The sequence below is a fragment of the Rhizobium sp. BK060 genome, from assembly GCF_014193145.1.
Classification (GTDB): Bacteria; Pseudomonadota; Alphaproteobacteria; order Rhizobiales; family Rhizobiaceae; genus Rhizobium.
Genome location: NZ_JACHYW010000016.1, coordinates 56535 through 111029 on the forward strand (window position 1 = coordinate 56535; position 54495 = coordinate 111029).

Consider the following 54495-nt stretch of genomic DNA (forward strand, 5'->3'; position numbering starts at 1 on the left):
CTTGTCCTTGCCGCCGCGGATATGGGCGATGGCATAGACGAAGCCGCGATCGGCAAGAGATAGGCAGTTGGTGTTGAAGCCGGCCGGAATGGTGATGCCGTATGCTCCGTAGCCATAGAGCAGGCAGGGCGCGGAGCCGTCGAGCGGCGTATCCTTGCGATAGAGCAGGGTGACCGGCACCTCAACGCCGTCCCAGGCCGGGGCGAAGACGCGGCGGGTGACATAGTCGTCGGGATTGTGGCCGGAGGGCACTTCCTGCGTCTTCAGCAGCGTGCGCTCGCGCGTCACCATGTTGTAGTCGTAAAGCTGCGACGGCGTCGTCATCGAGGAATAGGAGAAGCGGATGACGTCGGCGTCGTATTCCGCGGCCCCCTGCAGCCCGAGCGAATAGGCCTCTTCGGCAAAGGCGATGGCATGCTCCTCGCCGGTGCGACGGTCGCGGATGATGATCTGCGGCAGCCCGTCCTTACGCTCCAGCCAGAGCAGGTGGCGGGCATAGGCCATGTGGCTGATGATCAAGGTTCCCGGCTTGTGCGGCACGACCTCGCGCCAGTTCGCCTTGCCCGGGTTTTCAACCGGCGCTTCCATGATCTTGAAATCCTTGGCGTCGCCGTCGTTGGTGAGGATGTAGAAGACGTCGCCGCCTTCCGTCATCGAATATTCGATGCCTTCCTCGCGCTCGGCCACCAGCTTCGGCTCCGCCGTCAGATCCTTGGTGGAGAGCAGGCGGTATTCCGACGTTTCGTGGTCGTGGATGTCGATGTAGATGAAATCGTCGAGAAGCGAGCCGCCGACGCCCATGAAGAAGCCGGCATCCTTCTCCTCGTAGACCAGCCGGTCTTCCGCTTGCGGTGTCCCGATGATGTGGTGGAAGACCTTCGACGGACGGTGGTTCTCGTCGAGCGCGGAGTAGAAGAAGCTCTTGCCGTCAGGTGCCCACGCACCGCCGCCGCCGGTGTTCTCGATGACATCGGCCATGTCCTCGCCGGTCGCCAGATCGCGCACCTTCAGTGTGTAGAATTCCGAACCCTTGTCGTCATAGCCCCAGATGCCGCGGCTGTGGTCGGTCGAATGGTCGAGGCCCGCCAGCCGGAAATAGGCTTTGCCGGCGGCTTCCTTGTCGCCGTCGAGCAGGACGGCGCGGATCGTCTCGTCCTTGACGTCGCCGTTGCGGGGGATGCGGAAATAGCGCGGCTGTTCGCCACCGGTGACGAAGAACGTGCCGTAGGCATAGTCGCCGTCCTTCATCGGCACGGAACTGTCGTCTTCCTTGATGCGGCCGCGCATCTCTGAGAACAGCGTCTTCTGCAGCGCCTTGGTGTCTTCCATCGCCGCGTTCATGTAGACGTTTTCGGCTTCCAGGTGCCGGCGGATCGCGGGATCGAGGATCGATGGATCCTTGAACATCGCCTGCCAGTTGTCGGCGCGCAGCCAGGCGTAGTCGTCGGTGCGGGTGATGCCGTGGCGCGTATCGGAGATCGGCTTCTTGGCGGCAGCGGGCGGGTTCGGCAGGTTCTTGAAGACGGTCAAGGAAGGCTCCGGATACGGGGTGTCAGGTGGGCAAGAGATAGAGGCGCGGATGCCGCGGATCAAGCGCCGAAGACAGCGCTGCGTCAAAACCGAAGGAATGCTCACGTTGCCTTGATGTCACCACATTGTTTAAGAAAGTCCGCTACGTCGCCCGGAATTCGCCCCCTGTTCGACCGTGAAAGCCCCGGTCGTCCACAGGCGATTCTGGAATGAGAATGCAAAGGAATCCCACCGTAATGCCAAAACGTCTCGTGTTGCTTCTGTCCGCATTTAGCCTTGCTTTTCCAGCCTTCGCCGTTGATCCCGCAATCAAGAAGCAACTCGAAAAGCTCGATCCCGCGACCCGTCTCGAACAGAGCTGCGACACCGAGGCGATGAGCCGAATCAACAAGGACGATACCGGCTACAAACCCGATAAAGTCATTGCCTATACCTTCAAGGATCCCGTTCCCGGCGACGATAGGCTGGAGGCGCCCGGCGCCGTCTTCCGCAGCAAGGGAGACTGGTATCACCTGTCCTACACCTGCATCACCGGTCCGCAGCACATGAATGTTCGCGAGCTCGACTATAAGATCGGCGAGAAGGTGCCGAAGGAGAAGTGGGAAAAATACTACCTCTATGATTGACACGAGTGCCACGCAGGCTGCATTTGCAGGCGCTGCCTTTCTGAAGCCTTAGTCCTCAGGCATCAGCTCCTTCGCTGAAGCCGGCGGCGAATCGCAGGAGCGATGGCAAGCGGCATCAGACCACATGGCGCCGGCGCGTTGCGTGCGTTATGCAGCGCTTGAACAATGAACGGCTTCTCTTTGGTATGAATCGTATTTTTCTCGCTCCGGCGCTGCTGATCGCCTCAGTCTCGATTGCCGCCGCTGCCGCTCTGCCGCCGCAAGATGCGCCCATTGTCACCGCACCCCTCAGGCAAGCGCCCACGATGGCTCCCGGGCCAAAGCTCGTGGAACCGCATCTGCGCATTGCACGTTCTGGCGTCAAGGGTCACGCGCGCGTGGCACTGACATTCGACGCCTGCATGGGCAAAGCCGACGACCGCATCCTCTCGGTGCTGGTCCGCGAGCGGATCCCCGCGACGATCTTCGTTACCGCACGCTGGCTGAAGCACAATCCGCAGGCGTTGCAGGTCTTCCTGCAGAACCCCGATCTGTTCGAACTCGAGAACCACGGGCAGAACCATATTCCGGCCGTGGACACGCCGGTCTCGATTTACGGCATTGCGTCCGCCGGCTCGCCCGAAGCAGTCCGCCAGGAAGTGCAGGGCGGCGCCGATGCGATGGTCGCGGCCGGCATTGCCTCGCCGCACTGGTTCCGCGGCTCGACCGCCAAATATGACCTGTCCGCGATCGCCGAGATCCGCGAGATGGGATACCGCATCGCCGGCTATTCCGTGAACGGAGACGGCGGCTCGCTGCTCGGCGCTGCGGTCACGGAAAAGCGGATTGCGGCCGCCAAAGACGGCGACGTGGTGATTTCCCACATCAACCAGCCGACCCACGCCGCGGGTGAGGGCGTCGCCAAGGCGGTCCTCGATCTGAAGGCCAAGGGCGTCGAATTCGTCCGCCTGCAGGACGTCGATGACACCGGCGACGACCAGACGACGCAGTGAGTTAGTTGAGAGCGGTCTCCCGGCGATCCTCACTGATGCTCGGACGCTCAACGAATGCCGGTGCGTCGCGATCGAGCGCGAAATCATCAAACCAGTCGCGGTATCCTCCGCCGATCATTGCGCCGATGACCTGCGTCGCGAGATAGGAGAAAGTGATGCCGTTGCCGCCGTAGCCATAGGCGGCATAGACCTGCGGCATCAAGGGAACGGGACCAATCAGCGGCAGCCCGTCCGCAGTCTCCCCGAACGTTCCGCACCATGCCGTCGCGACACGGGTATCGGCCCTTGACCAGAGCCGTTTCATCTTTTCCCGGATCGTCATGATCTTTTCGGCAAGCTTGGCGTCGCGGATCGCGGGATCGACGGTGTCGTCATCCTCGCCGCCGGCGATGATCCGCCCGTCCGGTGTCGTGCGCATGTAGAGATAGGGGTGGCTGTCTTCCCAGATCAGCACCTGATCGCGCCACAGCATTGCCGGATCCTGCGGCATCGTTGCCAGCGCCCAGCTCGACGTCGTCCGATGCAGCTTCGGCATATCGATGCCCGGCATGGCGTAGCCGGTGGCGAGTACCGCTGTTTCTGCTTCGATAACGAACGAGCCGTCTGTCTCGGCGCTCACGCGCCCGCCCTCGCTATGGAGTTTGGTGACCGAGGCGCCGATGAGACGCACGCCTTGCTTCACCGCAATGTCCAGCAGAGCCCAGGTCAGGAGCAGCGGATCGGCCTCCGCCGAGCCGCGGGACAGGATGCCCGCATCGCGATCAAGTTCGAACTCGGTGAAGAGATCGCAATGCTCCAGGTAGCGGCTGGGCAGACCGGCTCGGCGACGAAGCTCGACCTCTCTCAGAAGATCACCCGCGCCCTCCTGATTGCTGGTCAGGAACAGCGATTGCCGCGGCAGCAGGTTGCACGCGATGCGATTAGCGACGATTAGCTTCGAGAGACCAGCGACCGAGGCGGCACTTCGCCGATAGATGCCGACGGCGCGCTCGAACCCGTAGAAATGCTCGAGTTCGCCGAGCGTTCGGTCGATCTCCCACTGCAGCATGGCTGTGCTCGCCACCGTGCTGCCAAGACCGGGCGTCTCGCGATCGACGATGACCACGGAAAGTCCGCGTTCTGAGAGATGTTGGCCCATCAGCGCACCGGTAATCCCACCGCCGATGACCATCGCGTCGACCTTGAGATTATCCTGAAGTGGCTGGTAGGTGGGTTTTGTTCCGGCGCGGCTCCAAGGGGGAATGCCGCTCTTCAGCCGGTTCTGGCTGGACTCTGCAAGATCGATTTCTGCCATCTGACGCGTCTTACCTCAATTATTTCGGCAATTGCGGTTGCAGTCTCTCTTCGATGAAAAGTTCATCGACGATGGTCATGACAATCAGCGATAGTGGTAGCGCGAGCATAGCACCAACTGCGCCCCACATCCAAGTCCAGAACAGAATTGCCAGAAACACCACAAAAGGATTGATTTCCAGGCGCTTCCCCATCACCGCCGGAAAGACCAGATTTTCCATGACGAGGTGGACGATGAAGAATGCCGCGGCTGGCATGAGGCCGACTAAGAGGCCGTCATGTGTGAGGATGCCTGCGATGGCGACGGCCAGCGTCATGGAGGCAATGCCGAGATAGGGAATGAAGCTCGAAAGAAAGGCAAAGAAGCCCCAGAGCACCGGCGCCGAAAGACCACCAAGATAGGCGATCACCATCATCATGACGCCGAGGCACGCATAGACCAACGAAGCCGTGGCAAAGTAGAAGCCGAGGACCTGTTCGACGCCGTTGATCACCCGGATGGCGGCAAGCCGCTGTGAGCGCGTCCGGAAGACCATGATGATCGATCTGCGCAGGCTGACACGTCCGGCAAGGAAGAGCAGCAGCGCGGCGAAGAAGATCAACGCCTGGATGAGGGCAGGGGTCAGGTTGGCGCTGATGAGATGCAGCACGTTGCCGGTATTTTCCAGGAGCTTTTCGCTCGACATCGGCCCGCCCTGGAAGGTCTCCGGCGTGATGTGCAGCCACCGGATCCGTTCGAGATAGGGCATCAACCGGTTGAACGTCTTCTCGACGAAGGCCGGGCCCTCATTGGCAAGGGTTGTCAGCGGTCCGGCAAGCGAATTGGCGACGAGGATGATCACCAGCGCGACGCCGGTCGACAGGATGACGGCGTTGGTAATGCGCGGCACGCCGAGTCTGCTGAGCTTTTCCGCCAGTAGCCCGAGAATCATTCCGACGACGACGGCAAGCGTCACCGGGACGAGAATGAGCGACATCATGTAGATGGCCGAAAGAGCAAGCACCGCAAAGATGCCGATGACCGCCCAGGCCATGGTGATATCAAGCCCGTCCTTTTCGGCGCGGTGTGTCTGCGCCTGCGGCATCTCCTCCGCGTCTTGGCGCAGTTTTTCAGCCCAGGCGCTGATAGGGCGCTCGCCCATTGTGATCTTGCCGGCCTGCTTGCGGATGCCGTTGGCAATTCCCATCGTTACAAAGTCCCCTGGAAGCCCAGATGCTTCGCGACGGAAACGCCCAGGAACCCCTTCAAGTTCCTGAGGGTCACGCAGAGAGCGTCAGGCCGATACCCCACGGGTCGCGCAGGAATACGCCGCCATTGTGCTTTTTGCTCTTGATCTCGAGTTCGTCGAGCTTGGCGATGGCCCTGTCGAGCGAGGCCTTCTCATTGAAGCGAAGCGTGTAGTCCGAGAGGCCGCTCATGCCGTCCGCGCGGGTTCCTGCGCCGCGGCTGTTCCAGACGTTGGCGGCGATGTGGTGATGGTAGTCGCCGGTCGCGAAGAAGCTGGCGCCGGGACGCTGCGCCATGAGCTTCAGGCCGAGCACATCGCGGTAGAAGGTGTCTGCCTCCGGAATATTGCCGACCTGCAGGTGGATATGGCCGATGGCGGTGCCGTCTGCCATGCCGTTCCAGGCATCGTGAGGTGCGCTGTTGTAGAGCGACTGAAGGTCGAGGCGAAGCGTCGCCATTTCCACCTGGCCGTCCTGATGGAACTTCCATTGCTCATGCGGACGGTCGGCATAGATCTCGATGCCGTTGCCTTCGGGATCGGAGAGATAGATGGCTTCGCTGACGAGGTGATCGGAAGCGCCGTCCAGAACAACGTTGTTGTGTGCGGCGTGGCGCAGCCAGCGGGCCAATTCGGTGCGGTTGGGCATCAGGAAGGCTGTATGGAACAGCCCGGCGGCATTGCGCGGCGCGATACGGACATTCCTGCCCGTCGTCAGCGTCAGAAGCGGCGTGCTGTCGACGCCGAGCACTTCGCCGCTGGCGCTTTTGTCGATGACCTTCAGGCCAAGCATGGATTGGTAGAAACTGGAAACCAGCGGCAGGTCGGTGACGACGAGATGCGACTGGTCGACATAGGCAGGGCGGGTGAGAGCGTAGGATGTTTCGGTGGTCATGCGTCTTTCTCCTGCCGTGGATGAGAGAGGCGAACCGGCGGTGGCGGCGAAAGCGCCGCCTGTAGCGATACCAAGGAATTTGCGCCGGTCCATGTGCCTCAGAGGTCCCTTGGCTGCTGTACTTGATCCCTATATGGCGGATTCCGATTGTTCACAGAAGGCCAGTTTTTGGCGATTCAGCGTTCGACGATCGTTGACGACGATCTGCGCCGATCTTGATCTTGATCAAAGCGCCTTATTTATCTCCTGAGAGGATGTGGGCAGTTGGAAACGGCACCGCTGGAGGGCCTGAATGTATAAGAAAATCATCGTTCCGATCGAAATAGGCGCGTTGGACCGCGGCGAGAAGGCGTTCCGCAAAGCATCGACGCTCCTGGATACGGGAGGTGAGATCATCTTGCTCAACGTCGTCGAGGACGTACCCACCTATGTCGCGATCGATCTGCCCGCCGAACTGATCCAGAATGCAATCGATGATGCCCAGGAGAGGCTCGGCATGCTGATCCGCACCAGCGGCATTCCGGCAATGATCGAGATTGGTCACGGCCGCCCGGCCCATAGCATCCTCGCTGCCGCGGAAGCGCATGGTGCGGATCTCATCATTATCGCTTCTCATACCCCCGACTTCAGCAACTACTTCATCGGCGCCACCGCCGACCGTGTCGTCAGGCATGCCAAATGCTCGGTGCTGGTCGATAGGCAGCGCTAAGAAGAAAAACGGCAAAGGACCGATGGAGGAACATCCATGACCGACATGCAGACCTATGAGAAGATCCTGCGCGATCGCCAGCGCGAGCTTGAATCGCGGTTGAGCCGCATCGACGTCGATCTCGGGCGCACCAAGGAGCAGGACAGCGACGATCGCGCGACCGAGAGCGAGAACGACGAAGTGCTCGAGGGGCTCGGCCAGGCCGGCCAGGAAGAGCTGCGGGCCATCAACGCCGCCCTCGACCGGGTCGCGAAGGGCACCTATGGCACCTGCGTTCGCTGCGGGGAGCCGATCTCCAAGGAGCGCCTCGGGGCCGTTCCTTATGCGCCCCTTTGCGAGGATTGCATGGGCTGATTTGTCTGTCGTGCTATCAGGGTGGCCGCTTTTCGCGGCTACCCTTTTGCTTTTCGCCCTTATATCTCCAAGCGCAAAAATCGGTGTCCAAAGCTCACGAAGATTTAATGGTTCGCCATCTCTGTTGTGTTGCCTGCACACCGTTTCGGTGCGACGATCGGGTGGAAAGGTGAGGGGTTCCCAGCATGACAGAGTTCAACGGCATCCGCTGGGCTTACGACAAGTACGAGCTAATCGCCGACGGCGTCGTCCACGGCGTGGGCTTGGCGTTTGCGCTCATCGGCGCGACCGTCCTGATCTTTTACGCCACGCTCTGGAGCTCCCACGGCGAACTCGCCGCGGCCTGGATTTACAGTGTCGGCCTGGTGCTGACGATCGGCATCTCCTTCTCCTATAACGCCTGGCCGGTTTCGCGGGCGAAGTGGTACCTTCGCCGTCTCGATCATTCCTCGATCTTCATCCTGATCGCCGCCACCTACACCCCCTTCCTGGAGCGCGGTGCCGATAGTCCGCTTCTGTTCGGGATGCTGATCGGAATCTGGGTGATCGCAGCGCTCGGCATCTTCCTGAAATGCGCCTTTCCTGGGCGCTTCGACAAGCTCGCCATCCTTCTCTATCTCGGAATGGGGTGGAGCGGCATCCTCGTAGCCGGGCCGGTGGCGGAGCGTATCCCCTATGTATCTATGCTCCTGATCCTCGTCGGCGGTCTCATCTATTCTCTCGGCGTCGTCTTTCACGTGTGGGAAAAGCTGCGCTTTCAGAACGCCATCTGGCACGGCTTCGTCGTGGCCGCGGCGGCCGTTCACTATTCGGCGGTCCTCACCTGCTTCAGCATGGCAAACACGGGCCTCTGATTGTTGCGCCCAGGCGCGACAAGCCAATGTCTGTGGTCCGGTGCGGCGTGATGCGCCGACCTGGGCGCGGACCGTCGTTCCTTCGCTCGATTTGGTTTACAACGCCGAATGCGGGGCGTATGCCGCTTGCCAGAACCGAACTGAAACTGGACTTGATATGACCGACGCCGTTCTCGTGCGCGATGCCATCGAAGCCGACCTCCCGGCGATCCGCGATATTTACAATCACGCAGTCGAGCATACGACCGCGATCTGGAACGAGACGCTGGTTGATCTCGACAACCGCATCGAATGGTTCAAGGCGCGCAAGGCGAAGGGCTTCCCCGTCATCGTTGCGGAAAAGGACGGCAAGGTCGCAGGCTATGCCTCCTATGGCGATTGGCGGGCTTTCGATGGCTACCGCTACACGGTCGAACACTCGGTCTACGTCGACAAGGATTGCCGCTGCGCGGGCATCGGCGAGTTGCTGATGCGGGCGCTGATCGCGCGCGCCGCCAACGCCAATATCCACGTGATGATCGCCGGCATCGAGGCGGCGAACGCAGCCTCCATCAAGCTGCACGAAAAGCTCGGCTTCCGCGTTGCCGGAACCTTTTCGGAAGTCGGCACCAAGTTCGGCCGCTGGCTCGACCTGATCTGCATGGAGCTTAGGGTTACGAAGTGAGCCTTATCGTTCTCACCGGCGCTTCGGGATCGGGCAAGACGGCGATCGCCAAGGCGATTGCCGCCCGGTTTGCGGGTGAGATCGATGTCCACCATTTCGACGATATCGGCGTTCCCCCGCTCTTCCAGATGACGGCGGAGTACGGCTCGCCGGCCGGTTGGCAGCGAGCCATGACCTTCAAATGGCTGGAGAGTCTTGCAGAGGCTCAGCGCGCCGGCCGCAATCAACTGCTCGAAGGCCAGATGCGCCTTGCATTTCTGGAGGAGGCGGCAGCCGCAGCAGGCATTGCGTATTTGCCGCTGCTGGCCGATTGCGACGACGAAACACGAACGCATCGCCTGGCGATCGAGCGTCGGCAGCCAGAGCTTGCCAACGCCGAAATGATGATCTGGGCATCCTTCCTCCGCCGCGAGGCCGTGGCGAAGAAATGCGCGATACTGGACACGTCCCGCTTGTCACTGGATGAAAGCGTCCGTGCGGTCGTCGAACGCTTCTAACCGGCCTTCGCGCCGGAACGTTAGTTCCCGGGCTCGAACACCATCGCGTGGCCGTTGATGCAGTAGCGCAGGCCGGTCGGCGGCGGGCCGTCGGGAAAGACGTGGCCCAGATGTGCATCGCAGGCGCCGCAGCGGATTTCCGTGCGGACCATGCCGTAGGTCGTATCGCGGTGTTCGGTCACCGCGCCGGGCGAGACCGCTTCGAAATAGCTCGGCCAGCCGCAGCCTGCATCGAACTTCGTATCCGAGCGGAATAGCGGCGAATTGCAGCCGACGCAGCGATAGAGCCCGGTCTCGAAAGAATCCCAATAGGGGCCGGTGAAGGCACGCTCGGTACCGTGCTGCCGGGTGATCCGGTATTGCTCGGGCGTCAGCTGTTCCTTCCATTCCGCATCGGTCTTGTGAAATTTGGCGATTGTCGTATCGGCCATGGCCTGTTCCTTTCGCGCCGGGGGGTACGGCTTTGATTTTTGACAGCAATGTGGTGCGGGAAGCTGGTTGGATCAAGAGATGTTTGTCACGGCGACCGAGCTCCGGGATGGCGGAAACTGCAGTGCCGATCGCATTTTTATGGGGACGGCGAAGGTCGGCACGCACGGAGCACCTGGTTGCCGATGTTCAATGGACGCCGGCCTAGACGTGTCCCGTTCCCTGTGAGTATCCTGCACCCAACCGCCGATTGCGAACGGAGAAGGCTTGAGGCGAGGCTTCTCTTCTCTTACACCTGACGATGCTTCCGGCGTTCGCCGGCCTTATGCAGCGTTGCGAGCAGAGGAGAGGACATGGCCGGTGTCACGGCTTTGACATTTGCGGCCTTGTGTCTGCCACTGCTCGGTGCCGTTGTTGCTCCCTTTCTCGTTCGCGCCCTTGGCGCAAAGGCCGCCTGGCTACTGGCGCTTGCGCCGCTGCTGGCCTTTGCGCACTTCGCCAGCCTGCTGCCGGCAATATCCGGCGGCGAGGTGATTGCCGGCGGATATGCCTGGGTGCCGAGCTTTGACCTCCGCTTCGCCTGGCTGCTCGACGGTCTTTCGCTGACTTTCGCGCTGCTGATTACCGGGATCGGCACGCTGATCGTGCTTTATTCCGGCGGATACCTGAAGGGTCACCTGGATCAGGGGCGTTTCTTCTCGTTCATCTTCCTGTTCATGGGGGCGATGCTCGGCCTCGTCGTGTCAGACAGTCTGCTGATGCTCTTCGTTTTCTGGGAACTGACGTCGATCACGTCCTTCCTGCTGATCGGATTTGATCATGAGCGCTCGGCTGCCCGTCGCGCCGCCTTGCAGGCGCTCGTCGTCACCGGCGGCGGCGGCCTTCTGCTGTTGGCGGGCCTATTGCTGATCTGGAGCACGACAAACGCCACGCAGCTGTCGACGCTGCTGCAGTCAGGCGATCTGCTGCGCGCCAATCCATATTATCTGGCGATCCTGATTCTCGTTCTCGGTGGCGCGTTCACCAAGTCGGCGCAGTTTCCGTTTCATTTCTGGCTGCCGAACGCGATGGAGGCGCCGACGCCGGTTTCTGCTTACCTCCACTCGGCGACGATGGTGAAGGCGGGCGTCTATCTCCTGATGAGGCTCAATCCTGTCATGGGCGGGACATCGGCATGGGAGACCTTGCTGCCGCTCTTTGGTGGCGTGACGTTGATCGTCGGTACGCTGCTTGCGATCCGCCAGACCGACCTCAAGCTGCAACTCGCCTATACCACCGTTTCTTCGCTTGGCCTTCTCGTGTTGCTGACCGGCTTCGGTTCGCCCTATGCGATCGAGGCCGCGGCGCTCTACCTCGTGGCCCATTCGCTCTTTAAGGGAGCGCTGTTCATGGTTGCTGGCATCATCGACCATGAGACCGGCATGCGCGACATCACCCGGCTGGGCGGCCTGAGGAAGGCGATGCCGCTGACCTTTGCTGCCGCCCTTGCCGCGGCGATTTCCATGGGCGGTCTGCCACCATTCTTTGGCTTTCTCGCCAAGGAGGAAATCTATGCCGCGCTGGCGCATGGGGACCGACGATCGATCGCCTTTACACTGGTTGCAGTAGCAGGCAATGCGCTGATGTTCGCGGTCGGCTTCGCGGTGGCGTTGAAGCCGTTTCTCGGGCAAGTCCTCGCAACGCCCAAGCACCCGCATGAGGCACCACCATTGCTATGGGCCGGTCCCGTCGTGCTGGCGCTATTGGGCCTGATCGGTGCGGTGTTCTCTGCAGTTGCTCACCACTACATCTCGTCTCCGGCGGCGTCCGCTATCCGTGGATCATCCAGCGTGATCGAGATTACATTGATCCCGCACGTCGGCGTGCCGCTGCTTCTGTCTGCGCTTACGATCGTACTCGGCATTCTTGTCTATTGGCGGATAGATCAAGCGCGTCTGAGCATGGCAGTGGTACTGCGTAAGCTTGGTCCGGGACCGGATTGTGGTTTCGACTACCTTATCGCCGGTCTCATCCGGTTGTCAGTCCGTGTGACGCGTCTCATCCAACCGGGACGGCTTGAACTCTACATCACCTGCACCTTCCTCTGCGTCGCCGCGATCCTGCTCGTTCCGCTCTGGCTCTACGGCGAAATGCCGGCGCTCCCTGTCTGGCCGAAGCAGGTCCAGATCCACGAATGGGCCATTTTCCTACTCGCCGCTCTCGGCCTGTTGAGCGTTGTCGTTGCGCGCGACCGGCTGACGGCGATCGTCTCGCTCGGCATCCAGGGCTTCTCCGTCGCCATTATATTCCTGCTCTTCGGTGCGCCCGACCTTTCTTTCACGCAGTTCATGGTGGAGACCCTGTCGGTCGTCATCCTGGCGCTGGTCATGACCCGCCTTCAACTGTCGCCGACCGACCGGCGGCCACTCGGCCAGAAGATATTCGACGGCAGCATCGCGATCGCTTGCGGCTGCGGCGTCGCGCTGCTTCTGATGAAAGCTATGCAGGCGCCGTTCAACAACGCACTGACGGAGTTCTTCAACGCCTACTCGAAGACGATCGCGCACGGCGCCAACGTTGTGAACGTCATCATCGTCGATTTCCGCGGTACCGATACGCTGGGCGAGATCGCGGTCGTCGCCATCACCGGCCTTGCGATCCTCGCCCTCATTCGCATCCGCGCGCAGACCGAGCGAAAGCTTGCGGAAAACGATCCGGATGCACCTGAGGATCTCGGAGTCGAGCGCCCATGAACACGCTGATCTTCCGCACGATCGCCCCCGTGCTGACGGCACTGATGCTGCTCTTTTCCATCTTCGTCCTGCTGCGCGGCCACAACGAGCCGGGTGGCGGTTTCATCGGCGGGCTGATTGCGGCCTCGGCGCTGGCGATCTTTGGTATTGCCCGCGGCGTCGGCGCTGTGCGTCGTGCCATCGTCTTCCATCCGATGTCGATATCAGGCGCCGGACTGTTGATGTCGTGCTGCGCCGGACTGCTGTCGATCATTTTTGGCGTGCCATTCATGACCGGGCTGTGGGTCTATCCTGAGATAGCAGGTGTCGAGGTGCCGCTCTCGACCGTCATGCTCTTCGATGTCGGGGTCTACCTGGTGGTCGTCGGCGCCATCACGTCGATCGCGCTGGCGCTGGAAGAAAGGGAGGTCGAGTGATGGAACCGCTGTTTGCGATCCTCGTCGGCCTGTTCTTCGCCGCCGCGGTCTATCTGATGCTGTCGAAGTTCTCGATCCGCATTATGCTCGGCATCGCCGTCCTCGGCAACGCGGTGAACCTGTTGCTGTTTGCGGCCGGACGGTTGACGCGCGAAGTGCCGCCGATCATCCCGTCAGATCTCGCAGCGCTCCCCGCCGGCGCCGCCAATCCGCTGCCGCAGGCGCTGATCCTGACGGCAATTGTTATCTCATTTTCCTTCTTCGCCTTCCTGCTGGTGCTGACCTATCGCGCCTATCAGGATATCGGTACCGACAACACCGACGAGATGCGTGTCGCCGAGCCCGTCGATCCGCCACTGCCGCCGATGGGGTACTAGATGGCGGCTCCGGCAAATACGATCACCGATCTTTCCGCTGCGATGGTGACGGCGCCCGTGCCGCTGGCAAACTGGCTCGTCATCGCACCTGTCGCGCTCTGCATTACGCTCGGCGCCGCGCTGCTTATGATGCGCAGTTCGATGCGGCTGCAGGCGCAGGTCACCGTTCCCGGCCTTGCCGTTCTGGTCTTGCTGGATGCCGCGCTGTTGCTAAAGGTGGTCGCGCATGGCCCGTTGACCATGGTCATGGGGCGCTGGCTTCCGCCCTTCGGCATCGCCTTCACCGTCGATCTCTTCGGCGCGCTGATGGCTTTGACGGCAGCCATCGCGGCGCTTGCCGGCGGCCTCTATGCACTGAAGGACGTAACCGAAAGCGGCCGGCGATACGGTTTCTTTCCCTTCCTGCTGCTTCTAATGGCAGGCGTTTCGGGGGCGTTCCTGACGGGCGACGTCTTCAACCTCTATGTCTGGTTCGAGGTGCTTCTCATTTCGTCCTTTGGCATGCTGATCCTCGGCTCGGAGCGCGGGCAGATCGATGGAGCGATGAAATATGCGGTGCTGAATCTGATCGGCACGACCCTGTTCCTGATCTCGGTCGGCATCGTCTACGCCGTCTTCGGTACGCTCAACATGGCTGATATCGCAGGCAAGGTGGAAACTGTCCGCGACACGGCGCCGCTGATGACCCTGTCGGCCCTTGTGCTGCTCGCCTTCGCCATGAAGGCGGCTGCCTTTCCCGTCAATTTCTGGCTGCCGGCCTCCTATCATACGCCGCGCATCGTCGTGTCGGCGCTGTTTGCCGGTCTGCTGACCAAGGTCGGCGTCTACGCTCTGATCCGCATCATGGTGATGCTACTGCCGGTCGAGCGCGAGCAATTGAGCCTGGTGATCGCCGCGGCGGGGGCTGCGACCATCATCGTCGGCGCGCTCGGCGCGCTGGCGCAGGACGATATCCGCAAACTGCTCGGCTACGTCGTGATATCGGGCATCGGCAACATGCTGGTCGGCATTGCACTCGGCACGCCAGGTGGCCTCTCGGGCGCGATCGTCTATGCCCTGCATTCCATGGTGCTGATGACGGCGCTCTATCTCCTGGCCGGACAGGCGGCTGCCGTTGCCGGCAGTTTCTCGCTAGCCGGGCTCGGCGGCCTCTATCGTAGGAACAGCGGCTTTGCGGCGATCTCCTTCGTTCTCCTCATCGCCGCCTGCGGATTGCCGCCCTTTTCCGGCTTCTGGCCGAAGGTGATCCTGGTCCGGGCATCGATCGACGTCGGCGCCTGGTGGCTGGCCGCCGCGATCCTAATCGGCGGCTTCCTGCTGACCGTCGTCTTCGGGCGCGTCTTCCTGCTTGCCTATTGGCGGCCGGCGGCGGCACCACAGACGGCAGCCTCCATTGGCTGGCAGGCGGGATTGCCGCTGTTCATCCTGACAGCTCTTGTCGTCGGTTTCGGCATTCTCCCAGAACAATTACTGGAGATGGCGCAAGCGGCAGCGACCGGCCTCATCGATCCGACATCTTATCTGCAGTCGGTCTTCCCGGATGGAGGGATGCCATGATCGCCTTGCTGCTGAACGTCCTGCTCGCCGTCGCCTGGGCCACCGTTACCGGCAACGCGTCGGCGCACAACCTCGCCTTCGGCTTTGCGATCGGCGCCCTGTGCTTGTCCATTGTGCGCGAACCCTATGGCAGCAGGGGATATCTTCGCCGGTCATGGGCAATCCTGCATCTCGCCCTGCTATTTCTGAAGGAATTGGCGATTTCCGCCTGGCGGGTCGCCGTCACGGTGCTGACGCCCAACATGCGGCTGCAACCCGGCATATTCGCCTTTCCCTTGACTGTCGACCGCGATTTCGAGATCGCCCTTCTCGCCAACATGATCACCCTGACCCCGGGTACGCTGTCGGTCGATGTTTCCGATGACCGCAAGACGCTTTACGTGCACGCGCTGGATTGCGCCGATCCCGAGGCGACCAAACGCGATATCACCGACGGTTTCGAGCGCCGGATCATAGAGGCATTTCGATGATCGCGCCGCTTGCCATCATTTCCACGGCCGCCGCGGTTGCTCTCGTGATCCTCGGCGTTGCCTTTCTTCTAGCAGGCTGGCGGGTCGCCGCAGGGCCGACGCTGCCCGACAGGATACTGGCGCTCGATACGCTGTCAGGCACGGCGATCGGCTTCATTGCCGTGCTGGCGGTTAAAACAGGCTTCAGTCTCTACATCGACATTGCCATTGCGCTGGGCCTGGTCGGCTTCCTGGCGACTGTCGCCTTCGCGCGTTTCGTGATGTCACGAGCCACTGTTGCGGAACGGCACAGCGAAAAACCGGGGGGTGCCTCGAAAAAGCCCAAAGTGGCGGCCAAACGCAGCGGTAAGAACGGCAGGAAGGGCAAGAAATGATGGACTACGCGGCAGCGCTCGTCGTCGCTTTCCTTTTATTGGCCGGCTCGCTGTTTGCGCTCGTCGCCGCTGTCGGCGTGGTGCGGTTGCCGGATCTCTACACGCGGATGCACGCCGCTTCCAAGGCGGGGACGGTGGGTTCGGGCATGCTGCTCTTTGCTGCCGGAATCGCATCGGGCGAGGTCGCAGTCTTTGCGCGCGCAGTTGCTGGCTTCGTCTTTTTCCTGTTGACGGCACCGGTAGCGGCGCACCTCCTTGCCAAGGCCGCGCATCAGACAGGATACCGCCTCGGCTCTCAATCCGTGCGCGACGACCTCGCCAAAAGATGAGAGCGCTTCCGATTCAGTATTTTAAGTTGATTTTTGCACCCATTTGCAGATTTCTTAATGGTTAGTGTATGGGTTCACGATGAACAATTCTTGCGAAGAGGCATTTTTCGGTAGATATATACGAAATAATAATTGGCGTTTTCGCAAAACGGTGATATTTGATGATCTAAGTAGAGTTCTGATATTGAATTAGAATCACGTTGCTTATTTCCTCGTTGGCTTTGCATTTCAGTGTTTAATTGAGGAAGTCGACTGCGTGATAGCGTACTAGTTTGAAATCAGGCAGTATAAGAACGGGTTTCGGCCTCAGGAATCTAGGGGTGGATTTCAGTTTTTCGAAACAGGTAGCCGTAGCCTGAGTTTTTTGCTGTTGCTCTACGATAACGGTCTTGTCTTAAGGGGTCGAGACCTTTGGAGCATTGAAACAGGAGAAACGTAATATGACGGATACTGCAGCCGGTAGCGGGCCGGAATTGCTGGTGGAGCTTACCGCAGATATTGTCGCCGCCTATGTCAGCAACCACGTTGTGCCAGTTGGTGATCTCGCCAACCTGATCTCGGACGTGCATTCGGCACTCAGCAACACGTCGACGCCGCAGACTGCAACAGCGGTCGTCGAGAAGCAGAAGCCGGCTGTGTCGGTGCGCAAATCCGTCCAGGATGAGCAGATTACCTGCCTGGAATGCGGTGGCAACTTCAAGTCGCTGAAGCGTCATTTGATGACCCATCACAGCCTTTCGCCCGAAGAATACCGCGAGAAATGGGAACTCCCTGTCGACTACCCGATGGTAGCGCCGGCCTATGCTGAAGCGCGTTCGCGCCTCGCAAAAGAAATGGGGCTTGGCCAGCGTCGCAAGCGCGGACGCGTCTGATTGTTGCCAAGGATTTAATCCTGTAGAGCCGGGCGGAAGCCCGGCTTTTGTGTTTTTGGGGGGTGAACGCATGTGGCGTCGAGCGGACGGTCAATTCTGTGTTTCGATCGAACGGAGTGCTCGGGAATGAGTGATGTGAACAAGGCCATGGTGAAACTTCTGAGGTTCCTGGCGCGGCGAGGCGCGGGAACAGGCAGCCGAGGGTTCGGCCCGGTCGCTGCACCTCGGCGATGGCTCGCCTCACATCTTTTCTGAAACTCTGCTGGTCGAGGCTGCCTCTGCCGGGCTGGTCCTCCGGGCGGGCGGGTTTGCCCGCGCGCTCCTATCTCAGGCGCGCCGCGTCACTCCGGGAGGAAGCCTTCATCGAACAGCACGGCGCAATCGGCCATGTCGTGGCTGGGCTGGACGGCGGACGGCAGTCGCTGCGGATCAACCGGGAGGAATCGCCACTTTCAAGCCTTGCGCGACTGAAGGAGAGTGGCGGGCCGTTTCTCCCGGAGGATGCGCTTGCCGCTGGGGAAAGGCTGTTTGCCGATTTCACGCGCGGCCAGCTACAGCTGCGGATCACCGCCTCTTGGGAGCCGCGTCATGCAAGCCGTGCTAGAGGAGCGCGCGGTGGCATGCCTGATCTCACCGACAGCGCCATCGCTGCGCGGGTCGCGGTCAATCGCGCGCTGGACGTAATGGGCCCGGAGCTTGCCGGCGTGGCGCTTGATGTCTGCTGCTTCATGAAGGGGCTGGAGACCGTGGAGCGTGAGCGCCAGTGGCCGGTGCGTTCCGCCAAGCTGATGTTGCGGACGGCGCTGATGGCGCTATCGCGGCGTTACAATCCACCCATGCCCGCGCGCCGGCGGCGCGTCGAACATTGGGGTGCGGAGGGCTATCGGCCCGAACTGTATTCGTGATGGGCAGGGTGGCCGCTCAGGCCACCGCGCGCACGCGCGCTTCCTCGCGGATGCGGTTGACCATCGAGCGCAGACCGTTGGCGCGCTGCGACGACAGGTGTTCGACGAGGCCGATCTTCGAAAATATGTCGAAGGCGTCGAGCACGGCGATCTCGGATGCCGTCTTGCCGGAATAGGTTGCGAGCACGATCGCCACCAGTCCGCGGACGATATGCGCGTCGGAATCGCCTTGGAAGGTCATGACGGGATTGTCCGGATCCCCCTCGGTATGCGTCACGAGCCAGACCTGGCTGGCGCAGCCCATCACTTTGTTGGCCGACGTCTTCTTGTCGTCGGGAAGGTCCGGAAGCGCCTTTCCGAGCTCGATCACATAGCGATAGCGATCTTCCCAATCGTCGAGGAAGGAAAAGTCATCGAGGATCTGCGTCAGGGACGTCATGTATTGTGGCCTTTCGTTCTCATGATTTCATATAGGTGAAACGCGGCCAGATTTGAACCATTAAAAAGAAATGCCGCGAAGGATGGGCATCCCCGCGGCGCAGCAGAAGCTGAAAATAAACAGGGCAGGCACGTCAGGCACGGGACTTTCCGCGTCATGCGGACGCCGGTGCAAGCTTGGTTGCGGGAAATCCCGCGGAATTCTCAGGTGGCGGGGCGCGGCGTTGGCAGGGGAATGGTGCCCGTCGTCACGGTGTCGGCGATGGCTTCGTCGCCGTCGTCAACCGGTGGGCGATAGGGCATCGGCTGGTTCAGCGCTGCCGTCCGTTCCTGCACCTGCGCTTCCGTATGGGACGGCGCAAGGGCTGCGACAGGAGCGATCGGCGCATTCGTTGCGCCAACGGGCTTGGCGGCGTTGACGTCGCCAAAGCGGCTGTCCAGGAGTTCGTAGGCGACACGGGCGCCTTCGCGGGCCCGGTGGCCGAGCGCCGCCATGGTCTCGGCACCCTTGACGCAGACCTCCGGCTTTTCGCCGCACATGCCGGTCACATAGTCATAGGCGCCTGTCGCCGCGACAAAGGCGTCGGAAAACTGCAATTTCGGTTGCGAACTGGTCGGGCCTTCGCCGCTGAAGAACGACAAGAGCACGAGCACAAGCCCGAACCAGAATGATCCTTTGATCAGAAACCACATCGTCGTTGCCCATCCTGTTTTTCCCGTGCGGTCTTGCTGCCGAATCGGTCCGGTCTTCCGGTGTGCTTCGACCTTAGAGCAGAGTTGCGAATACCAGTTTTCGAAACTCGTCGGCATTTGCGGCAAATTTAGCTCGAATTTTAATGAACGGAATTCGCACCACATTTCAGTCAAATTGTAGTGACCGTCGTTAAGCATGTGACGGGCCACCTCCTGTAATTGCAGGCAAACCTTGCGGCGAAGCTGCCACAAAGGTTAACAGCCGCCCGAAATGTAAGCGAAATCCGTCGCTTACCGCCCGTTAACCGTAAAAATCAAAGCCGCTTCCAGATGCCCAAAAACGGGACATTTCGCTCTTTTGGGGTGTGGAGGCGGCTTGTCCCTTATCCTTTCCTTAAGCGCCGAAGGCCTATTGTCCGCCTTGGTAAAGAGCCTTTTTCGGGCAGGTATTGCGTGCGTGTAATGAGTAAGATCGCAGAGCGGGCGGCAGCCTTCGTGGACCGGGCAGTGGAAAGCTGGCTCTCCGGGACTGGAGGGGGTACAGCCGTGCGCCAGCGCGAACTGATGATCCTGCGCCGGCTGGCGCTGCTGTCGTCGGCGGCTCTCGTTGCAGCCCCCATTGGGCTCTCCTTGGTCACCAGTCCCGCCATCGCGCTGCCTGTGGGTGTCGCGACTGTTTGCGCGGCCTTCCTGTTCTCTGCTGTGGGTAGCATTGCCCTTTCGCGCCAGAGCACGGCAACGGCTGCGGTTGCCACGCCTGTTGCCGAAGACTTCTTCATGGAGGCTACTGCCGGTCTCGCCTTCTTTCTCGACCCGCTGGGCAACGTCACCGCCGTTGGCGGCCGCGACAAGCGGGAGTATCTCGCCTGGATGCGTGATCCGACCGGCAAGGGCTTTGTCGATCAGATACACGTCTCCGACCGGATTCTCTTCCTGCAGGCACTCGACCAGCTTCGCCAGGGTGAGGCGACTGCCGCCGTCGACCTGCGGCTGGAACGCCCTTCGGTCTCCCGCGACAACAGGCAGTTTGCCTACCTGCGCATGGACATGACAGCGCGGCAGGACAGCGACGGCGTCCTCTTCAATGTGATCGCCCAGCTACGCGATGTCTCGCTGGAGCAGCAGTTGCGGCAGGAAGCGCAGAGCCGTGCCGCCGACGCCCGCTCGGCCAACGACGCAAAGTCGCGATTCCTCGCTGCCGTCAGCCACGAACTGCGCACGCCACTCAATGCCATCCTCGGCTTCTCCGACATCCTGCTCGGTGAGTATTTCGGTAAGTTCGAGAATGAACGTCAGCGGGAATATGTCGGCCTTGTCAGGGAGTCCGGCGCGCACCTGCTCTCGGTCGTCAACACCATGCTCGACATGAGCAAGATAGAAGCCGGGCGCTACGAGCTCTGCCTCGAACCCTTCGACATCGCCGCCGTCGTCCGCTCCTGCGAGGCGATGTTGGCGCTGCAGGCGAAAACCAAGGGTGTAACGCTGACGAGCCGCATTCAGCGCGGTCTCGACGAGGTCGTTGCGGATCAGCGCGCAATCCAGCAGATCCTTATCAATCTGGTCGGCAATGCCGTGAAGTTCACGGATGCGGGCGGCGCGATCTCGATCGATGCTTCGATGCGCGACGGCGTTCTGAACCTGTGCGTCAGCGATACCGGCATCGGCATTCCGGCCGACAAGCTGGAAATGCTCGGCCAACCTTTTGTCCAGATCCAGAACGACTATAGCCGCCGATTCGAAGGCACGGGTCTTGGTCTGTCTTTGGTGAAGGGCCTGGTGGCGCTGCATGGCGGCGACTTCGCAATCGCCAGCACGCCGGGCACCGGCACGATCATTACGATTTCCATTGCAGCGGATGGCTCTGGCATTCCGGCTGCGGGTACTGCCCGCAACGATCTTGTCGAGTTCCCGCCGCGACTGAAGGCAGCGCCGGCGTTCGTCGGCGTTTTGGAAGAGGGGCTTTTCGATGGCCGCGAGCAAGCGAAAATCGCCTAAGGGAAGAAGGGGTCGGCAGAAGAGGCCGAGCCTGCTTCTCACCGGCGCAACCGTCGTCGGCGGATTGGGGCTGCAGGGCGCAAGCGCGCTCGGCGGCGTGATCGGCCGCAACCCGTCGGTCGCCGGCGGCACCGCGGCCTTCCTTGTCATCTTCAGCTTCGTTGCCGCCAACGCGCTCTGGTATCAGCCGGGCGCGCATCCGCACCCGTTCTTGCGCACGCGCGACGCGCTTTTCCCGAACGTACTTGGCGGCCGCCCGGCCACCGAGGAGCACAGCGGCAACGTCACGACCTTCAAAATCGAACGGCAGGACGAGGCCGACGCCACGCAAACGAATGCGACGCCACCGGCCGCACCCGGTGGTCAGCGACCGAGCCAGATTGTCATGGACATCCAGACCGAGCTGGTGCGGCGCGGCCTCTATAACGGCACGCCGGATGGAGTGATCGGTCCGCGCACCAGTGCGGCGATCCTCTTCTTCGAAGAGACGGTGGGCATGCCGCAGACGGGCGAGGCGACGCCCGATGTGCTGGCAGCGCTCAGGACGGACTCAATCGGCCCCTCGGCCGTACCGCTGGAAAAACCGCCCGAGGATGTGACCTCGAAGGCATCCGCCGAGGATCCGGTCGCGGCCGCCATCCGCAGCGCCGAAAAGACCGTCAAGACCGCGCCGACACCGGTAAAGAAAGCCGCACCGTCCGCGGAGTTGTCGACCGTTGATCTCGTCCTGAAGATCCAGAAGGGTCTCAGCAACATGGCCTACGCCAACGTCGGGGTCGACGGCGTGCCGGGCGAACAGACCCGCACCGCCATCCGTCATTTCCAGAAGCACTACAACCTTCCCGAGAACGGCGAGCCCAGCGAGGCCGTTCTGAAGAAGCTCAAGGAAATCGGCGCGCTCTGAAGGTTGCCGCAATGGCGACACGATTATAACGCGAATATCGGGCGGTGAACAACGTCAGTCGCCCGGAGCGGTTCAGGTGCATATTGCTGTTTATCTTCAAGCGCTTGTCGTCGCCTTTGTTCACAGGACTCCGTTTCAACGGAAGATATGAGAGTTGTTGAGATCAAAGTGCGTTACGCTGTGGTCCTCGACGGTGCCGAACCGTTCTCCGCCGAAGTCACCTGCCAAACGGATCGCGAGTGCGACCTGGTCGACAAAAGGCATCCCGGTATCAAGGTGACGATTTTTCGCGCGCATCGCGGTGGGGATAGCCGGCTCAAGGCGTACTGTTCTCCACGCGATTGCGTGCTCCCCGGAGAAGCCGAAGATCAATTTGAGACGGGGCGACAGATTGTTGAGGTTCGAGTTGTCGGAAGGTCGCGACCCAGGGAATTTGGCAGTCCTTCTCCCAAGAATGGCGATGGGGCGGGTCTTCCCGTCGATTCACCGGGCAGCCGCAATATTGCCGCCGCCGGTTTGTCTGCTATAGCTCGCCGATGAGATTACGCACCGACATCTTCGTTTCCGCCCTGCTGCGTCGGGTTTTCGCCAAGGGTGACTTTGCCGCCGTTGAGGCGAAAGGCGCCGACGAGGCGGGCGCCGTTTTCATCCGCCAGCATTTCCGCGATGGTCTGGAGACGCTCTACGGCCCTGCGCCGCAAAGCCTGTTCGACGGGGAGACGAGCGGCGAGCGCCTGTTCGAGCGGCGTCTGACGCGGGAAGAGCCTGTCAAGGTCAGGGAACTGCTTGAGCGTGAACGGAAGTTTGACCCTGACCTCTGGATTGTCGAGCTGGAAGCCGATGATCTCGGCGGTATCGTTCCGCTTGCCAATGAGCGCGAAAACCCGCTGTAGGCAGGATCAGCGCGTGCGGCCGATGATGCGCCGGTCTCGCGCGGGCGGCACCTCGTGGGCAGAGTGAACTGTCTCGGTTTCCTCGGGCAGATAGGTGTAATTGTCCGCGCGGCGCCAGGCTTCGACGCGGGCATTGCACTCTTCCGGATCGAGCCCGTCCAGGACCATCCATGCGCGCGTAACGCCGTGCTGCGGTTCCGCGAGGTGAGGATAGAGCTTTTCGAGCACGAAGACGGCGTCGAGGAAATCCATGCCTACACTGATCAGAGTGGTTGCCAGCTGCTGCCCGGAGATATCGAGCATGATCCGCTCGGCAAGCCAGCGGCTTGCGGAAAGCCCGTCGGCAAGTGCCTTCGCAAAGAGTGCGGCCTCGCGGTTGCGGGCGAAGCGAACGAGAAGGGCGGCCTGGATCGGCGACAGGTTGCGCAGCCCAAGGCGATCGGCTTCCGGACAGCTGACATGCCGCGCCAGTTCCCGGATCCTGTTGCGCATTTCCTCTTCGTTGGTGCGGCGTGCGGCAGCTTCGACCTCCTCGAGGGAAGTGGAAGCCGGTGGTTCTGGCGACACCGTATTGGGCGCCTCGACGTCGACCGGCGCCGCCAGCCGCTGCTCGGCCTGGCGCAGCCCGACCAGAGCGTCGATGACCCGCGGCGAGAGGGCATTCCGGCTGACGATCGCCTTCATGTGCGCGCTACCCTGTGTGCGCGCGATCGTGACCAGGGTTTCATCGTCGATCGCCGGCGAAGAGGTGAGGAAGGGTGCCGCAATGTCGATCGGCTGGCATCCGACGAAGAGCGCCACCGCCGCCGGAATCTGTGCGCATTGGGAAAGGGCAGCGACAGCCTGCCGCCGCGCTTCATCGGAGGATGCCTGGAACAGCGGCGTGAAGAGTTCGGCGAATTGGCGCAGCTCGGAGCGGGTCGGCGGTTGCAATCCCTCGAAGCTGCTGACAGTCGCCATGAGAACCACGTCCTTCTTCCGGCTGGCGGATGGGGCCTCTAGGTCTCGGAACCGGTCACGCACAAGAACACACCCTGGAAACGCAAAAAAAGGGATGCCGCGGGACTGGACGCGGAGGGACGCCCCTTACCCCACTTAGGTTATGAACAAATCCTACATGGGCAGGGTTAATGCTTGCTAAAGACTTTATTCGGTTTGTGCCGAAAGGACCCACCGCCCGACGACCGCGGAATTGCGTCCGAGACTAAAGCCCCTTGTGTTCGCGCAATGCCGCCAAAAGCCTTTCGGCGTTATTGTTTCCACATTGGTAGAGGTCGAGGGCCGCGGAAGCTGCCAGTTGCGCCTTGGGGCTCTTGATGTCGATCCGCTTTTCCGCACACCAAGCATCGAGCGCATGGCGAAGCACATCAAGGTCCTCGGGGGAGAATGTCGAACCGATAAACAAAGACATTTCAGCCCCTCCCTTATCCGCGGTGAACGGAACGGCGTCAGCCGGCCGACCTCTAACCCTAGCCAATTATACAACCATACCGGTATTACTAAAGACCGCAATTGATATTTTTGTGACAGGAATCGATCGCATCGGGGTATGATTGGCCTCGCCGACACAACCTCCATTAAGTATATGAATTAATGCTAATATCATTGCGACGTTGTGGACTGAATCTTCTTGTGAGACGTTTGAAACCAAAAGACGATGCCGCGCGTTTATAGGGTGTCGTAGAAGAAGCTAATGTTCACGCATGAAATTAACGATCTGTTAACCGTCATATGTCTCAATTCGGATATGAACACGGCGGTCGAGTGCTTCGGTCGTCCGGTTTCACATCACGGTATTTCGAACAGGTGCCGTGAGAAAGGCGCGGATGCCTCGGAGCCCGGTATCAGGCTCTAAAGGACGCGCTGGCTCGCACAGGCGGGCAGGGTGAGATTGCGCAGTTCATCCGTCTCGGGCCGTGCATGGAGACGAGAATGGCAATAGTCGTCGCATTGGCGGACCGTCTGTCTCAGACGCGACGCCGCAAAGGCAAAAAACCAGTCGAAGCGCAGATCCTGCTTTTCACCGGCGTGCGTTACGAGCGCCTGACGGAAAGCGCGAAGCGTTCCACCGGACATCGCGTTTCGCGAGCCAAGAAATAGATAGAGTGGTTCAATTCGAGGAGCCGGCATACTCGTCGCAGCCGGCCTCCGCGAGGAAGTTTCGTGCGGCCGCGTCAAAGCTCGCCTGGGGCGCCAATGTCCTCAGCACCGCATAGCCCTGCGACCGCGTGCTTTCCACGAGAATGGTCTTCTGCAGATCCGGCGGCAACGCCTTGCGAAGTTCCGTCAGCTGGATCGGCGTTCCAATCAGAATATCCAGCGCACCGCCGACCGACGTCCTGTCATTCATGCTGAAGACTTCGTTCGAGGCCTCGTCGTAGAGCGCGGTCGACCAGAACGGCACATTGCCCTTTGCAGTCAGGCGGACCGGATTTTCCTCGATGTCGAACGCGCAGACCGCGGTGCGAACAAAAGGATCGTCGTTGGAAAGCCCTGCCGCGTCATCGGTGGCCCCAAGCAGGTAGAACTTGTCAAGATCGCCCTCGGACGCGACACGCGTCGCGGCATCCCTGCCGGTAAAGTGCGGCAACGACAGGATGATCACGAGATGCAGCAGCGCCGCCCCGAAAAGTCCCGCAAGGATGGCAAAGAGGATCCTAAGCATTCCCGCATCCGGTTTTCTGCAGCTTCGGCATCGCAAGGTCGATAACGCCGGAGCTGCCTGCCGTCGGGGTATCGAACAGGGTCAGGACGAGCTGGAAGGTGCCGGCCGCCGGCAGCGCCAGCCAGTTTCCCGGCCGCGCCTGCGCGGAAATGTCGATCGAGAAGCTGCTGTCGACCCGCCGCAGTACCGTCCAGGAATTCATCGCGCCGGGAAGCCCCGGCCGCAGCGAGGCCGGGTTGCCGCTGTTGTCCGCGGTAAACAGCGTCCAGATGCGGGCAGGCGGCGTCTGTCCCGTGATGCGATAGTTGCAGGTGGCATTCAGCCGGTCGCCCGCATCATCGACCTTGGCGGTGAACATCAGGCCTTCGGCGTTTCCGTAGAGCAGGCGTCCGGCCCGCGCCCTGTGCGATTTCGCATAAGGGTCGGCACTTTCCGTTTGCAGTTCGGGGAAGGCTTCCCAGGCGCCGAGCTTGATCGCGCCGAAGCCGGCCGTCGCATTGAGCGCGTAGAGCGAAATCATGATCCCGCCGCCAAAGGCGATAATCAGAGTCATCGCGATGAAGAGAGGAAACCGAAACACTATGCGCCCTTGAGAAACAAATCAGTTGAAAGGGTTACCACTGATTCTAGTTGGGCGGAATGGTGCAGGCGATTACGGGTAGCATATACCGGCCGGAACGGGCAACAGAATCTCTCCGCAGATTTCTGCGACAAGCGCCTTCCGAGTGTCTGAATTCATCCGCCGTGGGGCCAAGTTACGACCATGACTTAGCTCCGAGATAAGAACATAACCGCTTGCGGACATTCCGGCCGTTTTCGGCGGCTCAAAGCGGTCATTTTTGCTTTGCGAGGTAGTCTAGCTCGTTCCCTTATCCCTGAAAGCTCGGCTGGATATCGAGATCGAGTTTTCGCAAGGGTCCTTAGCATTGGCAAACTTATAAACCCTCAGCGATGTGGATCGGGCCAAAGGTTAGGCCGTCTCGTGCGCATTGCAGGCAGAACGCTTCTAGGTCCCCAATGTCGAAAACCAACTTAACAATAGATTGGCCGCGTCGCCGACCCCTTGCAGCAGGATGGAGCATGATTATTCCGCCTCCATTGGGCGAAACTAGCTCCACAATGCGATCACCGGGCTCCCTGTTTGCCTTAAAGCCAAAAAATCTTTCGTAGAATCGAGCCGTTACCTCCACGTTGCTTGCGTAAATGATCAATCGGTTGAACATCGTCATTCAACGTCCATCAGTTTTTCGTAATTGTACGTGATATCAACGTTGCGCTGCATGGCAAACAGATCACCTCCACTTCAAGATTAGACCACCTGAACCAGTCATTTCAGAGTCCAGCCAGAGCTTCTGGCAACCGGCAGCGCGAAGATCGCCAGGATCGTCGCGCGCATGCCAGCCCCAAACTTGGGCGTGTATCGATCTTCTACCGGTTTGTATGTCGGTGGCTCACCGAAAGAGTTGGAACTGACCGTCTCCAGCTTTTCATGGCGAGTCGTCGATTCGAAATCCGACCTTCATCACGACCTGATAGTGCGCTACTGCGCCATTCTTGATATGACCTCGGATTTGATCGACTTCGAACCATTCGAGATTTCGCATCGTCTTCGAGGCTCGCGCGATGGCGGTCTCGATCGCCTCGGTGACCGACACCTTCGAACTCCCAATGAGTTCCACCTTTTTATAAACGTGATCGCTCATCCTATCCTCCTATTCGGTGCAGGCTATGGTTTGCTTCCTGGTATTTCTCGCCACCCTCGTGACTAAGGACGATAAGGTCCCGGCGGATTTGCAACGAAGTCTAGATCATAACGTACGACTTCATTCGAGCGAGTCTCGATAATACTCAGCTTTGCGGGGAGCCGCCGAACGTCGGCCTGCATAGTGATCATGTGCGGCGTGCGTCGATGGGATGCGTGTGTCTCGGCATCGCGAAAGCCTTCGATCAGAACTACCACGTCCTCGTCATCCTTATACCGATGATACTCGAAGAATACGCAGCCCAGCTCATTGCGCGTGGCTGCTGCCTGGCTCATCGCCTGTCATGGCGCTGACCGCTGTGAAGCACCTTCGCCGGAATACGGGCGCCGGCCGGTCCTGCGCGGGTGGATTAGCACAGCCCCGGTCTTCCGCTCGTGACAGAAGCGAACGCGTCCATCGTTTTAAGCTTCTCCAACACAGACGGTAGCCCGATTCGGGCTACCCGTCGTCTTGAGCGGGCTCGACTAATTGCCCGGCTTGTTTTTGATCGCTGCCTCGATCTGCCTCTTCACGGCGTCCAGGTTGAAGGAGGCCGGATCCTGCATCGGCGGATAGTCAATCGCCGTGAGGGCCAGCTTCCCGACCTCCTGCTGAACGCTGACGAACCGCCAGAACTCGCGCGCAAAGAAGTCGTTCATGTAGCCTCCACCGAGATCATTGAGGCTTTCCTGGCCAATCGATGGCGTCCGCTCGAATGGATCCTGACGGATATTGACCATCGTGGGCATGTCCGTCGTTACCTTTCCGCCGGGCCAGCCCTGCGGCTGTTGGAAGAACTGGAACTTGAAGTTATCGATGCGGACTGCCCCCAAAGAAGGGCCGCCGAAGTAGAAAAATTCATGCCGTGCGGATGGTGATTTGCCCAGCAGCAAGTCCAACTGATTGTAGCCATCAAGATGGTTCTTGTAGGTCTTGTCGCCGACCTTTGCGCCCTTGAGCAACTGGTCGGTGATGTCTGGATTGCCAGCCGCCGCCGCAAGCGTCGGGAACCAATCAAGAGCCGAGAAAATGCCGTTCTCGACCGTTCCCGGCTTGACCTTGCCCGACCAGCGGATGATGGCCGGTGCGCGGAAGCCTCCCTCCATCACTGTGCCCTTGGTGCCCTTGAATGGCGTCATGCCACCGTCGGGCCACGTAAACACTTCCGCCCCATTGTCGGTCGTGAAAATGACGATGGTGTTGTCGGTTTCGCCTGCATCTTCGACGCATTTCATGAGAGCACCAACGCTGTCATCAAGCTGCGCCACGCCCGCTTCCTCAAGGCCATAGTTGGTGTCGCTGTTCATGAGGGCTTGGTATTTGGGCGACAGAAAAGTCCAGACGTGCATGCGCGTCGTATTGTGCCAGACGAAAAACGGTTTCCCGTCGGTCTTGGCTTTGTCCATGAAGTCGCACGAGGCCTTGACCAGCACTTCGTCGAACGTGCCCATGTCGTACTTGGCCTTGGGTGTGACGTCGTGCATGTTCGGTACGTTGGACATGTCGGGATACGGTGCGAGCGGCCCCTCGTCCACGATCCGCTGCTTGCCGACCTTGCCCCAACGGGGCTGCTCGCTTGTGTCGTCCGTGTCCGTTGCAAAGCTGTGGACCAAATTGCGCGGACCAAACTTATCTCGGTACGATTGGTCATTCGGGAACGAATACCAATAGGGGTCTGACATCGCATCGAGGTGATAGAGGTAGCCAAAGAATTCATCGAAGCCATGCAGGGTCGGCAGATACTTGTTCAAATCGCCAAGATGGTTCTTGCCGAACTGGCCAGTGGCGTATCCCTCTGCCTTCAACACGGCGGCCAGGGTTGCCGCCTTATCAGGCATGCCGACATCGGCGCCCGCCTGACCGACGGTCGTCAGACCGGTGCGCAACGGAATCTCTCCGGTGATGAAGCTCGCCCGGCCTGCTGTGCAACTCGCCTCCGCATAGTAGTCGGTGAACATCATGCCCTCGGACGCCAGCCTGTCGAGGTTCGGCGTCTTCCCGGACATGATGCCCCGGTGATAGGCACCGATGTTGAACCAACCAACATCGTCACCCATGATGACAAGGATGTTGGGTTTTGACTGAGGCTGCTGCGCGACGGCCGGTGCACCCAGTGTGGTCGCGCAGGCGGAAGCCAGCAGACCAAAGCAAAGGCTTCTCGTACTACTCATGATTGATACCCTCCGTTCACTCGAACTAATCGCGATTGTCTTCTCACAGCATAAGGGTACCCACCTCATGTCTGCGACGATCTGAGTTTGCGAAACTGCGCGGCACGGCGCCGCCACAGCGGGATATGCTGAGTTATGTGAATGTAGCTTTGATTACTCGCCATAGGGTGACGAGAGGCGTACCCGCCATCGAAGCGTCAATGGCTAGCGATAAAATGCTCGCTCTGGCGTCTGCCTCAATGTTGGCAGCCGTCCTAGACGCGAATATCGCACATCTTTACTTTCACCGCCAGATTGAAAGGCGTTGTCGCGCCGCCCGAGTGATCGGAGCTTACTACGTGGGACTTTCACGATAGTGCCGAGGCCACACTAGGCCGCGGGCGCAAAGTTGTCGTCCGGGGTCGTCCGGGTAGCGACTAAGTTGATGCCACTTGACGGTCCTAGTCGGCGCTTGCCACCTTCTGCGCGGCAAGTGGCGGGGCTGCCTTCAGCGCCTGTCCAAGGTCCTTGAGAATGCGTGTGGACTCGACCGAGAGCATCCGCGGGCGAACGAGGGGAGGCGGGCTGCCTTCCTCCGGCTTGGCGGTAACGGTCTTCACCGTCTTGTCGGGCGGCAGCGGCTGCGTGCCGGGGATCTGGCGGAGCGTGATGCCCTGGTGGGCGTAGTCCATGGCGCGCTTGAAGGTCATGGCCGGCAGCGAGCCGCCGGTCATCTTGTTGGTCGAGGTGTAGTCGTCGTTGCCGAACCAGACGGCGGCAGTGTAGTTGCCGGTGTAGCCGATGAACCAGGCGTCGCGATAGGCTTGCGTCGTGCCCGTCTTGCCGGCCGTCAGGATGTTGTTGTCGAGGGCTGCCTTGCGCGCAGTGCCGACATAGGGAACGCGCGACAGCATCTGGTTCATGTAGGTATCGGCCTTCTCGGAGAGCACCCGCTTGGCGGGCGGCTCGTCACGGTCGAAGTCGTAGAGGACGTCGCCGCCGTAATCGAGGACCTGCGTGATACCGTGACGGCGCGACTGGTAGCCGCCCGCTGGGAAGACGGCATAGGCGGTTGCCTGGTCGAGCACGGTCACTTCAGAGGTGCCGATCGGGATCGTCACGTCGTCGCGCACCGGTGATTCGACGCCGAGATTCTTCGCCATGGCGCGGATCGGCTGGATGCCGAGCTTCTCCTTGGCAAGCCGCACCGGGATGGTGTTGATCGACTGGGCAATGGCGGTCGCGATGGTGACACGGCCGGCATATTTGTTGGCGTAGTTATGCGGGCTCCAGTTGCCCCAGTAGATCGGCGCATCGACGACGATGGTGTCGGGTGTCATGCCGTTCTCCATCGCCACCGAATAAGTGTAGACCTTGAAGGACGAGCCAGGCTGGCGCAGCGCCCTGGTGGCGCGGTTGAACTGGCTTTCACCGTAGTCCCTGCCACCGACCATTGCCCGCACCGCACCGCCGTTTTCGATCACGACCATCGCGCCTTGCTTGGCGTGATAGCTTTCGCCATATTCGCGTAGCGACGTTTCGACGGAATCTTCGGCGGCACTCTGCAGCCCCATGTCGATCGTGGTCCGGACGACGAGCGAATGCTGATGGAAGCGCGGTGACAGCCGCATCACCTCATCAAAGGCCCAATCGAGGAAGAAATCGGGCGATCCCACCTGGTTGCGGTCGACAACCGTGGCCGGATTGCGCCGGGCGGCGATCACCTGTCCCTCGGTCATCAGGCCGCTCTGCACGAGATTGGTCAGCACCTCATTGGCGCGACCGCGCGCCGCCGGCAGGTTGACGTGCGGCGCATACTTCGCCGGCGCCTTGAACAGGCCGGCCAGCATGGCAGACTCGGCCAGATTGACGTCGGTGATGCTCTTGCCGAAATAGAACTGTGCCGCTGCAGCAGCACCAAAGGTGCCGCCGCCCATATAAGCACGGTCGAGGTAGGTGGAGAGAATTTCCTTCTTGGAGAGGTTGGCTTCGAGCCACAAGGCCAGGAAGGCTTCCGTAATCTTTCGGTCGATCGAGCGTTCGTTGGAGAGGAACAGGTTCTTGGCGAGCTGCTGCGTCAGCGTCGAGCCGCCCTGGACGACTTCGCCGGCCTGGGCGTTGGTGACCACCGCGCGGAAGAGGCCGATGACGTCGATGCCGAAGTGGTCGAAGAAACGCCGGTCCTCGGTTGCCAGCACCGATTTGATCAGGGCGTCAGGCAGTTCATCGATCGGCACGGAATTCTGGTGGATGACGCCGCGATGGCCGATGACGTTGCCGTAGCGATCAAGGAATGTGACGGCGTAGTCGCCGCGATTGCGCCAATCTTCCTTGGTAGCCTCGAAGGCAGGCTGGGCAAGGGTCAGCATCAGGACGGCGCCGACGACGCCGAGCGTCAGGCCTTCGCCGCCAAGTTCGAAGACGATCCGCTTCCAACCGCGGACGCGGAAGCGGCGAAAGAAGATGGTGATGTCTTCCCAGATTTCGGCCGAGCGAAAACCGGCGTTCCAGATGGTCGAATCGATCCACGAGTCGATCTTCAGCAGCAGGTGGCGTTGCTTGCGCGGCCGTTTTTCTGGATTGTCCGGATCCGTCACGTCTTATATTCCCGCCCGATCAGTTCGACGCCGGACGAACCTGACGCCGGACTATGGTAAATCTGCCGACAGTGCCCCGGAGTAACCGGAGCTTGGTGAATCATTGGTTGATTTGCCTGACAAGGACAAGAGAAATGGAAGCTCTCACGCGATTTTGCGCGGAGCTGTTGCAAGAACGGAATGATGGAACAAACACCCTTCTGGAAGACGAAGACGCTCGCCGAGATGACGACGACGGAATGGGAGAGCGTATGCGACGGCTGCGGCCTCTGTTGTCTCAACAAGCTCGAGGAGTGGGATAGCGGCGACATCTACTTCACGTCGATCCGCTGCAAGCTGCTCGACGATGAGAGCTGTCGCTGTTCCTCCTACGAGAATCGCCGGGATTTTGTGCCCGACTGCGTCCAGCTCACCAAGGAAAACGTCGACGAGATCGCCTGGCTGCCGCCGACCTGCGGCTACCGGCTGATCAACGAGGGGCGCGACCTCTACTGGTGGCATCCGCTGGTGTCAGGCGATCCCGAGACGGTGCATGCGGCTGGCATTTCGGCGCGCGGCCGGACGATCAACGAGACCGAAGTCGATGTCGACGACTTCGAGGATTACGTGGTGGATTGGCCGCTGACGGTCGGCGACGAGGCGCAGGCGCAAGAGCCGGAGACGGCCAAGTAGTGCCGGCCTAGGCGACTGACCTAAGAAACTGCGTGAGCTCGCCCCGCACATAGTCTTCGATCGAGCCCTGCGGCTCGAAACCCCACCAGAGCAGGCAGCCCTGCCACTGCGAGAGCATCAGCCGCCCGAGGGGCGTTCTGCCTTGGACGTGAAGGCACCGGTCGAGCGCTGCGGCCAGTGTCTTGCCCCAGGCAGCCCCACGAGCGCGCAAGGCCGGATCGCGCAGATCCTCCCTCAACAGCAGCAGGCCCTCCGCATAGGAGGCGGCATCGCAGCCGTAGTCCTTCGAAAGGCCAGCGAGCAGGTCAATGGCGCCCGCGGGCGTCGTCGGAACGGACCGGATCAGCCGGGCCGTTTCCATGTCCAGCCGGTCCCAAGCGCGCAGCAGGCAGGTCCGCAGCATCGCCGCCTTGGTGCCGAACCGCTGCACGAGCGTCGAGCCTGAAAGACCGCTGATCTTCGCCACCGCGCCGAAGCTTGCCGCATCCGGGCCTTCCGCATGGATGAGCCCCAGCACCATGTCGAGAAGCTGTTCGTCCGAAAGCGTGCGGGGGCGCGGCATGAAATTTCCTCTTGCGTTCGCAATGAATATGAACGAACGTTCGTTTATATTCAAGTGGAGCAATCAGAACCGACCCAGGCCGGTTCCAGCATGGAGGAGAAGCTAATGACAGCAGCCCTTTCGGGAAAGATTGCCCTTGTTGCCGGCGGCACACGCGGCGCCGGTCGCGGCATTGCGGTGGAGCTCGGCGCTGCCGGCGCCACGGTCTACGTTACCGGCCGCACGACGCGGGCGGAGCAATCGGAATACGGCCGCCCTGAGACGATCGAGGAGACCGCCGAGATGGTCACGGCAGCTGGCGGCGAGGGGATCGCCGTTCGTGTCGATCATACGGTGCCTGGCGAGGTCGAGGCGTTGGTCGGCCGGATCCGCCGCGAGCAAGGCCGGCTCGACATCCTGGTCAACGATATCTGGGGCGGCGAGCATCTGACGGAATGGAACAAGCCGGTCTGGGAGCATTCGCTGGAGAAGGGGCTGCACATGCTACGGCTGGCGATTGATACCCACCTGATCACCGCGCATTATGCGCTGGCGCTGATGATCGAGCGTCCCGGCGGGCTGCTCGTCGAACTGACCGATGGCACCGCCGAGTACAACGCCACCCACTACCGCCTTTGCCCCTACTATGACCTCGTCAAGACGGGCGTCATCCGCATGACCTGGGCGCATGCAAAGGATCTTGCGCCGCATGGCGCGACCGCCGTTGCGCTGACACCTGGCTGGATGCGCTCGGAAATGATGCTCGATAACTACAGCGTGCGGGAGGAGAACTGGCGCGATGCGACGGCGGTGCAGCCGCACTTCGTCATCTCCGAGACGCCGCGCTTCACCGGCCGGGCGGTCGCCGCACTCGCCGCCGATCCCGGGCGCGCCCGCTGGAACGGCCAGTCGCTGTCGAGCGGCGGGCTCGCCAAGGTCTACGGCTTCGACGACGTGGACGGCTCGCGGCCGGATTGCTGGCGCTACATGGACGAGGTGATGGACGCGGGCAAGACCGCCGACGCCACCGGTTATCGCTAGATCGAACTAGCCGGACGGGATGATAACAAACTGTCTTTGCAGCGTTTTTGGCGCGGCGTTCTGCCATGCCTTGCGCACGAGATCCTGCACCAGTTCGTCGGTCGCCTTGCCGTAGAAGAGCCGGGTCGAGCCGCGCAGTCCCCAACCGCCCGGCACCGCGGCCGTATCATGAGGCGCCACCGCCAGCGTCATGTGCTGCTGGTCGGGTGTCAGGCGGACGACGCAGTAGTCCTGATCCGGCATCGTTAGGAATATCTTGCTGCGCACGCGAAAATCGCGCGTGCCGTGGTGCGCGCTCTCGACCGCCTCCGGCAGGCTGAGCGCAAAGGAAATGAGCTCTTCCTGGTTCATGGCGATAAAATTAGCACATGCTGATGGGCGCGGACCAATCAGAAAAACTCAAGCAGCAGCGGGTGTCGGAAAATCTTCACAAAATAGGAAAATAATCCTCTGTGACGTGACGCGGCAAAGCTCGCGCGGGCCGACCTGAAGGCTGGGACAGATGCCATGTCGCTGATCGTGCGCACGCTGAAGAAAGCCGATCAGTTGCAGCGACAGATCGCGCGCGATCGCGAGCTGGCCGCGGAAGAGAACGATGCTGCGATGGGACTTGAAGATGCGAAGAACCGGTTTCTTGAGCGCATCGACGAGCTGGCGGAACATCGGACGCGGCAGCTCCTTGTCGAATGGAACCTTACGGGCCCTCCCGGTCAGGGTGGCACCGTTGCCGCCGCCGCCCCGGTGCCGCTGCTGAAGGGATTGATTGCCGATGCCGGCACGCGGCTGACGCGGATCAGCACACTCGCCAATGCCAGCAATCTGGCGTCTGGCTTCATCGATGCACTGGCCAATCGCTACGGCGTGGCCGAGATCAACCAGGGTGGCGACATGGTGGCATCGATGCTGAAGAGCATCGACGAGAGCCTGCCGGCCTCGACCGCGCGCGCGACGCGCGGTAAATATCTCAGGGCCGAACCGGTCGCGGCACTCACGAGCAGGGGGCGTGTCGCCCATGCCGGGAGCTTTGTCGCGCTCGAGGACCAGATGTGCGACTTCGGCCCGGACGGGCTTTCATTCGGCCGTTCGCCCGACCGGCTGGATGCGCTGGTCTGGGCGTTGACGGCACTAATGCTGGAGGGACATCGAGAACCCCGGGTGAGGGTGTCTGAAGGACTAGCGTTGAGGTTGCGGTTGTGCCGGACGCGGCGGCTGCTGCTCCGGGCGAACCTGACGCCACTCGTTTTCGAGCTGGTCGACGACATGCTGGGGAATGGTCGGCTGATTGCTATTGGCCGGCTGCTGCATGCTCTCCTCCGAGTGCTGGATTTAACGGTGAGTTAATCACTGGCACGGCTTAAACTACGTGTAAATCAGGCGCTTAAACACTTTAAACGATTGAATTAAATTTAATCGATTGAGGCGCAGAGCGCCGTACCACTTTTTGAGGCTGACATCATGGTTATCCACATCGACAGGCCCTTCTTCTTCGACACGGTGCGCGACGCACTGTTCAAGGGGACGCTTAATCAGCCGCAGGTGGAGGGCATGACGGCAATTCTCGATTTTTGGGAGGCGCGGATGGCGGAGGCCGATCCGCGCTGGCTCGCCTACATCATGGCGACCGCCTATCACGAGACGGCCTATACGATGCAGCCGGTACGCGAGACGCTGGCGACGACCGATGCCCGGGCGATCGAGATCTTGGAGTATGCCTATGCGGGCGGCAAGCTCTCCTGGGTGAAGACGCCCTACTGGCGGCCGGACGAGGACGGCAAGTGCTGGCTTGGCCGCGGGCTGGTGCAGCTCACCCACAAGCGCAACTACGAGGCCATGAGCCTGTTGACCGGCATTGATCTGGTGGCCGAGCCCGACCGCGCGATGGAGATGGAGGCGGCCGTTTCGATCCTGATCGAGGGCATGGTGCAGGGCTCCTTTGCCAATCACAAGCTCGCCGACCACCTGAACGAGACGACCGACGACTGGGTCAATGCGCGCCGCATCGTCAACGGCACGGATCGGGCGGAGACGCTGGCCGGCTACGGCAAGACCTTCCTTGCGGCCATCCGCCGCGAACAGTCGGCAGGCCCGCTTGCGCGGTTGAAGGCCTGGCTCCTGCGTGCTATCGCGCGGGTCTTCGGCTAGATCCTCATAGGAGTTCCGCGTGATCCGCCACATCGTCTTCTTTACAGCGCCTGCGGACCAACTGGAAAAGGTGCGCGCCGGCCTGTCGATCCTGACGGCGATCCCGCACGCCCGCCTGCTGGAGATTGGCACCAACATCAAGACCGACCAGCTCGGCACCGAGGTCGATTTGGTGGTCTACGGCGAATTCGACGACGAGGCGGCGCTTGCCGCCTACAAGGCGCATCCCGATTATCAGCGTTCCATCGACCTCGTGCGCCCGATCCGCGAAATGCGGACGGCGGCGGATTACGAGAGCGATGCGGCGGTAAAGCAGCCGCTGGGGTGAAATTGACTTTCCAGCGCGGGTGATCGATCAGCCGTGATACTTTGCGACCGACACTTGAAGCTGCGTTCCGCCGGGAAGGAGCTTGTTCAACCGTGCAAACGTGGCTGCCCTCAATTCCTGTTTGGAGTGATAGCGGCCTGCCAGCGGATGCGTTCCCATGACGGTCCAGTCAACGTCTTCTGAAGCCAATGAATTGTTGACGGCGATCATGCACGTCTGACCGGGATAGCGAACTTCTCGGCATGGTCGGCGAGGACGGTATCCGCGGCTGCAGACGGCTCGGAAGCTCCCTTGCGTCCTGATCAGCGAGATCATCAGCAACGACTATTTGACCTCGATGGAGGCCAGTGAGGAGCATCTGTTCGCTCTTGAAATCTGGATCGACGCCGGGCGACGAAAGCAGGTGCAGCTGGTGGCTGTGCGTCTCCATGCGCTGCTGCAGGATGCGGCGATCGATCTTGGCTCGCATCACCTCGTCAGCCTGTTGCATTCTGAGGACACAGAGCCGCCGCGAACCGAAGACGAAGCTTTATGTCGCCGAGTTGCGCTTCCGGGCCGTGATGGAGCCGGTTGTCGCTGCAATCTCGCAGTAGTGGCTTCGCGATCTACTCTTCGAAGCGGCTGGTGGCGTCCCGATCGCGCTCGTAGTGTCTCGACAGCGGAAAGGGTGGCAGCCAGGACTCGCGGCGGACGGTCCAGAGTTCGTAGGTTGGTTTCAACTGGTTGGGAGCGTCGAGCGATCCGAGGTTCACTTCGACTTCATCTGCGGAGCGTCCGAAAGCCGGGGAGCCGCAGCGGGGACAGAAGAACCGCCCTTCATAGTCACGTGTTTCGCCTTCGACCGTCACCGCATCCTGAGGAAAGATCGCGGATGCGTGAAAAAGCGCCCCGTGATGCTTGCGGCAGTCGAGGCAATGACAAATGCCGACCCGATAGGGACGCCCAGATGCCACAAGTCGGACGTTGCCGCAGCGGCAACCGCCAGTGAACCGGTCCATGTTGCTTCTCCTCCAAGATCAAACGGCGGACTGTTTACACCGAAGATAGGAAGACGACTTCAAATTTCTCGCCCATTGCCGAACGCGCAGCAGCGTTCATCTCGCTCAAGTCTGCGCGCATAGCCTGGTTGCCGCCTTGACCTGTGCAGCGAGCATAAGCACGAAGCCGAGCGACACGACCGCGAGCGCGGCGCATGTCGCGATCGCGGTTCCGGCGCCGGCGCGATCGCGGATCGCCGTGAAGACGACGGGCGCGATGGCGTTGGCGAGGTTTTGCGGCAGCGACAGGCGGGCGGATTGCAATCCGAATTCGCGCTGCGAGAAGAGGGCGAGTGGCAGCAGTGCGCGGGCGACGGTCATGACACCGGAGCCGACGCCATAGAGCAGGATGAAACTGATCAGCAGCGGCGTCGAGGGCGGTATCACCAGCATCATCAGGAAGCTTGATACCATCAGGGTCGCGCCCATCGCGGCGCTGAGGATCGGATTGCCGTGGCGGCCGAGGAGCATATCCACGAAGCGGGCGGAAATGCCGATCACGCCACGAGCCGAACCGAGCTGCAATGCCAGCGCCGGTGAGGCGCCGGACTGCCGGAGTATTTCGAGCAGCGATGGCGATACGCCGAAGGTGACGAAGGTCGAGATCGTCGTAGCCGCAGCAATCAGCAAGAAGGCCTTGCGTTGTCCCGAGGGGGAGAGCGGTACCGGCGCTTCCTGCGCGGTGGTGCCATCCGCAGCAAAGGCTATAGGCTTCGGCAGGGCGAAAAGATGCAGTGGCAGGCAAACGAAAAACTGTAGCGCCGCGCAGACCAGAAACGTCATGCGCCAGCCGACGGTAGCGTTGAGCAGGCTGAGGATCGGCCAGAAGATTGCACTCGAAAGGCCGGTGAACAGCATGAGGATGGCGATCACCCGTTTGCTGTCAGGTCCGGCGCGCTCGACGACGGCGGTATAGGCCGGGGCGGAAAGACCGAAGGCACCGCCGGTGCCGATGGCAATCCAGGCAAGCACATAGAGAATGATGCCCTGCGCGGTAGCTAACAGCAGCAGGCCGATCGTGAAGGTGATCGAAGCGACGGCGAGCACCCGTGCGGCTCCATGTCGGTTCAGCATACGACCGGTCGTAGGCCCGGACAGGGCGCTGACGATCATCATGATGCTCAGCCCCGCGAAGATCACCTCGTTCGGCAATCCGAGATCGGGCGCGACGACGCGGCCCATGACGCCGAGCATGTCGAAGCTGGTGCCCCAGCCGATCAGCTGTGTGACGGCAAGGACGGCAACCGTCTGCGCTGAGCGCAGGGCGATGGATCGAGACATGGGCGGGCTTTGGGGCGAATGGGACAGGGGCGAGGGAGGTCGTAGCAGCTTCGCCGACAGGTTGAAAGTGACAAGTGGATGACCCCAACGGGCGCCGACGGGGCCTGTTATCTCGGCCGGAGCTGTCGCTCAAGAGTTTGATCGCCGGTCGCAGCGTCGAGCACAATCGGCCATAGTGGGTTACATGTTGGCTCTATAGGCGTAGGTTACTTGGGTTGCGACTCAGCAAGACAGGCGGACGGTGAAAATCTTCTTCGATGTCGACGGCGTGCTGATCGATGGATGGCACGCTAATCCGGAACTGCGCAAGCCATGGGATATGACAATCGAAGAAGATCTGGGTGTGGATCGCGATGCGTTCCAACAGCTCTTTTTCGGAACGCCGGGTGATCGCTTCCAGAGCCGGATGTTTGCATGCGTGACTGGACAAAGCGATTTGAAGGCAGCTCTCGCCGAAGTGCTTCCGCAGGTCGGCTATGCAGGCAGCGTGAACTCCTTCGTGCAGTACTGGTTTGAAAAAGATTCAAATCTCAATGCATCGGTTATCGGGCTTGTGTCCGAGCTGCGCCAGGCAGGCGATATAAAGCTGTATCTGGCAACCGGCCAGGAACATTACCGGGCACGATATCTGTGGAACGACCTTGGCCTTTCCTGGCTTTTCGACGGCATTTTCTACAGCGCCGAGATCGGGCATCCCAAAAAGGATGTCCGCTTCTTCGAGGCCATCAACGCCGCGCTAGGGATCTCCGGCGATGAGCGCCCGCTGTTTTTCGACGATCAGCCCGAGATTGTAGCGCTGGCGGCGCAGGCCGGATGGGATGGCAGGGCCTTTTCCTGTGAGCGGGACATCCGACAGCATCCGCGTCTGCGCGGACGGTGGCCCTAGGTGGCAACGCACCGGAGCAAAGCTCCTATTTGGAACTGCAGGACGGCGCCTTCGAGCTCCTTTTTTCATGTCGAAAGGATGAGGAGGTGGCAGAGGCCAGCATTGATGGCGGCATCGCCGGCTGTGCGGCGGTCGTCGCGTCAATGTTGCATTTTGCGGGTATCGATCTTGCTGCGGCCGACAAAAGCCAGTTGGTGGACGAGATCGTGAATATAGCTGGTGCGCTTGGCGGTCTGCTGGCCGTCTATGGGTGAGTGACCGCCAAGGCGGCTATCAAATCCGTCGGTTGAAGCCGGTGCGGCGAGCGGGCACTCTCGTTCGCTGCGCTGCATTTTCGAACACGCGTGGCGCGAATTCAAAATTGTTCTAAGCATCAGGGATTACAAGGCATTCATTTGCCATTCAGGTCGCTTGAGTACATAGTCTGGGCCAAGTTAGTATCCATTGAAAGCATTGCACATGGCCTCTCCCTTGAGCGTCGCAGCGCTAGCCGCCGGGCTGGCGATAACGTCGCCCTCACCGGATAATCCGCGTACCCTGACCGTGCGCGTTGCAGGCGATTGCAGCGAGGCCGCGCGTGAGGTTGTGGAAAAAACGGGAGGCCAGCTCCTTTCCGTCCAGCCTTTGGGCGATAGCTGCATCATTACCGTTCTCGTCCAGGGCAACGGCCAGCGCCCGCGCAAGGTAACCGTCAAGGTTCCGATGTAGGCAGAATCGGCCTATCTAGACGCCGAAGAGATCAAGCGGAGTAAAGCGGACCGATGCGCATTCTGGTAGTCGAAGACGATGTTAACCTGAACCGGCAGCTCAGCGATACCCTCAAGGAAGCTGGCTATGTCGTCGATCAGGCGTTTGACGGCGAGGAGGGGCACTTCCTCGGCGACACCGAGCCCTATGATGCGATCATCCTCGATATCGGCCTGCCGGAGCTGGACGGCGTGACGGTGCTTGAGAAGTGGCGCGGCGCAGGTCGCGGCATGCCGGTGCTGATCCTCACGGCTCGCGACCGATGGAGCGACAAGGTCGCCGGCATCGATGCCGGCGCCGACGACTATGTAACCAAACCTTTCCATGTCGAGGAAGTGCTGGCACGGATCCGCGCCTTGATCCGCCGGGCGGCGGGGCATTCTTCGTCCGAGATCATCTGCGGCCCGGTGCGCCTCGATACCAAGAGTTCGAAGGCCACGGTCAACGGCGTGGCGCTGAAGCTGACCTCGCATGAATATCGGCTGCTTTCCTATCTCATGCATCACATGGGCGAAGTGGTTTCGCGCACCGAACTGGTCGAACATATGTACGATCAGGATTTCGACCGCGATTCCAACACGATCGAGGTTTTCGTCGGGCGCCTTCGCAAGAAGATGGGCGTTGACCTGATCGAAACGGTGCGCGGGCTCGGCTACCGCATCCAAGCGCCGAACAATGCGAATTAAATCGCTTACTGCACGCGTTCTGCTGCTGACCACGATCTGGTCGACCGTCGCGCTCGTGGTCATCGGCCTGCTGATCTCGACGCTGTATCGGAAGAGCGCTGAGCGCGGTTTTCAGGACCTGTTGCGTGCCCAGCTCTACAACGTCGTCAATTCAGTGACGATCGGCGATCAGGGGGCACTCAGCGGTAGCCCGCAGCTCGGCGACCTGCGCTTTGCACAGCCGAAGACGGGCTGGTATTGGCTCGTCGAGCCGCTCGGCACCTACACGGCTCCGCCGCTGGTGTCGCCGTCGCTTGGCTCGATCTCGATCCCTGTTCCCTCGGTTCTCGAAGCGCCCTTCGACAAGAATTACGAGCGTTACTACCAGGTAACCGATGCCTCGGGGAACCGTATCCACGTTGCCGAGACCGAAGTCGTTCTGGATACCGATGGCCGTGCTGCGCGCTTCCGCGTTACCGGCAACGTCGATGTTGTCGAAGACGACGTCCGCAATTTTTCCCACAGCCTCTATCTGGCGCTGGCCGGCTTCGGTGTCGGCAGTCTAATCGTCAACGCACTGGCCATTCTCTATGGCCTCAAGCCGCTCGATAAGGCGCGCGCCGCGCTTGAACGCATTCGCGCCGGCGAGAGCGAGCAGTTGAAGGGCGCGTTCCCGCGCGAAATTCTGCCGCTCGCCAACGAGGTCAACGCCCTGATCGACAGCAATCGCCGCATCGTGGAGCGGGCACGCATGCAGGTCGGCAATCTCGCCCACTCCCTGAAGACGCCGATTGCCGTGCTGCTCAACGAGGCGCGTGTCCTGGAACGCTCTCACGGTGATCTCGTGCGCAGCCAGGCAGAGGCGATGCAGGGTCAGGTGCAGTCGTATCTGAATCGCGCCCGGATTGCCGCACAACGCGAATCCGTGCTCGCCCGCACCGATGCCGAGCCGGCGCTGGAACGGCTGGTGCGCGTGATGCGGCGCTTGAACGTCGACAAGGAGTTCGAACTTACGGTGACGCCGCCCCATCTCGCGGTTGCCATGGAGCAGCAGGACCTCGAAGAGGTCGTCGGCAACCTTCTCGAGAATGCCGCTCGTTTCGCGGCGACCAAGGTACGCCTGTCCGTTACGGAGGCGCCCGAAGATATCAAGGGTGCCGAGGGCAGTGGGCGTCGCCACTGGGTCGAGCTTGTTGTCGAGGACGACGGGCCGGGACTTGAGCCGGATCAGATCCGCGAAGCGCTGAAGCGCGGCAAGCGGCTGGATGAAAGCAAACCAGGCACCGGGCTTGGGCTGTCCATCGTGACCGAGATTTCCAACGAGTATCAGGGTCGGCTGGAATTGTCCCGCGGGGAGTGGCGGGGTTTAAAGGCTCGGCTTATTTTGCCGGGCATCACAAAGGATGTTGCGTGAGCAATTGCTTGATGTCACATAGACCTAGGCGATTGTATAGCATGCTTTGCCTTATTGCCGACACGGCTTGGTGCGCGTGTGGCTCGTTGATTGACACCTGATTCTGGTTCGGCTGAATGATGCTACGTCTGCAAGGCATGATTGTTTCCTCGCTCCTCGTCGCCATGACGCTTTCCGGATGCCAATCGACGAAGAGCGGTGGCTCCGGCGGTCTTTTCTCGCGGAAGCCTCCGCCTTCGGCTACCTATATTGGAGCGTTGCAGGGCGGCATCATCGGTCGCAGCGGCTTGGAACTCAGCGATAGCGACCGCCAGCGCGCCCTCGAAGCCGAGTATCGTGCCTTGGAAGGTGCCGGCGTCGGGCAGCCGGTTGTCTGGAGCGGACGTAACGTCAGCGGCAAGGTTGTCGCGGCTGCGCCCTATCAGGTCGGCTCGCAGAACTGCCGTCAGTATACACACAGCGTGACCATCGATGGCAAGGAGACGGTGGCGCGCGGCTCCGCGTGCCGAAACGACAATGGTAGCTGGTCGCCGCTGGGTTAGCCGGTTTCGCTGCATCGAGGAGACGATAGGATGAGCCGCTCACGGCATATTGCGGCCAAACGCCTCAAATAATCGTCATTGCGGCTTTGCTTGTTGGAATAGATGTTCGCTTCGAGTATTTGGCGCCTATGCTTTTCTGGATTCTTGTGGCCGCTCTGACGGCCGCCGTCGCTGCCATTCTGCTTTATCCGCTTTTGCGTGGCGCCAAAGCGGTCGATGACATGCGTGCCGGGGAGGCAGCCGTCTATCGCGATCAGCTGCGCGAACTCGATCGCGACCGCGCCGGCGGACTGATCTCAGCCGATGAAGCGGATTATGCGCGGGCCGAAATCGGCAGACGCCTGATCACAGTCTCGGCCGCGCCGGTCACCGATCGCAAGCTTTCTAAGCATCACCGTCTCTCCGAAGCCTTCGTGCTGCTGATGTTGCCGATCGTGGGGCTCTGTCTTTACAGTCTGGTGGGGCGACCGGATTTGCCGTCGCAGCCGCTGGAAGCCCGACTTGAAAACCCCGGCAACGACATGGCGATCCTGGTCGCCAAGGCCGAGCGGCACCTGGCGCAGAATCCCGATGACGGCAAGGGCTGGGACGTGCTGGCGCCGATCTACTTCAACACCATGCGCGTTGCCGATGCCGAGAATGCCTACCGGAATGCGATCCGCATGCTCGGGCCAAGCCCGGCGCGGCTGGACGGGCTTGCCGAGACGCTGATGGCGACCTCGAACGGCGTCGTCACCGAAGATGCGCGCAAGGTGCTGGAGCAGTCGCTTCAGCTGCAGCCCGATAATCCGAAGGCAAGCTTCTATATTGCGCTCGGCATGGAGCAGGCAGGCCGGTCTGCAGAGGCTAAGGTCGCCTTTGAGGCCCTTGCCAAGCAATCACCCGCCGACGCGCCATGGATGCCGCTTGTTGCCGAGCATATTGCAAAGAATGCCGGCGCATTGCCGAGCGGCGCTGCGAACGCGCCGGGCAATCCGACGCAGGCGGACGTTGCTGCCGCCGAGAACATGAACGCTGGCGACCAGCAACAAATGATTCAGGGCATGGTGGAAAGCCTCGATGCCAAGCTCACCGAAGACCCGAACAATCTTGAAGGCTGGTTGCGGCTTGTCCGCTCTTATGTCGTATTGAAGGACAAGGATCGTGCGGTTGGAGCTCTGAAGCGCGGACTGGCAGCGTTTCCGGCGAGCAGCGAGCAAGGCAAGCAACTGCTGGCGCTGGCACGAGAGCTCGACATCGCGACAGAAGGAATGACGGAATGACGCGCAAGCAGAAGCGCTTGGCAATCATCGGCGGCGGCATGAGTTTCATCATTGCCGCCGTGCTGCTCGTCATGTTCGCCTTCAGCCAGTCGGTGGCCTATTTCTATATGCCGGCGGATATCGCAAAGAATCCGGTGCCGCCCGGAACCCGGATCCGGCTCGGCGGTCTTGTCGGCGAGGGGAGCATCGTGCGTGGCGCGGGATCGACGGTGCAGTTTGCCGTGACCGACGCGACGGGCGACCTTGTGAGGGTACGATATACCGGCATTCTCCCCGATCTCTTTCGCGAGGGGCAAGGGGTCGTGACCGAGGGCCGTTTCGAAACCGGCAGCGACGTCTTTACCGCCGACACCGTGCTGGCCAAGCATGATGAAAAGTACATGCCGAAGGAAGTCGCCGACAAGCTGAAGGCGCAAGGGCTCTGGAAGGAAGGGGAGGCGGCGCAATGATCATCGAGATCGGCCACTACGCTCTCATTCTTGCGCTTGCGACGGCGCTTGTGATCTCCGTTGTTCCGGTAATCGGTGCAAGACGCCTCGACCGTGCGATGATGGACGTCGCGTCCGTCGGCTCCCTGGCGATGTTTGCACTGGTGGCCTTCTCGTTCGCCGTCCTGACCTACGCTCACGTCGTCTCCGACTTTTCGGTGGCGAACGTCTGGGAGAACTCGCACTCGCTGGTGCCGCTGCTTTTCAAGTTTTCCGGCGTGTGGGGCAATCACGAAGGTTCGATGATGCTCTGGCTGCTGATCCTGGCGCTGTTCAGCGCTCTGGTGGCAGCCTTCGGACGCAATTTGCCTGACACGTTGCGGGCAAACGTGCTTGCCGCGCAGGCCTGGATTTCGGTCGCCTTCATTTTGTTCATCCTTCTGACCTCTAACCCCTTCATGCGCCTGGATCCGGCTCCGGCAGAGGGGAAGGACCTCAACCCTGTCCTGCAGGATGTCGGACTCGCGATCCACCCGCCGTTGCTCTATCTCGGCTACGTCGGCTTTTCCGTCTGCTTCTCCTTCGCCGTGGCGGCCCTTCTCGAAGGGCGCATCGATGCCGCCTGGGCGCGCTGGGTGCGGCCGTGGACGCTGGCTGCCTGGACATTTCTGACGCTCGGTATCGCCATGGGTTCTTATTGGGCATACTACGAGCTTGGATGGGGCGGCTGGTGGTTTTGGGATCCGGTCGAGAATGCATCGTTCATGCCGTGGCTTGCCGGAACGGCATTGCTGCATTCGGCACTCGTCATGGAAAAGCGCGAGGCGCTGAAAATCTGGACGGTTCTGCTTGCCATCCTGACGTTCTCGCTATCGCTGACGGGCACCTTCCTTGTACGATCGGGCGTTTTGACCTCGGTGCATGCTTTTGCCAGCGATCCCACGCGCGGCGTTTTCATCTTGTGCATCTTGCTGATTTTCATTGGCGGAGCACTGTCGCTCTTCGCGTTCCGCGCGCCGCGGCTTTCGGTAGGCGGCTTGTTCGCCCCGATTTCGCGCGAAGGGGCGCTCGTCCTCAACAACCTCATTCTCACGGTGGCTTGCGGAACGGTGCTGACCGGCACGCTCTATCCGCTGCTATTGGAGACGCTGACGGGCGACAAGATCTCGGTCGGGCCCCCCTTCTTCAACATGACCTTCGGACTGTTGATGGCGCCGCTCTTGGTCATCGTGCCCTTCGGTCCTCTGCTTGCATGGAAGCGCGGTGACTTGCTTGCTGTTTTCCAGCGGCTCTATCTTCTCGCGATCCTGGCCTTTGTCGCGGCAGTCGCGTTCTTTTACGTCGAGCATGGGGGGCCGGTGCTTGCCGTGCTCGGGCTGGCTGCCGCTCTTTTCCTGATTTTCGGCGCGATTGCCGATCTTTGGTATCGCGCGGGAGTGGGCAAGGTTGCAGCTTCAGTCGCCTGGAGGCGCCTTGCCGGTCTGCCGCGCTCGGCTTTCGGCACGGCGCTCGCGCATGCCGGGCTTGGCGTGGCCGTCCTCGGCATCGTTGTGGTGACCACTTTTGAAACCGAGCATGTGGTCGAAATGAAACCCGGCCAGACCGTAGAGGCCGGAGGCTATTCCGTGCGCTTTGACGGCATAAGGCCGGCAAACGGGCCGAATTACAGTGAGGAGCGCGGCCACTTCAGCATCGGTCGCGGTGGCGTGGAAGTCGCGGATGTGTGGTCGTCCAAGCGGATCTACACGGCGCGCCAGATGCCGACGACGGAGGCCGGCATTCTGACCTTCGGCCTTAGCCAGCTCTATGTGTCACTGGGGGATGCGACGAACGACGGCGGCATGGTGGTGCGCATCTGGTGGAAGCCTTTCATCCTCTGCATTTGGGGTGGTGCAGTGATCATGGCGATCGGAGGGTTCGTCTCGCTGAGCGACCGGCGCCTGCGTGTCGGCGCTCCGAGCCGGAGGGCAAAGCCGGCGCGTCCAGCGATGGAGCCGGCGGAATGATCCGGCGCTTCGTCCTCGCAATGGCCGTGGTTCTTTCGTCCGTGCCGGCCTTTGCGGTCAACCCGGACGAGGTTCTTGCCGATCCGAAGCTGGAGGCACGGGCCCGGGCGATTTCCGCGGAACTGCGCTGCATGGTCTGCCAGAACCAGTCCATCGACGATTCCAATGCCGAGCTCGCGAAGGACCTGCGCTTGCTGGTGCGCGAGCGGCTGACCGATGGCGACACCGACGAGCAGGTCATGAACTACATCGTCTCGCGATACGGCGAATTCGTGCTCTTGAAGCCGCGTTTCGTAATGAAGACAATTCTGCTATGGGGCGCGCCGCTTCTGCTGGTTGTTGCAGGCGGCCTGTCGCTGATCGTCTTCGCGCGCAAAAGCGCTGGCCGGCCGACGGGCTCAAAGCTGACCGCCGAAGAACAGGCCCGCTTGAGTGAACTGCTCGATGAGTGATCTTTACGACTGTCTGCGGAGGCGACCACGCACCGCAGACGCGACGAGCACCGCGGTACACGTCAGCACGACGCAGCCGGCCGCAATCGGTCCTGCCGACGGCGAGTAGACGTCCATTACCGCGCCCACCGAGGATGAGCCCAAAGCACTGCCGACGGCGTAGGCAAGGGCGAAGGCTGCACTTCCCGCGACAAGCGTGTCTCCCGCGTAGCGTTCGCCGAGAATTGTCAGGGCGCAGGTGTAGAGCGAAAAACTCGCTGCTCCCATAATGCCGAACATCACCAGAATCGCTGCCTGCGACTGAAGAAACGGGATTGCGATGAAACTCAGTCCCGCCAGCAGGCCAGAGCAGATGGCGACGCCGAAGCGCGAGGTCTTGTCGAGAAGCCAGCCGACCACCGGTTGGGCAAGCGCGGTTGGCAACGCGAGCACCGTAACGCTGACGGCGGCGAACGCCTCGGAATAGCCGAGCCGGACGAAATAGACCGGCATGGCTGAGATGGCGGCAATGTCGGCGAATGCAAATGCGACCACCATGCAGATCAGGATCGGCGCGCTTTTGACAAACTTGAAAAGGGCGCCCGATGCGGCCTGTTCGGGAAGCGTCCGTGCTCGCCTGGTGAGGATAATCGTCAGAAAGGCGACGCAGGCGACGTAGACGGCAAGCAGAGCGAAGGCAAAGCCTTGTTCCGTGCCGAAGATCGGAATGACCAGCGGACCCGCGGCAAAGCCGCCGCACATGCCGGCCCCATAGAGACCGGAGACGCGCCCGCGCAGGCGGTCAGGGCAGGCCGTGTTGAGCCAGGCCTCGCTCAACATGAAAATCAAACTGACGAAGAAGCCGAGAAAAAACCGGGCGATGCACCAGACCCAGAAGATGTCGAAGGTCGCGAAGGTGGAGAGGCTGACGGCACAGCCGATCAGACCCGCAACGATCAGCCGATCGCCACGCACCTTTCGCGACAGCCACGTCACCGCGAACGTCGCCACAGCCAGACCTGCCGCAAAGCAACCGGCGTTGAAGCCGATGAGGCTCGGCGAAACATTGCGATGCTCGAGGACGAGAGAAATCAGCGGATAGGTCAGCCCCTGTGCAACCGCGAAGGCGGTGACACCGAAGATAACGGCAGCGAGCGCAGCAGTATCTGGCGCAAAATCCTCTCCCGTGACCACATGGGCCATGGTTTCGTCCTCCTCCGGTTGCAGGGAGGAGGCTTATCGACTCCCGACGCTTTCGTCGAGGGAGATTGCCGCACGGGATCGAAATGCGGTCGTATTGCACATTACGAATTTTTCATCGCACGGACAGTTCGCAGTAAGGTGTGCCGTCCTATATCTTCCTTCATCAACCGATCCGGTCATCCTGATCCTGTAGATGTTGAAGTCAAAGAAGGTGCCACTCATGTTCAAGAATATCAAAGCTCCGTCGCTCAATACCGCGCTGAAGGCTTCGACCGTCGCCGGTCTTGCCGCTGCGGTGCTTGCGACCGGTATTCCCCTCGAAATCACCCGTTCCTATGCCGAAGCCGTAAAGGTTCAGGCTCCGTCCGTTCCGAGCTTCGCGAACGTCGTCGACGCCGTCTCGCCGGCAGTTGTTTCGGTGCGTGTCGAAAACCGCGTCAAACCGGTGTCCGATGATGAGGCGAACGGCTTCACGTTCGACTTCAATGGTCGCGGCTTCGACGATCTTCCGGATGCCCTGAAGCCCTTCTTCCGCCAGTTCGGTGAGCAGGGTCCGCAGGGCCAGCAGGGCCGCCGCGGTCCTCAGGGGCATCATGGCCCGCAGGATGGCAAGGGCCGTCTGCGTCCGGTTGCCCAGGGCTCCGGCTTCTTCATTTCTGAGGATGGCTACATCGTCACCAACAACCACGTCGTTTCCGATGGCGCAGCATTCGTTGCAGTGATGAACGATGGCACCGAACTCGACGCGAGGTTGATCGGCAAGGATCCGCGTACCGACCTCGCCGTTCTGAAGGTTGATGGCAAGGGCCGCAAGTTCACTTACGTCAACTGGGCAGATGACAACAATGTTCGCGTCGGCGACTGGGTTGTCGCGGTCGGCAACCCGTTTGGTCTCGGCGGTACGGTAACAGCCGGTATCGTCTCGGCCCGTGGCCGCGACATCGGTTCTGGTCCCTATGATGATTACTTGCAGGTCGACGCTGCGGTGAACCGCGGTAACTCCGGTGGCCCGACCTTCAATCTCAATGGCGAAGTCGTCGGCATCAACACCGCGATCTTCTCTCCGTCCGGTGGCAGTGTAGGTATTGCGTTTGCCATCCCGGCGTCTACGGCCAAGGACGTCGTTGCCGACCTCATGAAGGACGGGCAGGTGTCCCGCGGCTACCTGGGCGTTCAGATCCAGCCCGTGACCAAGGACATTGCCGACTCGCTCGGCCTTTCCGAGGCAAGCGGCGCCCTTGTAGTCTCCGCTCAGGCGGGCACGCCGGGTGAGAAGGCAGGCATGAAGGCTGGCGATGTCGTCACCGCCGTCAACGGCGAGACGGTCAAGGATGCCCGCGATCTGAGCCGCCGTATCGGCGCCATGACACCCGGCAAGAAGGTCGAGCTTTCTGTCTGGCGCTCCGGCAAGGCTCAGTCCCTGACGGTCGAACTCGGAACGCTGCCGGCCGAACAGAAGGATGCTTCCGCTGACGACGGCGATCAGGCACCGGAAAGCCAGGCTCCTGCTTCGGAAAAGGCACTCGCTGATCTCGGCTTGACGGTTGGTCCTTCTGACGATGGCAAGGGCCTGCAGATCACCGGTATCGATCCGGACTCCGACGCTGCCGACAAGGGCATCAAAGAAGGCGAGAAGATCACCTCGGTCAATAATCAGGAAGTCTCGAGCGCCGACGATGTCGTCAAGGTCCTGAACCAGGCGAAGAAGGATGGCCGCACCCGGGCACTCTTCCAGATCCAGTCGAAGGACGGCAGCCGCTTCGTCGCCCTTCCGATCAACGACCAGGGTTAATCCTCCGACCCTGACAGAGTGGGAGCCGCGCCTTCTGGGCGCGGCTTCCTTTCGCCAATATCGTAGGGTGATTGCAATGACCTCTGTGCGACAGGAAGAAGCTTTGAGCCTTGCCGAAACGCAACCGGCGGGTAATGTCGGCCGCATGAAGATTCTCATCATCGAAGACGATCTGGAAGCAGCGGTCTACCTTACCAAGGCGTTTCGTGAGGCCGGCATTGTGGCCGACCATGCAAGCGACGGCGAAAGCGGGCTCTTCATGGGCTCGGAAAACACCTACGACGTGATCGTCATCGATCGCATGCTGCCGCGCCGCGACGGTCTGTCCGTTATCAGCGAATTGCGCCGCAAGGGAATTCACACGCCTGTTCTCATTCTCTCCGCTCTCGGTCAGGTGGACGATCGTGTTACCGGTCTCAGGGCAGGTGGCGACGACTATCTGCCGAAACCCTATGCATTCAGTGAGCTTCTCGCCCGTGTCGAGGTGCTCGGTCGCCGTAAAGGCACGCCGGACCAGGACGTTGTTTATCGCGTCGGCGACTTGGAACTCGACCGGCTCGCGCATGAGGTCCGTCGCGGCGGCAAGGAGATACCGCTGCAGCCGCGCGAATTCCGTCTCCTTGAATATCTGATGAAGAACGCCGGCCAGGTCGTCACTCGCACGATGCTTCTCGAGAATGTCTGGGACTACCATTTCGATCCACAGACCAACGTTATCGACGTGCATGTTTCGCGGTTGCGGTCCAAGATCGAGAAGGACTTCAGCCAGCCGCTTCTCAAGACCATTCGCGGCGCGGGGTATATGATCAAGGACGAGGGATGAACCGTTTCTGGTTTCTCTTCAAGTCCACGGCAGTCCGCCTTTCGGCACTTTACATCCTGCTCTTTGCCATCTGCGCCGCGACGCTGGTCTTCTATGTGACGGCAATGTCCGAGCGGCTTCTGACCAACCAGATCCGCGAAGCCGTGCAGCAGGAAGTGGATCAGGTCCAGCGAGCGTACGATACCGGCGGCATGAATCTTCTTCTGCGCACGATGGAACGCCGCGCGCGCCAGCCGGGCGCCAATCTCTATATTATTGCGGGTCCTTCAGGCGATATTCTCGCCGGGAACGTCGCGTCCGTGCAGCCCGGTGTGCTCGATGAAGAGGGGTGGACTTCCTTGCCCTTCATGTATCAGCGCTATGCGGATAGCGGCCTCAGCCGCCGGCATATGGCGGTCGCTAACATTTTCGTGCTGGACAACGGGTTGCGCCTGCTGATCGGCCGCGACCTGGGCGAGCCCGAAGCATTTCGCGGGCTGGTCCGGCAGGCGCTGATGATTGCTCTCGCGATCATGGGTCTCGGGGCCATCGTCATCTGGTTCGGGATCGGTCGGAACGCCCTGAAGCGCATTGACCGCATGTCCGATGCCAGCAAGAAGATCATGGCAGGTGATCTCTCGCAGCGTCTTCCGGTTGGGGGCTCTGGCGACGAGTTCGATCGCCTCTCTGTCTCGCTCAATACGATGCTCGGACGGATAGAGAAGCTGAACGAGGGTTTGCGGCAGGTCTCCGACAATATTGCGCATGACCTGAAGACGCCGCTGACGCGGCTGCGCAACAAGGCCGCCGACGCCCTGGATACCACTGACGGCTTGATGCGGCGCACCGCCCTCGAAGGAATCATCTCCGAGTCCGATCAGTTGATCCGCACGTTCAACGCCCTACTAATGATTTCGCGTGTTGAGGCGGGCTCTGTCGCCGCTGAAATGTCGCCTGTCGATCTCTCGGCCATCGTAGCGGACAGTGCCGAACTCTATGAGCCCGTCGCCGACGAAGCAGGCTTGGCGCTTACGTCGTCGATCGAGCCTGGTATCGAAGTGCAGGGCAATCGCGAGCTGATCGGCCAAGCGATTTTCAATCTCATCGACAATGCTATCAAGTATTCCTCGGATGCGGAGGGCCACGGCGATATTGCGCTGACACTGCTCCGCCGCGCTGATGGCATTTGCCTCTCCATTGCTGACCGTGGGCTCGGTATCCCAGCCGAGCAGCGAGCAGATGTGCTGAAGCGCTTCGTGCGGTTGGATGAAAGCCGCTCCAAACCCGGCACCGGCCTTGGCCTCTCATTGGTCGAGGCGGTCATGGAATTACACGGTGGTAAGCTCGAACTGTCCGATACGGATCCGCAAAGCCAGGAAAAGCGAGGTCTTACCGTCAGCATGATCTTTCCAGTGAAGTAGCGTTGCAGGAGCGCGGCGGCGGCGGATCGAATTCGGTGTTGGCCATCGCCGCCGCAGACCCTACCTTAGACCGCAATTGCCGGAAGTTGCTATGATTCTCCCCGGCGGTTCTCGGTTCTATTCGCCAGGGAGGGTGCATGCTGACGAGTTCGAGGCATAGCCTTGCTGAAGTAGCCGACGGGTTGCTGAAGCCGCTGAACAAGAGCGAGCTGAAACTTGCACAGGCAGATCTCCAGAAGATCGGCAAGAACGAGCCTGCAGTGGCCGAGATGCTGACGGCGGAAAGCAACCTTCGCGACTTCATCACGGCTGCGCTGACCTTGTCTCCCTACCTGCGTGAGATTGCGAACATCGATACGGCGATCCTCGCGGATGCGATCTCGGAGCCGCTGGAGCCTCGGATTGAGGCGCTGATCGCGGAGGCAAGGGCCTGCTGGAGGCCCCAAGGAAACGGCGAGCCGCCCAGCGAGGCCGAAGTCATGAGCCTCCTGCGCATCGTCAAGCGCAAGGTCGCCTTCCTTGTCGCTCTGGCCGATCTGGCGCGGGTATTCGATGGCCGTGCGACGACTGCCTGGCTCACCCGGCTTGCGGAAGCGTCTGTTGCTGCGGCGATCGATCACCTCCTTCTGGCCGCTCATGACGGCCGCAAGATCGCGCTGAAGGACGTCGCCGCTCCAAGCGAGGGGTCTGGCTTGATCATTCTCGGGATGGGCAAGCTCGGGGCTTCCGAGCTCAACTACTCATCCGATATCGATCTGGTCGTCTTCTTCGATGAACAGGCGGGAATCGTCGCGGATCCCGACGACGCGATCGATATCTTCCCGCGGCTGATGCGACGGCTTGTGCGGATCATGCAGGAGCGGACGGCGGATGGATACGTCTTCCGCACCGACTTGCGGCTGCGGCCCGATCCGGGATCAACGCCGCTTGCCATCCCCGTCGACGCGGCCATGATCTACTATGAGGGTAGGGGGCAAAACTGGGAGCGCGCCGCCTTCATCAAGGCGCGTGCTGTCGCTGGCGATTTTGAGGCTGGCGAGCAGTTCCTGCGCGGGCTCGTTCCGTTTGTGTTTCGCAAGTATCTGGACTACGCGGCCATCGCCGATATCCATTCCATCAAGCGGCAGATCCATGCCCACAAGGGACATGGCGCGATCGCGGTCAAGGGACACAATGTAAAGCTCGGCCGCGGCGGCATCCGCGAGATCGAGTTCTTCGCGCAGACACAGCAATTGATCGCCGGCGGCCGGATGCCGTCTCTTCGTTGCCGTGGCACCGAAGAGACGTTGGCGGAGCTGACAAGGGCGAAATGGATCGACGAGGAAACGCGGGACGAGCTGACCGAGGCATATTGGTTCCTTCGCGACGTCGAACATCGAATTCAGATGGCGCACGACGAGCAAACGCATCTTCTGCCCGAGACCGAAACCGATCTGAAGCGCATCGCCTTCATGATGGGGTTCGACGATACGGCGAGCTTTGCCGCGCGCCTGGTCGAGGTCTTCAAAACCGTCGAGCGGCGCTACGCGCGCCTTTTCGAACAGGAGACCAAGCTTTCGACGGAAACAGGCAATCTGGTTTTTACCGGGCAGGCCGATGACCCCGATACGTTGAACACCTTGCGCAAGCTGGGCTTCGAACGGCCCTCCGATATCTCACGCGTTATCCGTACCTGG

At 61.0% G+C, this 54495-nt stretch carries 61 protein-coding genes and 2 pseudogenes (2 of these 63 running past the window's edge); 40 read left to right on the forward strand and 23 right to left on the reverse strand.

Going from position 1 to position 54495, the window contains the following annotated elements; genetic code table 11:
• A protein-coding gene (locus FHT71_RS18425; protein WP_132592112.1) for a S9 family peptidase crosses the window boundary here: on the reverse strand, window positions 1-1530 show its 5' portion. 579 nt of this gene lie to the left of the window's left edge; 1530 of the gene's 2109 nt are visible here — the first part of the coding sequence; its start codon is at window positions 1528-1530; its stop codon lies off the left edge, out of view.
• 236 nt (window positions 1531-1766) lie between these two features.
• Between FHT71_RS18425 and FHT71_RS18430 the strand changes: the two genes are divergently transcribed.
• Together FHT71_RS18430 and FHT71_RS18435 are read left to right on the forward strand one after the other, a co-directional pair.
• Window positions 1767-2156, forward strand: coding sequence for a DUF930 domain-containing protein (locus tag FHT71_RS18430; protein ID WP_007791921.1), 390 nt, complete (start codon window positions 1767-1769; stop codon window positions 2154-2156).
• A gap of 185 nt (window positions 2157-2341) precedes the next feature.
• Window positions 2342-3148 (forward strand): polysaccharide deacetylase family protein, encoded by an 807-nt coding sequence (locus FHT71_RS18435; protein WP_132592110.1) that lies wholly within the window; start codon window positions 2342-2344, stop codon window positions 3146-3148.
• 1 nt (window position 3149) lies between these two features.
• On the opposite strand, the gene FHT71_RS18440 is transcribed toward FHT71_RS18435, so the two are convergent.
• The 3 genes from FHT71_RS18440 to FHT71_RS18450 form a co-directional block, all read right to left on the reverse strand.
• Window positions 3150-4442 (reverse strand): FAD-dependent oxidoreductase, encoded by a 1293-nt coding sequence (locus FHT71_RS18440; RefSeq protein ID WP_132592108.1) that lies wholly within the window; start codon window positions 4440-4442, stop codon window positions 3150-3152.
• Window positions 4443-4461: 19 nt separating this feature from the next.
• Window positions 4462-5628 carry an AI-2E family transporter gene (locus FHT71_RS18445; RefSeq protein WP_183721318.1) on the reverse strand — a complete coding sequence of 389 codons (1167 nt, stop codon included), beginning with the start codon at window positions 5626-5628 and terminating at the stop codon, window positions 4462-4464.
• A gap of 73 nt (window positions 5629-5701) precedes the next feature.
• Window positions 5702-6562 (reverse strand): VOC family protein, encoded by an 861-nt coding sequence (locus FHT71_RS18450; RefSeq protein WP_132592104.1) that lies wholly within the window; start codon window positions 6560-6562, stop codon window positions 5702-5704.
• A 292-nt stretch (window positions 6563-6854) separates the two neighbouring features.
• Here FHT71_RS18450 and FHT71_RS18455 point away from each other — a divergent pair, with 292 nt between their 5' ends.
• From FHT71_RS18455 to FHT71_RS18475, 5 genes are all read left to right on the forward strand, one after another.
• Window positions 6855-7271, forward strand: coding sequence for a universal stress protein (locus FHT71_RS18455; protein WP_132592102.1), 417 nt, complete (start codon window positions 6855-6857; stop codon window positions 7269-7271).
• A 36-nt stretch (window positions 7272-7307) separates the two neighbouring features.
• On the forward strand, window positions 7308-7625 hold the full coding sequence (locus FHT71_RS18460) for a TraR/DksA family transcriptional regulator (protein ID WP_007791904.1): 318 nt from the start codon (window positions 7308-7310) through the stop codon (window positions 7623-7625).
• 185 nt (window positions 7626-7810) lie between these two features.
• Complete coding sequence (locus FHT71_RS18465) at window positions 7811-8479, forward strand: hemolysin III family protein (RefSeq protein ID WP_132592100.1); 669 nt, start codon at window positions 7811-7813, stop codon at window positions 8477-8479.
• Window positions 8480-8636: 157 nt separating this feature from the next.
• Window positions 8637-9143 carry a GNAT family N-acetyltransferase gene (locus tag FHT71_RS18470; protein WP_132592098.1) on the forward strand — a complete coding sequence of 169 codons (507 nt, stop codon included), beginning with the start codon at window positions 8637-8639 and terminating at the stop codon, window positions 9141-9143.
• Window positions 9140-9640, forward strand: coding sequence for a hypothetical protein (locus FHT71_RS18475; protein WP_007791895.1), 501 nt, complete (start codon window positions 9140-9142; stop codon window positions 9638-9640). Before FHT71_RS18470 ends, FHT71_RS18475 begins: the two co-directional genes overlap by 4 nt.
• A gap of 20 nt (window positions 9641-9660) precedes the next feature.
• Here FHT71_RS18475 and msrB read toward each other — a convergent pair whose 3' ends face one another.
• Window positions 9661-10071 (reverse strand): peptide-methionine (R)-S-oxide reductase MsrB, encoded by a 411-nt coding sequence (gene msrB, locus FHT71_RS18480; RefSeq protein ID WP_183721321.1) that lies wholly within the window; start codon window positions 10069-10071, stop codon window positions 9661-9663.
• Window positions 10072-10422: 351 nt separating this feature from the next.
• Here msrB and FHT71_RS18485 point away from each other — a divergent pair, with 351 nt between their 5' ends.
• From FHT71_RS18485 to FHT71_RS18525, 9 genes are all read left to right on the forward strand, one after another.
• Window positions 10423-12801 carry a putative monovalent cation/H+ antiporter subunit A gene (locus FHT71_RS18485; protein WP_183721324.1) on the forward strand — a complete coding sequence of 793 codons (2379 nt, stop codon included), beginning with the start codon at window positions 10423-10425 and terminating at the stop codon, window positions 12799-12801.
• The gene (locus FHT71_RS18490; protein ID WP_007791885.1) at window positions 12798-13217 is read left to right on the forward strand and encodes a Na+/H+ antiporter subunit B; all 420 of its coding nucleotides are present in this window, start codon (window positions 12798-12800) and stop codon (window positions 13215-13217) included. The genes FHT71_RS18485 and FHT71_RS18490 overlap by 4 nt, the downstream gene beginning before the upstream one ends.
• Window positions 13217-13594 (forward strand): Na+/H+ antiporter subunit C, encoded by a 378-nt coding sequence (locus FHT71_RS18495; protein WP_007791881.1) that lies wholly within the window; start codon window positions 13217-13219, stop codon window positions 13592-13594. The genes FHT71_RS18490 and FHT71_RS18495 overlap by 1 nt, the downstream gene beginning before the upstream one ends.
• On the forward strand, window positions 13595-15151 hold the full coding sequence (locus FHT71_RS18500; protein ID WP_132592092.1) for a Na+/H+ antiporter subunit D: 1557 nt from the start codon (window positions 13595-13597) through the stop codon (window positions 15149-15151). It begins immediately after the preceding gene.
• Entirely contained in the window at window positions 15148-15621 is a 474-nt protein-coding gene (locus FHT71_RS18505; protein ID WP_132592090.1) for a Na+/H+ antiporter subunit E, read from the forward strand. The genes FHT71_RS18500 and FHT71_RS18505 overlap by 4 nt, the downstream gene beginning before the upstream one ends.
• A complete protein-coding gene (locus tag FHT71_RS18510) occupies window positions 15618-15995 on the forward strand; it encodes a cation:proton antiporter (RefSeq protein ID WP_007801144.1) in 378 nt (125 codons plus the stop codon). Before FHT71_RS18505 ends, FHT71_RS18510 begins: the two co-directional genes overlap by 4 nt.
• On the forward strand, window positions 15992-16324 hold the full coding sequence (mnhG, locus tag FHT71_RS18515; protein WP_183721327.1) for a monovalent cation/H(+) antiporter subunit G: 333 nt from the start codon (window positions 15992-15994) through the stop codon (window positions 16322-16324). The genes FHT71_RS18510 and mnhG overlap by 4 nt, the downstream gene beginning before the upstream one ends.
• 440 nt (window positions 16325-16764) lie before the next feature.
• Window positions 16765-17196: a MucR family transcriptional regulator gene (locus tag FHT71_RS18520; protein ID WP_007801148.1), complete on the forward strand. Its 432-nt coding sequence runs from the start codon at window positions 16765-16767 to the stop codon at window positions 17194-17196.
• Window positions 17197-17504: 308 nt separating this feature from the next.
• On the forward strand, window positions 17505-18101 hold the full coding sequence (locus tag FHT71_RS18525) for a DUF6456 domain-containing protein (protein ID WP_183721330.1): 597 nt from the start codon (window positions 17505-17507) through the stop codon (window positions 18099-18101).
• A gap of 16 nt (window positions 18102-18117) precedes the next feature.
• On the opposite strand, the gene FHT71_RS18530 is transcribed toward FHT71_RS18525, so the two are convergent.
• Both FHT71_RS18530 and FHT71_RS18535 read right to left on the reverse strand, forming a co-directional pair.
• Window positions 18118-18540, reverse strand: coding sequence for a SufE family protein (locus FHT71_RS18530; RefSeq protein WP_132592084.1), 423 nt, complete (start codon window positions 18538-18540; stop codon window positions 18118-18120).
• A 203-nt stretch (window positions 18541-18743) separates the two neighbouring features.
• Window positions 18744-19232: a DUF5330 domain-containing protein gene (locus tag FHT71_RS18535; protein WP_132592082.1), complete on the reverse strand. Its 489-nt coding sequence runs from the start codon at window positions 19230-19232 to the stop codon at window positions 18744-18746.
• A 462-nt stretch (window positions 19233-19694) separates the two neighbouring features.
• On the opposite strand from FHT71_RS18535, the gene FHT71_RS18540 reads away from it, so the two are divergent.
• Window positions 19695-21227 carry a HAMP domain-containing sensor histidine kinase gene (locus FHT71_RS18540; protein WP_183721333.1) on the forward strand — a complete coding sequence of 511 codons (1533 nt, stop codon included), beginning with the start codon at window positions 19695-19697 and terminating at the stop codon, window positions 21225-21227.
• Window positions 21199-22131, forward strand: a complete 933-nt coding sequence (locus FHT71_RS18545; protein WP_132592078.1) for a peptidoglycan-binding domain-containing protein — start codon at window positions 21199-21201, stop codon at window positions 22129-22131. The genes FHT71_RS18540 and FHT71_RS18545 overlap by 29 nt, the downstream gene beginning before the upstream one ends.
• A gap of 135 nt (window positions 22132-22266) precedes the next feature.
• On the opposite strand, the gene FHT71_RS32175 is transcribed toward FHT71_RS18545, so the two are convergent.
• Entirely contained in the window at window positions 22267-22395 is a 129-nt protein-coding gene (locus FHT71_RS32175) for a hypothetical protein (RefSeq protein ID WP_281412168.1), read from the reverse strand.
• 272 nt (window positions 22396-22667) lie between these two features.
• On the opposite strand from FHT71_RS32175, the gene FHT71_RS18550 reads away from it, so the two are divergent.
• Window positions 22668-23024 carry a DUF1491 family protein gene (locus FHT71_RS18550; RefSeq protein ID WP_007801167.1) on the forward strand — a complete coding sequence of 119 codons (357 nt, stop codon included), beginning with the start codon at window positions 22668-22670 and terminating at the stop codon, window positions 23022-23024.
• 6 nt (window positions 23025-23030) lie between these two features.
• On the opposite strand, the gene FHT71_RS18555 is transcribed toward FHT71_RS18550, so the two are convergent.
• Together FHT71_RS18555 and FHT71_RS18560 are read right to left on the reverse strand one after the other, a co-directional pair.
• Window positions 23031-24047 (reverse strand): DUF2336 domain-containing protein, encoded by a 1017-nt coding sequence (locus FHT71_RS18555; RefSeq protein WP_183721336.1) that lies wholly within the window; start codon window positions 24045-24047, stop codon window positions 23031-23033.
• Window positions 24048-24228: 181 nt separating this feature from the next.
• Window positions 24229-24435: a hypothetical protein gene (locus FHT71_RS18560; protein ID WP_132592072.1), complete on the reverse strand. Its 207-nt coding sequence runs from the start codon at window positions 24433-24435 to the stop codon at window positions 24229-24231.
• 521 nt (window positions 24436-24956) lie between these two features.
• On the opposite strand from FHT71_RS18560, the gene FHT71_RS18565 reads away from it, so the two are divergent.
• Window positions 24957-25124 carry a hypothetical protein gene (locus FHT71_RS18565; RefSeq protein WP_183721338.1) on the forward strand — a complete coding sequence of 56 codons (168 nt, stop codon included), beginning with the start codon at window positions 24957-24959 and terminating at the stop codon, window positions 25122-25124.
• A 10-nt stretch (window positions 25125-25134) separates the two neighbouring features.
• On the opposite strand, the gene FHT71_RS18570 is transcribed toward FHT71_RS18565, so the two are convergent.
• From FHT71_RS18570 to FHT71_RS18595, 7 genes and pseudogenes are all read right to left on the reverse strand, one after another.
• Complete coding sequence (locus tag FHT71_RS18570) at window positions 25135-25689, reverse strand: hypothetical protein (protein WP_007801174.1); 555 nt, start codon at window positions 25687-25689, stop codon at window positions 25135-25137.
• The gene (locus tag FHT71_RS18575) at window positions 25682-26269 is read right to left on the reverse strand and encodes a DUF1214 domain-containing protein (protein WP_132592070.1); all 588 of its coding nucleotides are present in this window, start codon (window positions 26267-26269) and stop codon (window positions 25682-25684) included. The genes FHT71_RS18570 and FHT71_RS18575 overlap by 8 nt, the downstream gene beginning before the upstream one ends.
• A gap of 276 nt (window positions 26270-26545) precedes the next feature.
• Window positions 26546-26912: pseudogene (locus FHT71_RS31770) on the reverse strand (VOC family protein).
• Between the two features lie 264 nt (window positions 26913-27176).
• Window positions 27177-27392 carry a dodecin gene (locus FHT71_RS18580; protein WP_132592068.1) on the reverse strand — a complete coding sequence of 72 codons (216 nt, stop codon included), beginning with the start codon at window positions 27390-27392 and terminating at the stop codon, window positions 27177-27179.
• Window positions 27393-27454: 62 nt separating this feature from the next.
• Window positions 27455-27727 (reverse strand): antibiotic biosynthesis monooxygenase, encoded by a 273-nt coding sequence (locus FHT71_RS18585; protein WP_132592066.1) that lies wholly within the window; start codon window positions 27725-27727, stop codon window positions 27455-27457.
• A gap of 189 nt (window positions 27728-27916) precedes the next feature.
• Window positions 27917-29602: an arylsulfatase gene (locus FHT71_RS18590; protein WP_132592064.1), complete on the reverse strand. Its 1686-nt coding sequence runs from the start codon at window positions 29600-29602 to the stop codon at window positions 27917-27919.
• A gap of 440 nt (window positions 29603-30042) precedes the next feature.
• Window positions 30043-32178 carry a transglycosylase domain-containing protein gene (locus FHT71_RS18595; protein ID WP_132592062.1) on the reverse strand — a complete coding sequence of 712 codons (2136 nt, stop codon included), beginning with the start codon at window positions 32176-32178 and terminating at the stop codon, window positions 30043-30045.
• A 183-nt stretch (window positions 32179-32361) separates the two neighbouring features.
• Here FHT71_RS18595 and FHT71_RS18600 point away from each other — a divergent pair, with 183 nt between their 5' ends.
• Window positions 32362-32850: a YcgN family cysteine cluster protein gene (locus tag FHT71_RS18600; RefSeq protein ID WP_165933141.1), complete on the forward strand. Its 489-nt coding sequence runs from the start codon at window positions 32362-32364 to the stop codon at window positions 32848-32850.
• Window positions 32851-32857: 7 nt separating this feature from the next.
• On the opposite strand, the gene FHT71_RS18605 is transcribed toward FHT71_RS18600, so the two are convergent.
• The gene (locus FHT71_RS18605) at window positions 32858-33412 is read right to left on the reverse strand and encodes a TetR family transcriptional regulator (protein WP_132592058.1); all 555 of its coding nucleotides are present in this window, start codon (window positions 33410-33412) and stop codon (window positions 32858-32860) included.
• 105 nt (window positions 33413-33517) lie between these two features.
• Here FHT71_RS18605 and FHT71_RS18610 point away from each other — a divergent pair, with 105 nt between their 5' ends.
• Complete coding sequence (locus FHT71_RS18610; RefSeq protein ID WP_007801189.1) at window positions 33518-34432, forward strand: SDR family oxidoreductase; 915 nt, start codon at window positions 33518-33520, stop codon at window positions 34430-34432.
• A 6-nt stretch (window positions 34433-34438) separates the two neighbouring features.
• Here FHT71_RS18610 and FHT71_RS18615 read toward each other — a convergent pair whose 3' ends face one another.
• On the reverse strand, window positions 34439-34783 hold the full coding sequence (locus FHT71_RS18615; protein ID WP_007801191.1) for an MmcQ/YjbR family DNA-binding protein: 345 nt from the start codon (window positions 34781-34783) through the stop codon (window positions 34439-34441).
• A 510-nt stretch (window positions 34784-35293) separates the two neighbouring features.
• On the opposite strand from FHT71_RS18615, the pseudogene FHT71_RS18620 reads away from it, so the two are divergent.
• The 3 genes and pseudogenes from FHT71_RS18620 to FHT71_RS18630 form a co-directional block, all read left to right on the forward strand.
• A pseudogene (locus FHT71_RS18620) lies at window positions 35294-35593 on the forward strand (DNA-packaging protein); the annotation flags it as partial.
• Between the two features lie 294 nt (window positions 35594-35887).
• Window positions 35888-36574, forward strand: a complete 687-nt coding sequence (locus tag FHT71_RS18625) for a hypothetical protein (RefSeq protein ID WP_132592056.1) — start codon at window positions 35888-35890, stop codon at window positions 36572-36574.
• Between the two features lie 19 nt (window positions 36575-36593).
• A complete protein-coding gene (locus tag FHT71_RS18630) occupies window positions 36594-36902 on the forward strand; it encodes a Dabb family protein (RefSeq protein ID WP_007801197.1) in 309 nt (102 codons plus the stop codon).
• A gap of 27 nt (window positions 36903-36929) precedes the next feature.
• Here FHT71_RS18630 and FHT71_RS18635 read toward each other — a convergent pair whose 3' ends face one another.
• On the reverse strand, window positions 36930-37112 hold the full coding sequence (locus FHT71_RS18635; protein ID WP_245505505.1) for a hypothetical protein: 183 nt from the start codon (window positions 37110-37112) through the stop codon (window positions 36930-36932).
• A gap of 248 nt (window positions 37113-37360) precedes the next feature.
• Here FHT71_RS18635 and FHT71_RS32180 point away from each other — a divergent pair, with 248 nt between their 5' ends.
• On the forward strand, window positions 37361-37495 hold the full coding sequence (locus FHT71_RS32180; protein ID WP_281040978.1) for a hypothetical protein: 135 nt from the start codon (window positions 37361-37363) through the stop codon (window positions 37493-37495).
• 12 nt (window positions 37496-37507) lie between these two features.
• Here FHT71_RS32180 and FHT71_RS18645 read toward each other — a convergent pair whose 3' ends face one another.
• Both FHT71_RS18645 and FHT71_RS18650 read right to left on the reverse strand, forming a co-directional pair.
• Entirely contained in the window at window positions 37508-37900 is a 393-nt protein-coding gene (locus tag FHT71_RS18645) for a GFA family protein (RefSeq protein WP_007801203.1), read from the reverse strand.
• A gap of 105 nt (window positions 37901-38005) precedes the next feature.
• Window positions 38006-39220, reverse strand: coding sequence for an MFS transporter (locus FHT71_RS18650; protein WP_183721342.1), 1215 nt, complete (start codon window positions 39218-39220; stop codon window positions 38006-38008).
• A gap of 241 nt (window positions 39221-39461) precedes the next feature.
• On the opposite strand from FHT71_RS18650, the gene FHT71_RS18655 reads away from it, so the two are divergent.
• The 10 genes from FHT71_RS18655 to FHT71_RS18700 all read left to right on the forward strand — a co-directional run bounded on the left by FHT71_RS18655 (window position 39462) and on the right by FHT71_RS18700 (window position 47622).
• Window positions 39462-40106: an HAD family hydrolase gene (locus FHT71_RS18655; protein WP_132592052.1), complete on the forward strand. Its 645-nt coding sequence runs from the start codon at window positions 39462-39464 to the stop codon at window positions 40104-40106.
• 86 nt (window positions 40107-40192) lie between these two features.
• Window positions 40193-40360, forward strand: coding sequence for a hypothetical protein (locus tag FHT71_RS18660; RefSeq protein WP_183721345.1), 168 nt, complete (start codon window positions 40193-40195; stop codon window positions 40358-40360).
• Between the two features lie 205 nt (window positions 40361-40565).
• Entirely contained in the window at window positions 40566-40814 is a 249-nt protein-coding gene (locus FHT71_RS18665) for a hypothetical protein (protein WP_007801209.1), read from the forward strand.
• A 53-nt stretch (window positions 40815-40867) separates the two neighbouring features.
• Window positions 40868-41539, forward strand: coding sequence for a response regulator transcription factor (locus FHT71_RS18670; protein WP_018860060.1), 672 nt, complete (start codon window positions 40868-40870; stop codon window positions 41537-41539).
• Complete coding sequence (locus FHT71_RS18675; RefSeq protein WP_132592049.1) at window positions 41529-42932, forward strand: HAMP domain-containing sensor histidine kinase; 1404 nt, start codon at window positions 41529-41531, stop codon at window positions 42930-42932. The genes FHT71_RS18670 and FHT71_RS18675 overlap by 11 nt, the downstream gene beginning before the upstream one ends.
• Before the next feature lie 116 nt (window positions 42933-43048).
• Window positions 43049-43474, forward strand: coding sequence for a hypothetical protein (locus FHT71_RS18680; RefSeq protein ID WP_132592047.1), 426 nt, complete (start codon window positions 43049-43051; stop codon window positions 43472-43474).
• 128 nt (window positions 43475-43602) lie between these two features.
• Window positions 43603-44736 carry a c-type cytochrome biogenesis protein CcmI gene (gene ccmI, locus FHT71_RS18685; RefSeq protein ID WP_183721348.1) on the forward strand — a complete coding sequence of 378 codons (1134 nt, stop codon included), beginning with the start codon at window positions 43603-43605 and terminating at the stop codon, window positions 44734-44736.
• A complete protein-coding gene (ccmE, locus tag FHT71_RS18690; protein WP_007789169.1) occupies window positions 44733-45185 on the forward strand; it encodes a cytochrome c maturation protein CcmE in 453 nt (150 codons plus the stop codon). The genes ccmI and ccmE overlap by 4 nt, the downstream gene beginning before the upstream one ends.
• Window positions 45182-47170 carry a heme lyase CcmF/NrfE family subunit gene (locus FHT71_RS18695; protein ID WP_132592045.1) on the forward strand — a complete coding sequence of 663 codons (1989 nt, stop codon included), beginning with the start codon at window positions 45182-45184 and terminating at the stop codon, window positions 47168-47170. The genes ccmE and FHT71_RS18695 overlap by 4 nt, the downstream gene beginning before the upstream one ends.
• A complete protein-coding gene (locus FHT71_RS18700) occupies window positions 47167-47622 on the forward strand; it encodes a cytochrome c-type biogenesis protein (protein WP_183721352.1) in 456 nt (151 codons plus the stop codon). Before FHT71_RS18695 ends, FHT71_RS18700 begins: the two co-directional genes overlap by 4 nt.
• Window positions 47623-47625: 3 nt before the next feature.
• On the opposite strand, the gene FHT71_RS18705 is transcribed toward FHT71_RS18700, so the two are convergent.
• Window positions 47626-48804: an MFS transporter gene (locus FHT71_RS18705; protein ID WP_183721355.1), complete on the reverse strand. Its 1179-nt coding sequence runs from the start codon at window positions 48802-48804 to the stop codon at window positions 47626-47628.
• A 220-nt stretch (window positions 48805-49024) separates the two neighbouring features.
• Here FHT71_RS18705 and FHT71_RS18710 point away from each other — a divergent pair, with 220 nt between their 5' ends.
• From FHT71_RS18710 to FHT71_RS18725, 4 genes are all read left to right on the forward strand, one after another.
• Window positions 49025-50596: a Do family serine endopeptidase gene (locus tag FHT71_RS18710; RefSeq protein ID WP_132592039.1), complete on the forward strand. Its 1572-nt coding sequence runs from the start codon at window positions 49025-49027 to the stop codon at window positions 50594-50596.
• A 76-nt stretch (window positions 50597-50672) separates the two neighbouring features.
• Entirely contained in the window at window positions 50673-51419 is a 747-nt protein-coding gene (locus FHT71_RS18715) for a response regulator transcription factor (RefSeq protein ID WP_007789174.1), read from the forward strand.
• Window positions 51416-52819, forward strand: coding sequence for a HAMP domain-containing sensor histidine kinase (locus FHT71_RS18720; RefSeq protein WP_132592037.1), 1404 nt, complete (start codon window positions 51416-51418; stop codon window positions 52817-52819). The genes FHT71_RS18715 and FHT71_RS18720 overlap by 4 nt, the downstream gene beginning before the upstream one ends.
• A gap of 137 nt (window positions 52820-52956) precedes the next feature.
• Window positions 52957-54495, forward strand: the 5' portion of a protein-coding gene (locus FHT71_RS18725) for a bifunctional [glutamine synthetase] adenylyltransferase/[glutamine synthetase]-adenylyl-L-tyrosine phosphorylase (protein WP_132592035.1). It continues 1419 nt past the right edge of the window; only the first 1539 of its 2958 coding nucleotides appear in the window; it begins with the start codon at window positions 52957-52959; its stop codon lies beyond the right edge, outside the window.

Coding starts and splice junctions, on each gene's coding strand:
- FHT71_RS18610 (WP_007801189.1), top strand. CDS start 33,518: ATGACAGCAGCCCTTTCGGGAAAGATTGCCCTTGTTGCCGGCGGCACA.
- mnhG (WP_183721327.1), top strand. CDS start 15,992: ATGATGGACTACGCGGCAGCGCTCGTCGTCGCTTTCCTTTTATTGGCC.
- FHT71_RS18545 (WP_132592078.1), top strand. CDS start 21,199: ATGGCCGCGAGCAAGCGAAAATCGCCTAAGGGAAGAAGGGGTCGGCAG.
- FHT71_RS18720 (WP_132592037.1), top strand. CDS start 51,416: ATGAACCGTTTCTGGTTTCTCTTCAAGTCCACGGCAGTCCGCCTTTCG.
- FHT71_RS18585 (WP_132592066.1), bottom strand. CDS start 27,727: ATGAGCCAGGCAGCAGCCACGCGCAATGAGCTGGGCTGCGTATTCTTC.
- FHT71_RS18495 (WP_007791881.1), top strand. CDS start 13,217: ATGGAACCGCTGTTTGCGATCCTCGTCGGCCTGTTCTTCGCCGCCGCG.
- FHT71_RS18510 (WP_007801144.1), top strand. CDS start 15,618: ATGATCGCGCCGCTTGCCATCATTTCCACGGCCGCCGCGGTTGCTCTC.
- FHT71_RS18490 (WP_007791885.1), top strand. CDS start 12,798: ATGAACACGCTGATCTTCCGCACGATCGCCCCCGTGCTGACGGCACTG.
- FHT71_RS18600 (WP_165933141.1), top strand. CDS start 32,362: ATGGAACAAACACCCTTCTGGAAGACGAAGACGCTCGCCGAGATGACG.
- FHT71_RS18705 (WP_183721355.1), bottom strand. CDS start 48,804: ATGGCCCATGTGGTCACGGGAGAGGATTTTGCGCCAGATACTGCTGCG.
- FHT71_RS18450 (WP_132592104.1), bottom strand. CDS start 6,562: ATGACCACCGAAACATCCTACGCTCTCACCCGCCCTGCCTATGTCGAC.
- FHT71_RS18605 (WP_132592058.1), bottom strand. CDS start 33,412: ATGCCGCGCCCCCGCACGCTTTCGGACGAACAGCTTCTCGACATGGTG.
- FHT71_RS18505 (WP_132592090.1), top strand. CDS start 15,148: ATGATCGCCTTGCTGCTGAACGTCCTGCTCGCCGTCGCCTGGGCCACC.
- FHT71_RS18710 (WP_132592039.1), top strand. CDS start 49,025: ATGTTCAAGAATATCAAAGCTCCGTCGCTCAATACCGCGCTGAAGGCT.
- FHT71_RS18670 (WP_018860060.1), top strand. CDS start 40,868: ATGCGCATTCTGGTAGTCGAAGACGATGTTAACCTGAACCGGCAGCTC.
- FHT71_RS18520 (WP_007801148.1), top strand. CDS start 16,765: ATGACGGATACTGCAGCCGGTAGCGGGCCGGAATTGCTGGTGGAGCTT.
- FHT71_RS32175 (WP_281412168.1), bottom strand. CDS start 22,395: ATGCCTTTTGTCGACCAGGTCGCACTCGCGATCCGTTTGGCAGGTGAC.
- FHT71_RS18590 (WP_132592064.1), bottom strand. CDS start 29,602: ATGAGTAGTACGAGAAGCCTTTGCTTTGGTCTGCTGGCTTCCGCCTGC.
- FHT71_RS18565 (WP_183721338.1), top strand. CDS start 24,957: ATGGCAATAGTCGTCGCATTGGCGGACCGTCTGTCTCAGACGCGACGC.
- FHT71_RS18465 (WP_132592100.1), top strand. CDS start 7,811: ATGACAGAGTTCAACGGCATCCGCTGGGCTTACGACAAGTACGAGCTA.
- FHT71_RS18485 (WP_183721324.1), top strand. CDS start 10,423: ATGGCCGGTGTCACGGCTTTGACATTTGCGGCCTTGTGTCTGCCACTG.
- FHT71_RS18455 (WP_132592102.1), top strand. CDS start 6,855: ATGTATAAGAAAATCATCGTTCCGATCGAAATAGGCGCGTTGGACCGC.
- FHT71_RS18470 (WP_132592098.1), top strand. CDS start 8,637: ATGACCGACGCCGTTCTCGTGCGCGATGCCATCGAAGCCGACCTCCCG.
- FHT71_RS18440 (WP_132592108.1), bottom strand. CDS start 4,442: ATGGCAGAAATCGATCTTGCAGAGTCCAGCCAGAACCGGCTGAAGAGC.
- FHT71_RS18635 (WP_245505505.1), bottom strand. CDS start 37,112: ATGATCGCCGTCAACAATTCATTGGCTTCAGAAGACGTTGACTGGACC.
- FHT71_RS18700 (WP_183721352.1), top strand. CDS start 47,167: ATGATCCGGCGCTTCGTCCTCGCAATGGCCGTGGTTCTTTCGTCCGTG.
- FHT71_RS18695 (WP_132592045.1), top strand. CDS start 45,182: ATGATCATCGAGATCGGCCACTACGCTCTCATTCTTGCGCTTGCGACG.
- FHT71_RS18560 (WP_132592072.1), bottom strand. CDS start 24,435: ATGTCTTTGTTTATCGGTTCGACATTCTCCCCCGAGGACCTTGATGTG.
- FHT71_RS18625 (WP_132592056.1), top strand. CDS start 35,888: ATGGTTATCCACATCGACAGGCCCTTCTTCTTCGACACGGTGCGCGAC.
- FHT71_RS18580 (WP_132592068.1), bottom strand. CDS start 27,392: ATGAGCGATCACGTTTATAAAAAGGTGGAACTCATTGGGAGTTCGAAG.
- FHT71_RS18665 (WP_007801209.1), top strand. CDS start 40,566: ATGGCCTCTCCCTTGAGCGTCGCAGCGCTAGCCGCCGGGCTGGCGATA.
- FHT71_RS18615 (WP_007801191.1), bottom strand. CDS start 34,783: ATGAACCAGGAAGAGCTCATTTCCTTTGCGCTCAGCCTGCCGGAGGCG.
- FHT71_RS18680 (WP_132592047.1), top strand. CDS start 43,049: ATGATGCTACGTCTGCAAGGCATGATTGTTTCCTCGCTCCTCGTCGCC.
- FHT71_RS18570 (WP_007801174.1), bottom strand. CDS start 25,689: ATGCTTAGGATCCTCTTTGCCATCCTTGCGGGACTTTTCGGGGCGGCG.
- FHT71_RS18550 (WP_007801167.1), top strand. CDS start 22,668: ATGAGATTACGCACCGACATCTTCGTTTCCGCCCTGCTGCGTCGGGTT.
- FHT71_RS18445 (WP_183721318.1), bottom strand. CDS start 5,628: ATGGGAATTGCCAACGGCATCCGCAAGCAGGCCGGCAAGATCACAATG.
- FHT71_RS18540 (WP_183721333.1), top strand. CDS start 19,695: ATGAGTAAGATCGCAGAGCGGGCGGCAGCCTTCGTGGACCGGGCAGTG.
- FHT71_RS18500 (WP_132592092.1), top strand. CDS start 13,595: ATGGCGGCTCCGGCAAATACGATCACCGATCTTTCCGCTGCGATGGTG.
- FHT71_RS18650 (WP_183721342.1), bottom strand. CDS start 39,220: ATGTCTCGATCCATCGCCCTGCGCTCAGCGCAGACGGTTGCCGTCCTT.
- FHT71_RS18645 (WP_007801203.1), bottom strand. CDS start 37,900: ATGGACCGGTTCACTGGCGGTTGCCGCTGCGGCAACGTCCGACTTGTG.
- FHT71_RS18430 (WP_007791921.1), top strand. CDS start 1,767: ATGCCAAAACGTCTCGTGTTGCTTCTGTCCGCATTTAGCCTTGCTTTT.
- ccmI (WP_183721348.1), top strand. CDS start 43,603: ATGCTTTTCTGGATTCTTGTGGCCGCTCTGACGGCCGCCGTCGCTGCC.
- FHT71_RS18715 (WP_007789174.1), top strand. CDS start 50,673: ATGACCTCTGTGCGACAGGAAGAAGCTTTGAGCCTTGCCGAAACGCAA.
- FHT71_RS18675 (WP_132592049.1), top strand. CDS start 41,529: ATGCGAATTAAATCGCTTACTGCACGCGTTCTGCTGCTGACCACGATC.
- FHT71_RS18460 (WP_007791904.1), top strand. CDS start 7,308: ATGACCGACATGCAGACCTATGAGAAGATCCTGCGCGATCGCCAGCGC.
- FHT71_RS18530 (WP_132592084.1), bottom strand. CDS start 18,540: ATGACGTCCCTGACGCAGATCCTCGATGACTTTTCCTTCCTCGACGAT.
- ccmE (WP_007789169.1), top strand. CDS start 44,733: ATGACGCGCAAGCAGAAGCGCTTGGCAATCATCGGCGGCGGCATGAGT.
- FHT71_RS18435 (WP_132592110.1), top strand. CDS start 2,342: ATGAATCGTATTTTTCTCGCTCCGGCGCTGCTGATCGCCTCAGTCTCG.
- msrB (WP_183721321.1), bottom strand. CDS start 10,071: ATGGCCGATACGACAATCGCCAAATTTCACAAGACCGATGCGGAATGG.
- FHT71_RS18535 (WP_132592082.1), bottom strand. CDS start 19,232: ATGTGGTTTCTGATCAAAGGATCATTCTGGTTCGGGCTTGTGCTCGTG.